A 56,215-nucleotide genomic window follows, 5' to 3' on the forward strand; every position below is an offset into this window, starting at 1 on the left:
GCGGTCGGGGGCAGCCGAGTTCAGTCGACCGGGTCCGACAGCCACTCGCCCTTGAGTATGACCGTCCGGCCGGAAAGCTCGTGAAATCCGTTCCATACCTGAATGCGGCGAGGGAGGAGTCGGATGTACACGTAGCCCGGCATCTGCCGCGGATCGTTGGAGACAGCGGCGAAGCGGTCGGCGACGTCCGTGGTCATCTCGCGAACCGGCAGGAGACCGTCGAGAACGGTATCGATCATCACCACATCAGACGTGGTACCCACTGCCAACCGTGCCCGCCCGGTCTCCCGGAGGTTCCGTACGGTCTTGCTGCTCTCACCGGTTGCCGTGACGATGGCGTCGTTGTCGCCGACGAACGCTACCGGAATCAGATGAGGCCCGGAGTGCCCACCTGTCGACAACCACATCCGGAATTCCCGCTCAAGTCGTAGGCGGGCGGCCGCTTGGCGTTCGTCATGAGTACGGGGCGCTGGCAAATCAGGATTCTCCTCGTGCTTGCGTCATGCCCGGACAACGAGCACCCCCGTCTTCAAGTCACAGGATCTCCGGCTGTCGTACGAGTGTGAAGCGACCTGTGCGGTGGACCGGGACAAGCTGTACCGGGCTTTCCGCACCGGTCGTCACACTCAGTCACTATGCTCACTTCATGCCGGAGGTCCTGCTCTCCTCTCCCCTCCGTCGACCAGGGAGGTGCCGGCGTAGACGGTGGAGCGTCCGGAGTATGCGCCTGTTCGCCATGGTGCTTATCGCCCCCTGCTCGTCCGCTTGATCAAGCGTTCCCGGCCCTGCTGGACCTCTGGACGGCCGGGCCGACGTACGCGTAGACCTGCCGGTGGACGTGGATCAGCCGCCAGCCGCGGGCGAAGGTCGGCGGCGGCGTCGTACGGGTCGTGAGCACCGCTACCGGGATCCGGCCCGCCTTACGAGCCAGCGCCGCCGCAGTGGTGTTGCCGTTGTGGCCGCCGGTGTCGGCCGACGAGCAGATGGCGCTGAAGGCGATCGGGATGTGCGGCGCGATCGCCGCGTCACCGGTGAGCACGCACGGCGGCCGGACCCCCGCGCGGTTCAGCGCGCCGGCGGTCCGGGCCCAGTCGCGGTGGCTTTCGGTCGCGCGAGCGACGAGGTGGTGCAGCACGGCCGACTGCACGACCAGATGCCCGGCGAGAGCGACAGCGGCCAGAGTCACCGCAGTCGCGCGCCAGGCACCGCTCGGGGTGGCCCGTACCAGGGAGACGAGGCCGCGGGCGACCGGAATCGCCAGCAGAGCGTACGCCGGCAGCAGGAACCGGGGAGCGGCATAGCCGATCAGGAACAGGTACGGGAACGCGGCCGCCGCCGCGCAGGCAAGCGGCAACGCGGTGGCCCCAACGGCGCGCCGTGCCCGGACCGCCACTGCGAGCCCGACGGCGGCCAGCGCGGAAAAGGCGAGCCACCAGGCGAACACCACCGGATTCGGCATCTCACCCGTGCACGGCCGGCACAGAGTGCGCCCGCTCTGACTGCGCATCTGGTCGTCGACGGCGACGTTCCAGCTCAGCCCGCCCTGGATGAGCGAGGCGTCGTGGAGCCGCCGGCCCAGGCCGCCGTAACCGGTGTACGCCTCGATCACCCATTCGGCCGCACCGGCCGCGAGCCCCGCTGCGAGGGCGAGCGGCAGCCGGCCGTACCGCCACTGGCGGACGACGGCACTGGCCATGAGCAGCGGCAGGCCCACCCACACCGCGTCCATCGGCCTCATCAGCGCCATCAGCGCCGCGGCCGCCGCGAGACCCCACACCGGAGCGCGCCGGGTCCGGTCCGCCTGGGCGTGCAGGAAACAGCCGACACCGGCCAGCGCCCCGATCGCCACCCAGTAGTTGGGCATCGCCTGCGGGCCGTAGAAGAGCGTCACCCACAGCGAGGCGAACAGGGCACCGCCCAGCGCGACCACCTTCGCGGGGAACAGACCGCGCCAGGCGCGCAGGGCCAGCCAGAGCCCGATGCCGGACAGGACGGCGAGGTAGACCCGCAGCAGCGGAGTTGACGACGACCAGGCCGCGATCGGCGCCACCAACAGCGAGACGCCGCGAGCGCGCGGGGCGCTGAAGAACGCCGCCGGGGCGTGCCCGCTGATCTGGCTGACGTACACCGTCTCGTCCCAGCCGAGCCCCATCCCCGGGCGTACGAGGACCAGCTGTGCCAGCGCGAACGTCAGCGCCACCGTCGCAGGAAGGAACCTGCTGCTCAGCGCCGGTCCTCGGGGGACCAGAGTTGCGCGGGCAGTGCCCGGCGTCACGGCAGTCATCCAGCTATCCCCTACAGGATGTAGGGCCATTCAGGGCCCTACGGGGTTGAGTGTCGGTGATGGATTAGAAGCGGACCAATATGGACAAAATGGTTCAATCTGTTCGGGAGTGTAGCGCGGAGGTGACCGGGGTCCTGCTCGGCGACGGGCCGATCCTGCTGCTTTCGTTCCTCGCCCCTCCGGGAGCGGCGAACGCCGTCCTGGTCCTCACCGCGGGGTGGCGGGCGGGCCGGGATGCGGCTGCCCGCCGACTGGCTGGGCGGCGACCGCTTCCGGGCGTGCCTCTCGCTGGCCGCTCTGGCGGCGGCCTGCACCGCGCGGAAGCGGATCTGGTCACCTGCCCTCGACACAGGTGCCGGAGCGCAGCCGACACGGCTGGACGGACGCGCGGGCGACGCGGCGGGCTCGGGCCTCGGTCCCACCGGCACCGGGCATCGGTCCGCCGGCGTCCGGGTGCAGCTCCCACCCTCGGCGTCCACGTCAACACGCTGCTGCTCCAGCACGTCCTCGCCGAACCGAAGTGGGCCAAGAAGCTTTCGGACGAGGCCCGGCGCGGCCTGACCGCGCTGTTCGGATCCAACGCCGACCCCTACGTCACTTTCCGCCTCGACAAGGGCAAACCGGCTCGATCTGGCGGCGGTCGTGCCCCGACCGCGCACCTCGGGGATGCCGCCGCGGGGAGGGCCATGCGCCTGACGGCGTCGTGAGCGGCTCGGTCCATGGCGTCACAGGAGGACCTGACATGGGGGCGAGCTGGCGGGGCACTCTGGCGTCATAAGCCGTCGTCGCCGGTGCGAGAGCTGTGGGGGGGGGGTGTGTTGCCGCGCGATGTCAGCCCTAAAGGTTGCCTGGTAACTGTGAGGGCTGGTGTGCGTTGGTCTGGCCGTGCAGGTGAACTAGCCGCCGGGGCGCGCCGCTTCTTCCGCAGACGCCAGCGCTGCACCGACCGCTCGCTGATCCGCAGGTCACGGGCGATCACCGGGTTGTCCTCACCGGACCGGAACTGCTCGGCTGCCTCCAGTCGTAAGCTCTCGTGGAAGGTCCGCCGTTCATCGGTGAGCCCACCACCTTCTGCGTACCTCACACCTCCGGTAAACCGCAGGGGTCATGAGGCGTCAGCCCACACGACATCTCCCTTTGATCACGCCGATGACGGGTGCGCGGTCGACCGGCCGGTCCCGGCGAGGTGCGGCCCGTCCCATGGGGCCCCGACGGCGCCACCGGCGGTGGGGCGGGCGTCGCGTGCCCCAGTACTCGTGGAGCGCGCAGATCCGGTTGCCGCGCACCTCCACGACGATGAACTCCCAGTTCCGGTATGCCGCCGTGTGCTCCGAGGCACCACGGAGTCGTACTCGTAGAAGACCCTGTCCCCGGCCACGGTGGTCCGGCGGCGTTCCCCGAGGGCGCGGTTGCCGTGGGCGGCGTGGAACGCGGTCCACTCGGTCACCGCCTGCCGGCCCGCGCTTCCTTCGAACCGTCCGCGGGCGGGACTCTCGGGAAACCAGAAGCTGAAGTCGTCCGTGAGCATCGCCAGGAACCGTGACCAGTCACCGGTGCCAGCCGCGGTCGAAGGCGTCCATCGCCGCGTTCGCCACCCGCAGCACCCCGTCACGGTGCCGATCGGCGCCGGCCCGGGCCGGCGCCGCCCCAGCCGGGACGGGAGCGAGCGCGCCAGCCCCGGCGATGCTCGTGAGCAGGGCGCCGGTGGCGGTGACGTGCATCGTGCACGGCTGGCGGCGTACGCGATTCCGGCGGCCGGCGGCTGACGGGCCGTCACGCGGTCAGCCGCCACACGCGTTGCCCGTGCGGTGGATTTCACGGGTACTTCACAAGTCGTGCATGGCCTGGCACCCCTGTGACCACGCACGATCACGGAGGAGCCGCCCACATGCCCGTGGGCGGCGTGCGTTCTGTGAAGGAGCCCCGCCGTGTCCAGCCGTCGTCACTTCCTTGCCGGGTCCGCCGCGCTCGGCCTCGCCGCGCTGCCTCCCGGAAGCGCCCGCGCCGAAGGCCGGAGCCCCGCCGCGCAGGGCGGCGGCGGGCGGCCCAACGTCGTCGTGATCCTCGCCGACGACCTCGGGTACGGCGGTGTCGGCGCGTACGGGCAGCGGCTCGTCCGCACGCCCCGGCTCGACCGGCTGGCGGCCGAGGGGCTGCGGTTCACCCAGGCGTACTCAGCGGCGGCCGTGTGCGCCCCGTCGCGCTGCGCGGCGCTGACCGGGGTGCACGCGGGGCACGGGCGGGTACGGGAGAACCCGTTCGGCGGCCCGCAGGGCTCCCTCACCGAGGACGACACGACCTTCGCCGAGGTGCTGCGGGGCCGCGGCTACCGCACGGCGTGCATCGGCAAGTGGGGTTTCGGGCCCGAGGAGGCGGACCAGCCGAGCCACCCCAACGCCCGCGGGTTCACAGACTTCTACGGCTACCTCACGCATGGGCACGCACACCAGTACTACCCGCAGTACCTCTGGCACAACGGCGCGAAGGAGCAGATCCCCCAGAACGCCGACGGCGCGCGCGGCGCCTTCGTCATCGACCTGCTCCAGGAACGGGCCGTCTCCTTCCTCGACGCCCACGCCGGCGAGCCCTTCCTCCTCATGCTCAACCCCAACGTCCCCCACGCCCCCAGCGACATTCCCGACCAGGGCGAGTACGCCGACCGCCCGTGGAGCGAGGCGGACAAGGGCCACGCGGCCCAGATCACCAGGCTGGACGCGCTGGTGGGTGCGGTCGTGGACGCGCTGGTCCGGCTCGGTGTGCACCGCGACACCCTGCTGCTGTTCTCCAGCGACAACGGCCCGCACGAGGAGGGCGGCGTCGACCCCGACCTCTTCGACGAGAACGGGCCGCTGCGGGGCTACAAGCGCAACCTCTACGAGGGCGGCGTCCGCGTCCCCCTGATCGCCTGGCGCCCGGGGACCGTACGGCCCGGCGTCAGCGAGCGGCCCACGCCGCTGACCGACCTGCTGCCGACCCTCGCCGAGGTGGCCGGCGCCCCCGCGCCGCGCGACGTCGACGGGCTCTCCGCCGCGTCCCTGCTGGCCGCCCGCCCGGCGCCGGCCCCGGTCCACCACCACCTGTACTGGTACCGCAACGACCCGGGGTCCACGAAGCGCGCCAACGCGGTCGACGGCGGCCGGATCCTCCGCCTCGCCGAGTCCGTGCGCCGCCGCGACTGGAAGGCGGTGCGGTTCGCGCCCGGCCGGGACCGGGAGGTGCCGGACGCCGCGTGGGACTTCGAGCTGTACGACCTGGCCGCGGACCCGGCGGAGACCAGGGACGTCGCCGCCGAGTACCCGGGCGTGGTGGCCGAGCTCACCGGCCTGCTGCGGTCGTCCTGGGCCGGGGAGTACGAGCGCGAGCGCTTCGGGACCCGTATCGAGTCCCCCGAAATCGCTTATCCCGGTGAGCCCTTCACTGTCGCCGCAACCCTCGCCAACGGCTCAGGCCGCGCCTGGACCGACGCCGGGATCCGGCTGTACGCGCCCGCCGGCTGGCGGCTGCGGCCCGCCGGACCGGCCCGCGCCGCCGTGCTCCGGCCGGGGGCCGTTCTGCGGACGACGGTCGAGGTCACCCCGGCGCGCGGCGACGCCACCGCGGGCCCGCGCCTGCTGCGCGCCGAGGGCACGGCGGCCTACGGACGCGCCGCCCTGCGCTACCCCGTGTCCCGGACCGTGGCGGTGCCGCCGCCCGCACCGCGGGGCGACAGCTTCCTCAGCGACCTGGAGTGGGTGTCCGCCAGCAACGGCTGGGGACCGGTGGAGCGGGACCGCAGCAACGGCCGCCAGGCCGCGGGCGACGGCACCCCGATCGGCTTCGGCGGGGTGACCTACGCCAAAGGGCTGGGCGTGCACGCCCCCTCCGAGATCGTCTACCACCTCGGCGCCGCCGCGACCCGGATGACCGCGGTCGTCGGCATCGACGACTTCTCCGCGTCCCAGAGCGCGAACGGCGCGACGGCCGCGCAGGTGTGGGGCGACGGCCGCCTGCTCTACGAGAGCGGCACGCTCACCGCGGCCACCGGACCGCGGGAGGTGGACGTGGACGTCACCGGTGTCCGCCTGCTCCGGCTGGTGGTCCAGGACGCCAACGGCTCCACCTCGTACGACCACACCTCCTGGGCGGCCGCGCACGTCCGGGTCTGATCCCGGCGTGCTTGGGACCGGCCTGCGCCGGCGCAGGCCGGCCTCAGCGGATGCCCGGGCGGCGCCGGGCGAGGCCGTCCAGGGCCACCCGTCGAAGCCGACTCGACACGCACACCAATCTCTGGCGCGTCGCAGTCCGCAGTGGGAGGACCTTCGCGTAGCTGCTCGTGTTCCTCGCCCCCTTAACGGCAGCATCGGAACGATTCGCCTTCGTTGTTCCAGGCGGGGGAGTCCGTGGTGACGCCCGGCGCGATGGCTCGGGCATTCCTCCCCGGCCATCACACTCAGTTACTATGCTCACTTCATGCCGGAGGCCGGAAGCAAGGGGCGCACCGCCATCGACGGGTTGCCGGGGAGTCAGGAGGGTCTGGATGCCAGCCGGAACTCCCCAGATTCTCCCCAGGGCTGGATCGGAGCCGGACTCCTCGCCTCGCCTTCACCGCCGCCTCCATCGACTGCAAGGTGGAAACGTTGGACGGCCTTGGATGATGCTGCGAGAAGTCACCGCGACCCGCTATGTCACACCACTGCGTGAGGGTGGGTCGCTCCCCGGTGTCGTCGAGGCCGACGACCTCGGTACGTACGTCATGAAGTTCACCGGCGCAGGGCAGGGCCGCAAGGCGCTGGTCGCCGAGGTGATCAGCGGCGGGCTGGCGCGGCGGCTGGGGTTGCGGGTGCCGGAGCTGGTCGGGCTGCAACTCGATCCGGTCATCGGGCGCTCCGAGCCGGACGAGGAGGTGCAGGCGCTGCTCAAGGCCAGCGGAGGGCTCAACCTCGGCATGGACTTCCTGCCCGGCTCGCTCGGCTTCGACCCGCTGGCCTTCCGGGTCGACGCCGCGGAAGCCGGCCGGGTGGTGTGGTTCGACGCGCTCGTCGGCAACGTCGACCGGTCGTGGCGCAACCCCAACATGCTCGTCTGGCACGGCGATCTGTGGCTCATCGACCACGGCGCCACCCTGATCTGGCACCACAACTGGCCTTCCGCCGCGGCCGCCGCCGAAAAGCAGTACGACGCCTCGGACCACGCGCTCGCCCCCTTCGGCCCCGATGTGGCCGCCGCGGCGGCGGAGCTGGCGCCGCGGGTGACCGACGAGGTCCTGGCGGAGACGGTCGCCGAGGTGCCGGACGAGTGGCTGGCGGACGAGCCGGGGTTCGGGTCGCCGGCGGAGGTGCGGGCCGCCTACGTCGAGACGCTGGCCGCCCGCGCGCCGCGGGTGCAGGAGCGGATCGTCGTCGGCGAGCGCAGCGCGGACGGGCCGTCGAAGGCGCCGGAGTGGCTGAAGGCCGAGCCGCCGCGGAGGGGGACGCGATGAGCGGGCGCGAGGTCTTCGAGTACGCGCTGCTGCGCGTCGTGCCGCGGATCGAACGCGGCGAGCAGATCAACGCCGGGGTGCTGGTGTACTGCCGGGCGCACTCGTACCTGTGCGCGCGCACCCACCTGGACGAGCGCCGGCTCCTTGCCCTCGACCCCGAGGTGGACATCGCGGGCGTACGGGCCGCGCTGCACGCGGTGGAGGAGGTGGGCTGCGGCGGTGCGCGGGCGGGGCAGGCGGCCGGGGACGACGCGGGGCGGCGCTTCCGCTGGCTCGTCGCGCCGCGCAGCACGGTGGTACAGCCGGGGCCGGTGCACTCGGGCCTGACCGAGGATCCGGAGGCGGAGGTGGAGCGGCTGCTGCGGCTGCTGGTGCGCGTACCCGCGTGACGCGGGTACGCGCCGGGGCGTACCCGCGTACGGACACCCCGCAGCGGCGCCCCGTTGACACGGCGGGGCCGGACTTCTAGCGTCACGTGAGCCGTACGTACTAAGCGGTTGCTCACCGCCCGTCGGGCGGCACCCGGCCCCAGCCAGCGCGAGGAGAACACCAGCATGTCCACCACCGGAAGGGTCGCGATCGTCACCGGCGCCGCGCGCGGCATCGGTGCCGCCACCGCCGTCCGCCTGGCCCGCGAGGGGCGCGCCGTCGCCGTGCTCGACCTCGACGAGGACGCCTGCGCGGAGACCGTCGGGAAGATCACCGCCGCCGGCGGCACCGCGCTGGCCGTCGGCTGCGACGTCTCCGACGCCGCCGCCGTCGAGGCCGGCGTCGCCCGCGCCGCCGCCGAGCTCGGCCCGCCCGTCATCCTCGTCAACAACGCCGGCGTGACCCGCGACAACCTGCTGTTCAAGATGGCCGAGGACGACTGGGACACGGTCATGAACGTGCATCTGCGCGGCGCGTTCCTGATGTCCCGGGCCTGCCAGAAGCACATGGTCGACGCCGGCTTCGGCCGCATCGTCAACCTCTCCAGCAGCTCCGCGCTCGGCAACCGCGGCCAGGTCAACTACTCGGCCGCCAAGGCCGGGCTGCAGGGCTTCACCAAGACCCTCGCCAAGGAGCTGGGCAAGTTCGGCGTCACCGCCAACGCCGTCGCGCCCGGCTTCATCGCCACCGAGATGACCGCGCAGACCGCCGCCCGGGTCGGCATGGACTTCGCCGACTTCCAGGCCGCGGCCGCCTCCCAGATCCCCGTCCAGCGTGTCGGCCAGCCCGACGACATCGCCGGCGCCATCGCCTTTTTCACGGGTGAGGACGCCGGCTTCGTCTCCGGTCAGGTGCTGTACGTGGCCGGCGGGCCGCTCGACTGAGGACGGGGGACGAGGACATGACGCAGCAGGAGAGCGCCGGCGCTCCGCAGGGCGCGGACAGCGGGCGGGTCGCCCTGGTCACCGGGGCCAGCCGCGGCATCGGCTACGGCATCGCGGAAGCCCTGGTCGCCCGCGGCCACCGCGTGTGCGTGACCGGCCGCGGCGAGGAGGCGCTGCAGGAGGCCGTGGTGCGGCTCGGTGCCGACCGGGCCATCGGCGTACCCGGCAAGGCCCACGACGAGGAGCACCAGGCCGAGGCCGTGGCGCGCACCATGGAGGCGTTCGGCCGGGTGGACTACCTGGTCAACAACGCCGGCACCAACCCCGTTTTCGGTCCCATCGCGGACGTCGACCTGAACGCCGTGCGCAAGGTCTACGAGACGAACGTCCTGTCCGCACTGGGCTTCGCCCAGCAGACGTACAAGTCGTGGCAGCGCGAGCACGGCGGCGCGATCGTCAACGTCTCCTCCGTCGCCGGGCTCTCGGCGTCGCCGTTCGTCGGCGCGTACGGCATGAGCAAGGCCGCGATGATCAACATGACCCTGCAGCTCGCGCACGAGTTCGCGCCCGGTGTCCGGGTCAACGCCATCGCGCCCGGCGTGGTGAAGACGAAGTTCGCGGTCGCGCTCTACGAGGGCCGCGAGGAGGAGGCCGCCGCCGGCTACCCGCTGGGCCGGCTCGGGGTGCCCGAGGACATCGGCGGCGCCGCCGCGTTCCTCCTCTCCGACGAGGCGGGCTGGATCACGGGGCAGACGCTCGCCATCGAGGGCGGGATCTTCCTCAACGCCGGCTGGAGCTGAACCACCAGTCACACACGCCACACACGTTCCCCCGGGTCACTGCGCTGTCCCGGGGGATCCGTGATCCACCAACCGTGGGGTAGGGTCTGCGCACCCCATCGAACAGGTGCAAGGAGGGGGACAAGCACGTGTTCTTCCGGTCGGGCCCGCGGCGGGTCGCCGCGGCGCTGATACCCGTCTCGATGCTGGCCGGCTGCGGCACTCTGTCGGCGTCGGGCGACGACGAGCGGCACATAGACGTGGGAACGACGAGCGCACCCAGCACGCTCGACCCCGCGGCCGCCTGGGACGGCAGCTGGGAGCTGTACCGGAACGTCTACCAGACGCTCATGCACTACGCCGGCACCAGCACGGTGCCGCAGCCCGACGCGGCCAAGAGCTGCGGCTTCACCGGCGCCGACAGCCGCACGTACCGCTGCAAGCTCCGCGAGGACCTCACCTTCTCCAACGGCAACCCGCTCGACGCCGCGGCCGTCAAGCACTCCTTCGACCGGGTGCTCGCCATCAACGCCGAGACCGGCCCCGCGGGGCTGCTGGACAGCCTGGAGAAGGTCGAGACCGAAGGCGACCGGACCGTCACCTTCCACCTCAAACGCCCCGACGCCACCTTCCCGTTCATTCTCGCCGCCCCCGCCACCTCGCTCGTCGACCCCGAGGAGTACCCGGCGGACAAGCTCGCCGACCCCGGCACCCTGGTCGGCTCCGGCCCGTACACGCTCGCGTCGTACGAGAAGGGGTCGGTCGCCCAGCTGGAGCGCAACTCCCGCTACCTGGGTGACGCCGAGCTGCGCAACGACTCCGTCAGCATCCGCTACTTCGACGACTCCGACGCGATGACCGACGCGCTCAAGAAGGGCGACATCGACGTCACGTACCGCGGGCTGCCCCCCGACCGGGTGCCGGAGCTGGAGAAGACCGCAGACGAGAAGGGCTCGATCGCGCTCAGCCGGGTGGTCATGCCGGAGATCCACTACCTGGTCTTCAACCCCGAGCACGAGTACGCCGACAGCCTCGCCGTCCGGCAGGCCGTCGCCCAGGTGATCGACCGCGACGCGCTCGTACGCAAGGTCTACGGCCGCACCGCCGAGCCGCTGTACTCGATGATCCCGCGCGGCATCACCGGCCACACCACGCCGTTCTTCGACCTCTACGGCGAGCCGGACCCGGAGGCCGCGGCGGCCACGCTGCAGACGGCGGGCGTCACCGAGCCCGTGCCGCTGACGTTCTGGTACACCACCGACCGGTACGGCTCGGTGACGGCGCGGGAGTTCGAGGAGCTGGAGCGGCAGCTGGAGGACAGCGGGCTGTTCGAGATCACGGTCAAGGGCCGCAAGTGGGAGCAGTTCGCCGCCGCGTACAACAAGGGCGAGTACCCGGTCTTCGGCCGCGGCTGGTCCCCCGACTTCCCCGATCCGGACAACTACATCGCCCCCTTCACGGGCGCGCGCAACGCCCTCGGCACCCCGTACGAGAACGCGGAGATCACCGACGAGCTGCTGCCCGCATCGCGCCGGAAGGCGGACCGGGCCGGGGTCAACGAGCAGTTCTCGCGGGCGCAGGACATCCTCGCCGAGGACGCCCGGCTGCTGCCGCTGTGGCAGGCCCGGCAGTACATCGCCGCGGACGACGACGTGGCCGGGGTGGAGTGGAGTCTGGACGCCTCGACGATCATGCGGATGTGGGAGCTGTACAAGAAGACCAGTTGGTAGGGGAGTTGTCAGTGCCCGGCGGTACTGTCGGCTGCGCAACGACCCACTGAACCGATCTTCTGCACCGACCGGAGGTCCCTCACCCGTGTCCCCGATGCTGCCCCCGTCCTGGCAGGACGCCCTGGGCAAGGAGCTCGAAAAGCCCTATTTCACGCGTCTCCAGTCGTTCGTCGAGGAGGAGCGGACCCGCGGCCCCGTCTACCCGCCGCGCACGGAGGTCTTCGCCGCCCTCGACGCCACGCCGTACGAGAGCGTGAAGGTGCTCGTCCTCGGCCAGGACCCGTACCACGGGGCGGGGCAGGGGCACGGGCTGTGCTTCTCGGTGCGGCCGGGGGTGCGCACCCCGCCCTCCCTGCGCAACATCTTCAAGGAGCTGCGGGACGACCTCGGCCACCCGGTCCCGGACAACGGGTATCTGATGCCGTGGGCAGAGCAGGGCGTGCTCTTGCTGAACGCGGTGCTGACGGTGCGCGAGAGCGAGGCGAACTCGCACAAGGGCCAGGGCTGGGAGGAGTTCACCGACGCGGTGATCCGCGCCGTGGCGGAGCGGCCGGACCCGGCGGTGTTCGTGCTGTGGGGCGCGTATGCGCGCAAGAAGCTGCCGCTCATCGACACCGCCCGGCACGTGGTGGTCCAGGGGGCGCACCCGTCGCCGCTGTCGGCGAAGAAGTTCTTCGGCTCGCGGCCGTTCTCGCAGATCGACGAGGCGGTGGCGGCGCAGGGGCACGCGCCGATCGACTGGCGGATCCCGGACCTGGCCGCGGGCAAGGACTGAGGCCCGGCCCGTGATTCGCCGGGGGTACGGGTCCGGGCGTCGGAGCTACGGGCCGGGGTGCGGCGCCTGGCGCTCGAAGTACTCCGCGCAGGCCGCATCCTCCCGGCTGCCGGGAGACCAGCGGCCGTAGTCCCCGGCGAGGGCGCACAGATCGCCGGCCTCGCCGGGGGCGACGGGCGGCGGGGCCGGCCGTGCCGTACGTACCGGGCGCTCCTGCGCCGTACGGGGGCCCCGCGTCTGCGGCGCCGGTGGCAGGGGTCCGTCCGGGGCGGGTGCGTCCGGCCGTTCCGTGTCCGCGGACGGTGCCGGCGTCGCAGAAGTGCGCTGCGGGCGCGGCACCGGGCCGATCGTCGCCAGTTCCTCGCGCCCCGGCAGCGGTGACGCGGCGGCCCCGGGTGCGGCCGTGGCGGGCCCTCCGGCGCCCGGGCCGCGGCGGGTGCCGGGGGCGTGGTCGGGGGAGACGGTGACGCAGCCGGCTACGGCGGCGAGTGTCGTGAGGCCGGTCAGCAGGGCGCCGGCCGTGGGAGTGGAGGGCACCCGGCCACACTGCTGTGCCCGGCGCCGTCCCGGTAGTCCCCGCAAGGGTGGCGCGCGCGCCGCGAAGTTGCCGCGCCCCCGGCGGTCAGCCGCCGAGCATGCCGCGCAGCAGATCCTCGTACCCGGCGCGCAGCCGCGCCCTGGTCGGCGTGCGCGACCCGCTCACCCGGCCCGCCGTGTGCAGGAACATCATGCCGTCCGTCCAGGCGATCAGCTCCTGCGCGTGCCGTTCGGGGTCGGCCGACCCCCAGGCCGCGAGGAGCGCGTGCGCGGCGTCGCCGAACGTGGTGCCCGCGCGGTCGTAGATCGCCCGCAGCTCGGGGCGCCGGGTGGCCTCAAGCGCGAGTTCGTAGCGGGCCACGAGCAGCGTGCGGTGCCGGGTGAGGAAGCGGTGCAGCAATCCGGCCAGCGCGTCGGCGGGCGCTTGCTCTCCCGTACCGACGCGGCCGCCCTGGCCGAGCGGTTCGGCGGCGGGATCGCCCTCGTGCACCGCGCCGACCTCGCCGCGCTGCTCACCGCCCGGCTGCCGGCCGCCGCTATCCGTACCGGGGCCGCCGCCGAGGTCGAGGACCCGGGCGGCCCGGACAGGCCCGCGCGCATCGCGGTGCCGGACGGCGTGCTGGAGGCCGAACTCGTCGTCGCCGCGGACGGCATCGGCTCCGCCGCACGCCGCGCCCTCTTCCCCGGCCACCCCGGCCCCGCGTACGCGGGCTTCACCACCTGGCGGCTCGTCCTGCCCGCGCGGCCCGCCGCGTTCGTGCCGCACGAGACCTGGGGCCGCGGGGAACTGTGGGGATCGCAGCCGCTCGCCGACGGCCGCGTGTACGCGTACGCCGCCGCTGTCACGCCCGCGGGCCGGCGCTCCCCGGACGGTGAACTGGCCGGACTGCGCCGTCGCTTCGCCGGCTGGCACGACCCGGTGCCCGCCCTCCTCGCCGCCGCCGAGCCCGCCCGGGTGCTCCACCACGACGTGCACTGGCTGGCCGAGCCGCTGCCCGCCTTCCACCGCGGCCGCGTCGCGCTCCTCGGCGACGCCGCCCACGCCATGACCCCGAACCTCGGCCAGGGCGGCAACCAGGCCGTCGAGGACGGCGTCGTCCTGGCCCACCACGCCGCCGCCGACCCCGCGGCCGTACCCGAGGCGCTGGAGCGCTACACCCGCGACCGTCTCCCGCGCACCCGCGCCGTGGCGGTGCGCTCCGCCCGTGCCGGCCGGCTGATCAACCTGACGGGACCGCTCGCCGTCCGCACCCGCAACGCCCTCATCCGCGGTGTCGGACTGCTCGGCCCCCGCGTCGTGCTGCGCGGGCTGGACGGCGTCGCGGACTGGCGGCCGCCCGGCGGCGGCGCCGACCCGGGCGGCCCGTATGCTTCCCCCGCACAGGCGGCGCCCTGACGCAGGTTCTCCTGCTCCGAGGGCGGCCCGCGGGCGGACGGCTGCGGACGGGAGCGGACATGACCACGGGCGCCACGCCCCTGAAAGCCGGCGTGATCGGGCTCGGCGACATCGCACGGAAGGCATACCTGCCGGTGCTCGCCTCGCTGCCCGGCGTCGAGCCGCACCTGCACACCCGCACCCCGGCCACCCTCGACCGCGTCGGCGACACCCACCGCGTCCCGCCCGCGCACCGCCACCGGGACCTGGACTCGCTGCTCGCCGCCGGCCTCGACGCCGCGTTCGTGCACGCCCCCACCTCCGCGCACGTCGAGCTGGCCACCGCGCTGCTGGAGGCGGGCATCCCCGTCTACGTCGACAAGCCGCTGGCGTACGACCTCGCGGGCGCCGAACGCCTCATACGGATAGCGGAGGAGCGCCGCGTCTCGCTGATGACCGGCTTCAACCGCCGCTACGCCCCCGGCTACGCGCAGTGCCTGGAGCACCCGCGCGAGCTGATCCTCCTGCAGAAGCACCGCGTCGGGCTGCCCGAGGACCCCCGCACGATGGTCTTCGACGACTTCATCCACGTCGTGGACACGCTTCGCTTCCTCGCCCCCGGCCCCGTCGAGCAGGTCGACGTGCGCGCCCGCGTCCGCGACGGGCTCCTGCACCACGTCGTCCTGCAGTTGTCCGGTGACGGCTTCACCGCCATCGGCGCGATGAACAGGCTGTCGGGCTCCGCCGAGGAGATCCTCGAAGTGTCAGGACAGGACACCAAGCGCGAGGTCCGCAACCTCGCCGAGGTGGTGGACCACAAGGGCCAGCCCAGCGTGCGGCGGCGCGGCGACTGGGTGCCGGTGGCCAGGCAGCGCGGCATCGAGCAGGCCGTGCTGGCGTTCCTGGCCGCGGTACGGGCCGGGGAGCCGCTGAGCGCGCGGGACGCGCTCGCCACCCACGAGCTGTGCGAGCGGATCGTCCGCGAGGTGGGCCGGACGGGTTGATTTCGCCACCCGCACGCCGGACACGTGCGGAATAATAAGCGGATAATCGAATGAAAAGGGGCAAGCTGGTTCCCGTTCGTGCCCGGACCGTACGAAGGGGAAGCCCATGCCCCGGCGCCGCGCCCGGCTCATCGCAGCCGCAGGGACCGCCACCGCGATCGCCGCCTCCGCGGCGCTGCTCGCCGCGGGCTGCACGCCCGCCGACTCGTCCGCCGCGCCCGCCGCGGCCGGACCCGGGGCCGGCGCCCGTCCGTTCACGCTGCTGGCGACCGGCGACGTCATCCCGTACCCCTCGATCATGACGCAGGCGGCCACGGACGCCGGGGGAGACGACTACGACTTCCGCCCCATGTTCGCCGCCGTCGCGCCCACCGTCGCCGCGGCGGACCTCGCGCTGTGCCATCTGGAGACCCCGCTCGGGCCCCGGGAGGGCCCGTTCACCGGCTACCCGTCGTTCCAGTCCCCGCCCGGCCTCGCCACCGCCCTGCGCGACGTCGGCTACGACGGCTGCTCCACCGCCTCCAACCACGCGCTCGACTCCGGCACCGACGGCGTACGCCGCACCCTGGACGCCCTCGACGGCGCCGGCCTGCACTACGCGGGCACCGCCCGCACCCGCGCCGAGTCCGGCCGCCCCGCGCTGCTGCGCGCGGGCGGCGCCAAGGTCGCCCACCTCTCGTACACCTACGGCAGCAACGCCGGCGTCCCCGCCGACGCACCGTGGTCGCTGGCGATCCTCGACCCCCGCCGCGTGGTCGCCGACTCCCGCGCCGCCCGCCGCGCCGGGGCCGACGTGGTCGTCGTCAGCGTGCACTGGGGCACCGAGTGGCAGCAGGAGCCGGATCTCGCCCAACGGCGGCTCGCCGACCGGCTGACGCGTGCGCGGAGCGGCGGCCGCAAGGACATCGACCTGATCGTCGGCACCCACAACCACGTGCCGCAGCCGTACGAGAAGGTCAACGGCACCTGGGTCGTCTACGGCCTCGGTGACCAGGTCGCCAGCTTCATCCCCTCGATGTACCGCGGCAACGAGGGCTCCGCCGCCCGCTTCACCTTCACCCCGGCCCGCGACGGCTGGGACGTGACCCGCGCGGAGTTCCTGGTCCAGCACGCGGAGACCGGGCCGCCGTTCCGGGTGGTGCCGGCGACGCCCGAGACGTACCCGGACGTCCACGCGCGGGTACGGGCCGCCGTCCTCAGCCGCGGCGCGGCCGAGGACGGCCTGAAGGAGGGGGCGTTCTGACATCTCCCCCCAGCGCCGCGCCGGTGCGGGCGGGGTCAGTGGGCCGTCTCGCCGGCGTCGGGCTCCAGGGCGCCGGCCGCGACCAGGGCGAAGATCAGGATGCCCAGCAGCACGCGGTAGATCACGAAGGGCGCGAAACTGCGCGTCGTAATGAACTTCATAAACCACGCGATGACGGCATATCCGACAAGGAAGGCGATAACCGTCGCGGCCACCGTCGCGCCCCAGTTCATGTGCGTGGCCCCGGGCACCTTCCTCAGCTCGAAGAGCCCGGAGGCGAGTACCGCGGGGATGGCCAGCAGGAACGAGTACCGGGCCGCGGCCTCACGGTTGTAGTTGAGGAACAGGCCGCCGGTGATCGTCGCGCCCGAGCGGGAGACGCCCGGCACCAGCGCGAGCGCCTGGGCGAAGCCGAAGAGCAGCCCGTCGCGGGTGTTGAGGTCCGTCAGCTCCTTGCGCTTGACCGCCGCGCGGTGCCGGCCGCCTCCGGTGGAGGCGCGCCAGTCGGCGAAGCCGAGGAGCAGGCCCATCACGATGAGCGTGGTGGCGATCAGCCGCAGATCGCGGAACGGGCCCTCGATCGACTCCTGGAAGGTCAGCCCCAGCACCCCGATGGGGATCGAGCCGACGATGACCAGCCAGCCCATCTTGGCGTCGTGGTCGGAGCGCATCGCCTTGTTCGTCAGCGAGCGGCACCACGCGGAGACGATCCGCGCGATGTCCTTGCGGAAGTAGATCAGCACGGCGGTCTCCGTGCCGATCTGGGTGATCGCCGTGAAGGCCGCGCCCGGGTCCTCCCAGCCGGCGAAGGCCGCCGTGAGCCGGAGGTGGGCGCTGGAGGAGATCGGCAAAAATTCCGTCAGTCCCTGGACGAGTCCGAGGATGACTGCTTCGAACCAGCTCATACGGGGCTGCACATGTCCTTGAGTTCGCTGACGGGTTGCAGGAGATGTTAAGGCCCCGGCATGAGGCGCGTGGCCCCAGGGTCGGATGCGGCCATGCCCGCGGCCCCGGCGGCGGGCTCTTCCGCGGGCGCGGCGGAAGAGATCACTCCGCCCGGGGCGGTCCGGCGCGCGGAGCGCCGGCGGCGGCGCATGGCGACGGCGGCGCCTCCCGCCATGCTGGCGACGATGAAGCCGAGGGCCGCGAGGAAGACGGGGGAGAGCGGGTCGGAGGCGTGGCTGCCGGCGATCACGTAGGCGGCGGTGTTCGGCACGCAGCCCACGGCGGTGGCCACCAGGAACGGCGTCCAGTTCATCCGGGAGACCGCCGCGGCGTAGTTCACGCCCGCGAACGGCACGCCGGGGAAGGTGCGCAGCACCAGCATCGAGCGGAAGCTGTGCCGGCTGAGCTGCCGGTCCGCCGCCGTCAGCAGCCGCCCGCGCAGCAGCGGACGCAGCGCGTCCTGGCCGAGCAGCCGGCCGATCCCGAACGCGACGCCCGCGCCCAGCACCGTGCCCGACACCGACCCGGCCAGGCCCGCCTGGGCGCCGAAGAGCGTGCCGGAGGCGAGGTTGAGCAGCGGCCGCGGTACGAGAGCCGCGGTGCACAGCCCGTACGCGACGGCGAAGAGGAGCACCGCCGACAGGCCGGTGAACTGCGGCGGCAGGCCGTCGACCAGCAGCCGGTGCGGCCGCCACACGATCGCCGCGACCGCCGCGCCGGCGAGGAGGACGAGGAGCAGGGCGAGCCGGGAGCGCGGGGACAGCAGAGCCCGGCCGCAGCGGACGGCGCGGCCGGCGACGGGCGCCTCGGCGGTTTCGGGCACGGTGGGAGCCTAACCGACGGGCCCGCACCTGCACCGTGACGTCCCCCTCAACTCCGGCCGCCACGATGGTGCTCACGGCTCACCGGCCCCCCGCCGCACCCCGGCCCCGGGCGCCTCGCCGGCCCCGGGGCGGTCAGCCCGCCTGCGCCCCGGGTGCGGGCCGAAAACCGGTCGACGGGCGGAGGGCGCGTACCCGATCATGGTGGGCATGTTCCGGTACGCCTTCCTCGCGCGCACGTCCGCGGCAGCGGACGCGCTGAAGGCTGTGCCGGCAGCACTCGCAGCAGTGCCGGCAACCGCAGCCGACGGCGCCCGAATCCGCCCCTTCCCGTGATCGCTCCAGCGGACCCCCGCGGGGGAGGGCCGGCCAGGCCCGGGGTCCGCGCAGCCACTGCGATCCGCGAGGAAGAACCATGCCCAAGCAGGCGTACGTGCGCACGAAGCCGCACGTCAACATCGGCACGATGGGGCACGTCGACCACGGCAAGACCACGCTGACGGCCGCGATCACCAAGGTGCTCAGCGACCGCGGCACCGGCACCTTCGTCCCGTTCGAGCGCATCGACCGGGCGCCGGAGGAGGCCGTGCGCGGCATCACCATCAACATCGCGCACGTCGAGTACGAGACGGCGACCCGCCACTACGCGCACGTCGACATGCCCGGCCACGCCGACTTCGTGAAGAACATGGTCACGGGCGCGGCCCAGCTCGACGGCGCGATCCTGGTGATCTCGGCGGTCGAGGGTGTCATGCCGCAGACCGCGGAGCACGTGCTGCTCGCCCGGCAGGTGGGCGTACGGCACGTGGTCGTCGCGCTCAACAAGGCCGACGCCGGCGACCCGGAGCTGACGGACTTCGTCGAGCTGGAGGTCCGCGAGCTGCTCACCAAGCACGGTTACCCGGGTGAGGAGGTGCCCGTGGTCCGCGTCTCCGGGCTGCGCGCGCTCGCGGGCGACCCGGCGTGGACCCAGGCGATCGTGGACCTGCTGGACGCCGTGGACACCTATGTGCCCATGCCCGAGCGGCACTTGGACGCGCCGTTCCTGCTGCCGGTGGAGAACGTGCTCACCATCACCGGCCGCGGGACGGTCGTCACCGGTGCCGTCGAGCGCGGCACGGTGCGCGTCGGGGACCGGGTGCAGGTGCTCGGCGCCGAGGTGGAGACGGTCGTGACCGGTCTGGAGACCTTCGGCAAGCCGATGGACTCCGCGCAGGCCGGCGACAACGTCGCGCTGCTGCTGCGCGGTGTCGCGCGGGACGCGGTGCGCCGCGGGCACGTCGTCGCCGCGCCGGGCAGCGTCGTGCCGCGGCGGCGGTTCACCGCCGAGGTGTACGTGCTGTCCGCGGCCGAGGGCGGCCGGCGTACGGCCGTCTCGACCGGCTACCGGCCGCAGTTCTACATCAGGACCGCGGACGTCGTCGGCGACGTCGACCTCGGCGAGACCGCCGTCGCCCGGCCCGGCGACACCGTCGCGATGACGGTCGAACTGGGCCGCGAGGTGCCCCTCGAAGCGGGGCTCGGCTTCGCGATCCGCGAGGGCGGGCGCACTGTCGGCGCGGGCACCGTCACCGGGCTCGACTGACCCCGGCAGAAGCCGGTCCCCGCCCCGCCGCCCGCCTTCCGTACCCGCGTATCCGCGCATCCGGGTACGGAAGGCGGGCCTCCTCCGCCACAATGGCCGGTGTGGAGGAGCCCGTCCCCGTCATCGCCGCGGTGGACGGCGGCACCGCGAGGCTGCTGCCGGACGTCGACCGCCCGCGCGCGTACCTGCTCACGGTCGAGGGCGCCCCGCAGTCGTACGTCGACCTCGACGACCCCACGTACCTGGAGTTCGAGTACGCGCGCCGCCTCGCGCACGTCGTGGACCTCGGCTTCCCGCCCGGCCGCCCGCTCGATGCCGTGCACCTCGGCGGCGGCGCCCTGACCCTGCCCCGGTACGTGGCGGCGACCCGGCCCGGCTCCCGGCAGGAGGTCGCCGAGTCCGACCGCGGGGTGATCGCCCTGGTCGCCGAGCACCTGCCGCTGCCGCGGGACTGCGGCGTCACCGTACGCGCCCTCGACGCCCGCGCCGCGCTGGAGCGGCGCCCGGCGGCGAGCTGCGACCTGGTCATCGCCGATGTCTACGGCGGCGCCCGGGTGCCCGCGCACGTCGCGTCGCTGGAGTTCGTCGGCGCCGCCGCCCGCGCGCTGCGCCCGGACGGGCTGTACGTCGCGAACCTCGCCGACAGCGTGCCGTTCCGCTTCCTCGGCTCCCAACTGGCCACCGCCGCGGCCGTCTTCCCCGAGCTGTGCCTGATCGCCGAGCCGTCGGTGCTGCGCGGCCGCCGCTTCGGCAACATCCTGGTGGTGGCGGCGAAGCACCGCGCGGACGCCGGCCGGGGGCTGCCGCTCACGGAGCTGGCCCGGCGCGCCGCCGCCGACCCGTTCCCCGCCCGGGTCGAGTACGGGCCGGCGCTGCGGCGGCTGACGGCCGGCGCTCAGCCGGTCGCGGACGCCGACGCCGTGCCGTCGCCCGAGCCGCCGGACGGCGCCTTCACGATCGGCTGATCCGTCGGCCGATCCGCGTCCGCTGCGCCGTCGGCACCGGCAGACCCGGCCGCTGCGCCGTCGGCACCGGCGGGCCCGGCCGCCGCGTGCTCCGTACGCCGCCGCAACTGCCGTACGTCCGGCACGCACAGCACCGCCGCGGTCAGTGCGACCACCAGCACCGCGCAGCCCCACAGCGCCGCCGACCGGCCCACCAGGTCCTGCATCGGCCCGGCGAGCGCGGTGGTGACCGGGATCAGCGCGATCGAGCCCAGCCAGTCGTACGACGAGACACGCGAGAGCTTGTCCTCGGGGATCTCCTGGTGCAGCGCCATCATCCACGCCACCGCGAAGACCTCGACGCCCGTGCCGGAGACGAACATCACCGCCGCGAGCCACGCCACCGGCAGCGGCACCGCCAGGGCCGCGGCCGGCAGCGCGAGCGGGAAGATGCACAGCACTCCGGCGAGCAGCATCCGCTGTGGTTTCCACCGGGTCATCACCAGCGCCCCCGCCAGCGTGCCGGCGGCGAAGGCGCCCATCGCCAGGCCCCACGGCCCCGCGCCGCCCAGGTGCTCGCGGGCCACCAGCGGCCCGTACACCGCCTCCGCGGCGGCCACCACGGCGTTCACGACCGCGAACTGCAGCACGATCGACCACAGCCAGGGCCGCCCCGTCACCTCGCGCCAGCCGACCTTCAGATCGGCGAGGATGCTGCCGCCGGGCTGCCGCTCGGGGATGCCGCTGACGTCGAGGAACGCCCGCAGCGCCGCGGCGACGGCGAACGCGCCCGCGTCCACGGCCAGTACCCACCCCGGCCCTACCGCCGCGACCATGGCGCCGCCGAGCGCGGCCCCGCCGATGCCGGCGCCGTTGATGCCGACGCGGAACATCGCGAAGGCGCGGCCCGCCTGCTCGCCGGTGACCGACGAGAGCACCATCCCCTCGGCGGCGGGGGCGAAGAACGCGTGCCCCGTACCGCCGATCGCCGACAGCAGCACCATCTGCCACACGTGCGCCTGGTCGGTGATCACCAGGGCCGCGAAGACGCCCTGCGAGGTGCAGTTGACGGTGTTCGCGACGACCATCACCCGGTGCCGCGGGATCCGGTCGGCGACCGCGCCGCCGACGAGGACGAAGACGATGAGCGCCGTCGTCCGCGCCGCGGCGACCAGGCCGACGTCGGTGGCGGAGCCGCCGGCTTCGAGGACCGCGAACGCCGAGGCGATCAGCGCGCCGGAGGCGCCGAGGTTGGTGATCACCGCGGCGAGGGAGAGCAGCGTGTAGTTGCGCCCCGCCCAGCGGCGGCGGGGCGGGGGCCCGGAGGCGTCTGCGGGGGCCCGTACGGGATCCGGCGGGGAACCGGCGTCGGGCGCGGTGGTACGGGTCACCCGCGGACTATGCCGGGCCCACCGGCCCGCTGCAACCGGAATTCGCCGCGCTCAGCCCTCCAGCGGGCGCAGGCTGTCCATGATCTTGGCGATGGTGTCCTCCGGCACCTCGTCGTCCACGCCGGTGTCGCTGTACAGCACCCAGGTGGCGAACTCGCCGTTGACGTCGGTGTAGGTGAACGCGACGATCTTGCCGTCGGCCGAACACTTGGTCTCGCGCGGCACGCCGGTGACCGTCGCGGTGGCCATGTGCCCCTTCAGCCCGTGCTTGCTGGAGAACGCCACCGGCTCGGTCTGCTTGACGGTCGCCTTCTTGCTGGTGTTGAAGGCGGCCTCGGCCCAGGCGCCGGCCTCGTTCTCGACGGCCTCCTTGGTGTTCTTCGCGCCGATGCCGCCCTTGGTGCCGGCGCCCGCGCGGCTGGCGTACTTGCAGATGCCGTCCTTGTAGAGCGCGGCCCCCGTCATCGACACCAGCGGGCCGGAGTCGTCCTCGAAGCCGATGGTCATGGTCGGGGACTGCACCTCCCACTCGGGCGGCACGTCGTAGACGTTGTGGCGCTTGGCGTTGTAAACGGCCTTCCAGCCGGCGACGACCGGTTCGATCTTCTGGTCGTCGGCGACGCCGCGCGGGTTGTCGGGGTCGTCCTTGAGGACGGGCTTCTCCGACGCCGACGGCGAGGGCGAGGCGGAGGGCGACCCGCCGCCGCCCCCGGGGCTCGCCTGGCCACCGCCGTCGTCGTCCTCGTTGAGGAGCACCACGCCCGTCACGGCCGCCGCGGCGATCACGGCGACGGCGCCGATTATGGCGACGGCCACGCGTGGGCTCGTCCCGCTCTTCCCGGGTACCGGCGCACCCGGCGGCGCGCTCTGGCCCCACTGCTCCTGCTGCTGGTGCTGCTGTTGTCCGTCGTAGCCCTGCGGGCCGTGCGGGGCGGGCTGTTGCTGGTACGGGTTCGGCTGCTGCTGGTGCTGCTCGCCCCCGGGCTGCTGTCCTGGCCACATGCGGAACAACATAGCTGGCGACGGGGAGTGGTCACACTTATTACCCGTTGGTAACGTGGCCGTATGTCAGACACCCTGCCGCCGCTGGGCGAGCTCCTTCAGGCATCGGTTCCCATGGTCCGCACGCTCGGCCTGATCTACGACGAGATCACCCCGGAGGCCGCCACCCTCCGCCTCCCCGACCGGCCGGAGTACCGCAACCACGTCGGCGGCCCGCACGCCGGCGCCATGTTCACCCTGGCCGAGTCGGCGACCGGCGCCGTCGTGCTCGCCGCGTTCGGCGACCAGATGGGCCGCGCCGTGCCGCTGCCGGTGCGGGCGGAGATCGACTTCCTGAAGGTCGCCAGGGGCGATGTCACCGCCAGGGCCCGGCTGGGCCGGCCGGTTGCCGAGGTCGTGGCCGAACTCGACGCGGGCAAGCGGCCGGAGTTCCCGGTCGAGGTCGACATCGTGCGCGGGGACGGTGCCGTCAGCGGGCGGATGACGGTGCTGTGGACGCTGCGCCCCAACGACTGAGGCCCAGGGTCGCGGACCCGGCCGCCGCGGGAGCCGTACCCGCCGGCGGCCCGGTGCCCACCGGCGCCCGCGCGCCGGGAGCCCGGGCCTCAGGAGGCGGCGCCGCCCAGGGACTCGCGGTGCACCTGCGTCAGGGCCACGTAGCCCGCGCCGTTGAGGCGGATGTGCTCGCGCTCCTCGTCGGTCAGGGGCCGCTTCACCTTCGCCGGCACCCCGGCGACCAGGGAACCCGGCGGCACCTCCATGCCCTGCGGCACCAGCGCCTGCGCGGCCACCAGCGAACCGGCGCCGATCACCGCCCCGTTGAGCACCGTCGCGCCCATGCCGACGAGCACGTCGTCGCCGACCGTGCAGCCGTGCACCACCGCGTTGTGGCCGACGGTCACGCGCTCGCCGATGACCACGGGGAAGCCCGGATCGGAGTGGACCGTGCAGTTGTCCTGCACGTTGCTGCCCGCGCCCAGGGAGATCGACTCGCAGTCGCCCCGCAGCACGGCGTTGTACCAGACGCTGGACTCCGCGCCGACGGTCACGTCGCCGACCACCACCGCGGTCGGTGCCACGTACGCCTTCGGGTCCACCGCGGGCTCCCGCCCGCCCACCGCCGCGATCAGCGGCTCCGGCCGTCCTGACATGTCGTCCGCTCCCGGTGCTCGCGGCGGCCCTCGCCGCCCGCCGTCGTACGTCCTGGTGAGCCGCCGGCGGCCCGTCGCCGTCGGGGGCCGCGGCCGCGCTCGCTCAGAGCGTAGGCGAGATGCCGGAGAGGTACGGTGACCGGGTGCCGAACCAGCAGCGCAACTCCGTGACGAGCAGGCTGCTCTCGCGCGCCGTGCACCGCGGCTGGCGGTGGGTGCGCAGCACCGGCGCCGTGAGCGCGGCGCGCCCCGGCCCGTACCGCTTCCGGCGGCTCGGCGCCGGCACGGTCCTCGCCTTCCCGCAGGGCACGATCTTCGGCGAACGGCGGATCGAGCTGGGCGCCCACTGCATCATCGGCGAGCAGGTGACGCTCACCGTCGGCCTGGCGCCCGGCGCCCCGCTCGGCCCGGAGACCGCCGTGCGGCTCGGCGACGGCGTGGTGCTGGGCCGGGGCAGCCACGTGATCGCCGATCTGCCCGTGACCATCGGCGACGACGTCTTCTGCGGCCCGTACGTGTACGTCACCTCGACCAACCACAGCTACGACGACCCGCACGAGCCGGTCGGCAAGCAGTGGCCGCGCTCGGCACCGGTGGAGATCGGCGCGGGCAGTTGGCTGGGTGCGGGCGCGCTGATCCTGCCCGGGGCCCGGCTCGGCCGCAACGTGGTCGTCGCCGCCGGCTCGGTGGTGCGCGGCGAGGTGCCCGACCATGCCGTCGTCGCCGGCGCGCCCGCCCGGATCGTACGCCGCTGGAACCCCGAGTCCGGCTGGCACCCGCCGCTGCGCCCGGCGCCACCGGGCACACTGGAGACCGCGACATGACCGCGACCGGCCGGCATGTGAGGAGAGGCGCCGCATGATCACCGACCGCAGGCTGCGGATCGTCCTGGCCGTCGTGCTGTCTCTGCACGCCTTCGGGCTGCTCCTCTACACGATCCGCAACCACATCTGAGCCGCGCCGGGCGCCGCGAACGGCCTCACCCCGACGCCAGCAGCACCGTCCCCGCCAGCGCCAGAGCCGCGCCCGCCGCCTGCACCCCGCGCAGCTTCTCCCGCAGCACGCCCCGCGCCGCCAGCGCCGTGACCACCGGATACAGCGAGGACAGCACCGCCGCCAGGGTCACCGGGCCGTGCTGTGCGGCTATCGCATACGTCCCGTTGGCCGCCACGTCCGCCAGGCCCACGAACACCAGCCCCGGCACCGCCGCCCGTATCGTGCCCCAGCCGCCCTCCGGCAGCGCCGCGCCGCCCCGGCGCACCGAGACGTACAGCGCGGCGCCGCCCACCACCACGTTCACCGCGCGCTGCACGAACAGCGCGAGGAAGAGCCCCGTGACCGTCGTGGACGCCTCGGCGATGAAGGCGAAGACCGCGCCGAAGCCCGCTGCCGCGCCCAGCGTCAGCATCAGCGTCCGCCGCGCCACCGGCGTGCCCCGCACCGGACCGGACGCCAGCACCACGCCGGCCAGCGCGATGGCCCCGCCCGCATACTGCACCGGTCCCGGCCGCTCCCCGTACGCCGCGAGGCCCACTCCGAACGGCACCAGCACGGCCATGGAGGCGAGCGGCGAGACCACGCCCATCGGGCCGCGGGCCAGCGCGCTGTAGAAGCAGATCATCGCGACCGGGCCGGCGACGCCCGCCGCGACCGCGAACCACAGCAGCGCTCCGGCCTCGCTCCAGGCGCCGGTCGCCACCACGACGCCGCCCAGCACCACCGTCGCGGCGATCTGCGAGAGCACGACCACGGTGAGCGCGGGCGTGCGCCGGCTCAGTACCCCGCCGCCGAAGTCGGCCAGCCCGTAGAGGATGCTGGTGGCCAGGGCGAAGAGTGCGGTCACGACGAAGCCCCCGAGTACACTGTGATGAACGTTGTGGTTCTCCGGAGTGTAGTTCAGTGCACTGGACGACCGCATCACAATATTGGACGGAGTTGGACGGAGCCTTGGCGGATTTCGACGTCCTCACCCACGCGCTCGCCCGCAACCTCAAGCACTGGCGCAACGAGCGCGGCTTCACCCTGGACTCGCTGGCCGGCCGCTCCGGCGTCAGCCGCGGCATGATCATCCAGATAGAGCAGGCACGGACGAACCCCAGCGTCGGTACGACGGTCAAGCTCGCCGACGCCCTCGGCATCAGCATCACGACGCTGCTGGACTACGAGCACGGCCCCGAGGTACAGCTCGTGCCGCCGCACCGGGCCGTGCGGATGTGGACGACGAAGCAGGGCAGCGCCAGCCGGCTGCTCATCGGCACGCAGAGCCCCGGCCCGTTCGAGATGTGGTCCTGGCGGCTCATGCCCGGCGACGGCAGCGGCTCCGACCCGCACCCCGCGGGCACCACCGAACTGCTGCACGTGACCGCGGGCGAGCTGACGCTGGTCGTCGCCGGCACGGCGCACCTGGTGCCGGCGGGCACGTCCGCCAGCTTCGAGGCGAGCGCCCCGCACGCGTACCGGAACGAGGGCCAGGACCCGGTGGAGCTGGTGATGGCGGTCTCGGTACCGCCCGCGCGCTGAGGCGAGTTAAGGTCACGGACATGCGCGCACCCATCGGAGACTTCGACGACGCCGCTCCCGCCCCCGAGCGCCTGGACCTGCTCGCCGGCCCCGTCGCGGCCGCGCTGCGCGGCTGGCAGGGCGCCGTCCCCGCCGCCGAGCTGGTGCACGTCGACTCCGACCCCGAGGTCGCCGACACGGCCGTCTTCTGCGAGACGTACGGGCAGGACCTGCTGGAGCAGTCCGCGAACTGCGTCGTCGTCGCCGGGAAGCGCGGCGGGAACGTCACCCTCGCCGCCTGCGTCGTGCTGTCCACCACCCGCGTCGACGTCAACGGCGTCGTCCGGCGCCATCTCGGCGTGCGCAAGGCGTCGTTCGCGCCCGCCGACACCGCCACCGCCGAGACCGGCATGGAGTACGGCGGCATCACCCCGGTCGGGCTGCCGGAGAACTGGCCGGTCCTCGTGGACGGCCGGGTCGCGGACGCCCCGTACCTGGTCGTCGGCAGTGGCCGGCGGCGCGGCAAGCTCCTCGTCCCCGGCAAGGCGCTGGCAGCTCTGCCCGGCGCCGTGGTCCTCGACGGCCTCGGCGTCTGACCGTCCGCCGCCCTCCGCTCAGCCGAGCAGGGGGATCTCTATGGCCGGGCAGCGGTTCATCACCATGTCGAGACCGGCCGCGCGGACCCGTTCGTACGCGTCCTCGTCGATCACGTCGAGCTGGAACCAGACCGCCTTCGCGCCGACCGCGACCGCCTCGTCGGCGACCCCGCCGGCGAGGTCGCTGTTGACGAAGACGTCGACCACGTCGACGGGGAACGGGATGTCCGCGAGCGACGCGTACCCCTGCTCGCCGTGCACCGTCTCCGCCTTCGGGTGCACCGGGACGATCCGCTTGCCGAAGCGCTGGAGCACCCGCGCCACGCCGTAGGCCGCACGTGAGGTGTTGTGGGAGAGGCCGACCACCGCCCAGGTGTCGCCCGTCGAGGTCAGAATCCTGCGGATGGTCTCCTGGTCTGCGTACATGATCGGTACAACGACGCGGGCCGGGCCCGGATTCCCTCCGGCGGCCGGGCGCGGGAGCGTCCGGGAGCGCGGCTAGGGTGGCGGGATGCGCGAGGGGTACCTGACCGTCGCCCGGGAGGGCGTGCACGAGACCGCGGTGAACCGCTCCCGGTTCGTCTGCACCCTCGCGCCCGCGGCCACCGAAGCCGAGGCGCAGGCCGTGCTCGCCAGGGTGCGCGCCGCGTACCCCGACGCCACGCACCACTGCTTCGCGTACGTCATCGGTGCCGACGCCGGCGTGCAGAAGTCCGGCGACGACGGCGAGCCCGGCGGCACCGCCGGGCTGCCCATGCTGCAACTGCTGCTCCGCCGCGAACTGCGCTACGTCGTCGCCGTCGTCGCCCGCTACTTCGGCGGCACCAAGCTCGGCGCCGGCGGCCTCATCCGTGCCTACGGCGGCGCGGTGGGCGCCGCCGTGGACACGCTCGGCACGGTCACGCGCCTGCGGATGCGGCTGGTCACCGTCACCGTCGACCACGGGCGGGCCGGCAAGGTGCTCGGCCACCTGCACGCCGCCGGGCGCGACGTCCGCGGCGTGGCGTACGGCGAGCGCGTCGAGATCGAGGTCGCCGTGCCCGCCGGCGAGCTGGCCGGCTTCGGCTCCTGGCTGGCCGACGCCACCGCAGGCGGCGCCGAACTCCGGCCCGGCGACGAGGTGTACGGCACCGGGTGAGACGCGCGTGACGGCACGGGTTGTCGTACCCCGCCGCTACAGTCGGGCCTCATGCGCTTCCTGCACACCTCGGACTGGCACCTGGGCCGCTCGTTCCACCGGGTGAGCCTGCTCGACGCCCAAGCCGCGTTCCTCGACCACCTCGTCGCCGTGGTGGCCGAGCGCGGGGTCGAGGCCGTGCTCGTCGCCGGGGACGTCTACGACCGCGCGGTGCCGCCGCTGGCCGCCGTGGAGCTGTTCGACCGGGCGCTGCACCGGCTCGGGGCGCTGGGCGTGCCGGTCGTCATGATCTCCGGGAACCACGACTCGGCTCGCCGGCTCGGCGTCGGCGCCGGGCTGCTGGACCGCGCGGGCGTCCATCTGCGCACCGATCCCGCCGGCGTCGGCGAGCCCGTCCTGCTGCGGGACGCCACGGGAGACGTCGCGTGCTACGGGCTGCCGTATCTCGAACCGGCGCTGGTGCGCCAGGAGTTCGCCACCCCCCGCGGCGGTCACACCGCCGTTCTCTCCGCCGCCATGGACCGGGTACGCGCCGACCTCGCCGCCCGTCCGGCAGGCACCCGCTCCGTCGTCCTCGCGCACGCCTTCGTCACCGGCGGCCACGCCTCCGACAGCGAACGGGACATCACCGTCGGCGGCGTCGCCTCCGTGCCCTCCTCGGTCTTCGCCGGCGTCGACTACGTCGCGCTGGGCCACCTGCACGGCTGCCAGACCCTGGCCGAGCGCGTGCGTTACTCGGGCTCCCCGCTCGCGTACTCCTTCTCCGAAGCCGCCCACCGCAAGTCGACCTGGCTGATCGACCTCGACGCCGCCGGCGGTGTCACCGCCGAGCGCGTCGACGCGCCCGTGCCGCGGCCGCTGGCGCGGCTGCACGGCCGGCTGGCCGACCTGCTCGCCGACCCGGCGCTCGCGCCGCACGAGGGTGCCTGGGTCGAGGCCACGCTCACCGACGCCGCCCGCCCGCACGAGCCGATGGCCCGCCTCGCGGAGCGCTTCCCGTACGTCGTCAGCCTCGCCTTCGCACCCGAGGCCGCGGACGGCACGGCCGCCGCCGCCTCGTACGCCGACCGGCTCAGGGGCCGCGACGACCGCCAGATCGCCGAGGACTTCGTGGCGCACGTCAGAACCGGCACGACCGCGACGGCGGACGAACGGGCCGTGCTGCACGCAGCGTTCGACGCCGTGCGCGCGGCCGACGCACGCGAGGAGACCGCCCGGTGAGGCTCCACCGGCTCGCCGTCGCCGCCTTCGGTCCCTTCGCCGGCACGCAGGAAGTCGACTTCGACGCCCTGTCGGGGGCCGGCATCTTCCTGCTCCAGGGCGCCACCGGCGCCGGCAAGACCTCCGTCCTCGACGCCGTCTGCTACGCGCTGTACGGCGGTGTGCCCGGCGTCCGCCAGGGCGGCAACCTGCGCAGCCACCACGCCGAACCCCACACCCCCACCGAGGTCGCGCTCGACTTCACCCTCGCCGGCCGCCGGCTGGAGGTCACCCGCAGGCCCGCCCAGCCCCGCCCCAAGCGCAACGGCACCGGTGTCACCACCGAGCGGGCCACCAGCCTGCTGCGCGAACACGACCCGGCGGCCGGCGAGTGGCGCGGCCTCAGCCGCTCGCACCAGGAGATCGGCGAGGAGATCGGCCGCCTGCTGGGCATGACCCGCGAGCAGTTCTGCCAGGTCGTGCTCCTCCCGCAGGGCGACTTCGCGCGCTTCCTGCGCGCCGACGCCGAAGCCCGCGCCAAGCTGCTGGGCCGCCTCTTCGACACCGGCCGCTTCGCCGCGGTCGAGGACCACCTCGCCGAGCTGCGCCGCCGCTCCCAGGAGGCCGTACGCGACGGCGACGAGCGGCTGCTGCACCTCGCCCAGCGCATCCGGCAGGCCGGCGGCCCGGCCACTGCCGGCGACCCGGACGGCTGGTCACCCGACGCCGCCAAGCCCGGCGAGGCGGACCTCGCCGAGGGCGTCCTCGCCTACGCCGCCGTCGGCCGCGCCACCGCCCGCGAGCTGGCGGACGCCGCCGACCTGCGGCTGCGCACCGCGGAGTCCGCCCACGCGGCGGCGGACGGCCACCTGCAGGACGTACGCGAACTCGCCCGGCTGCAGCGGCTGCACGCCGACGCCCGGCAGCGGCAGCAGGCGCTCGCCGAACGGCAGCAGGAGCGCGCGGCGCTCGGAGAGAAGCTGCGCCGTGCCCGTGATGCCGCCGCCGTGGCGCCCGCCCTGGACCTGCGCGACCAGACCGCCGCCGCGGCCCGCCACGCCGCCGCGGCCGAGGAGGCGGCCCGCGTCGCGCTCCCCGGCACCGTCGCCGGCGGCGGCCCCGAACAGCTCGCCGCGCACGAGGCCCGCACGCGGCAGGAGCTGGGCGCCCTCGACGCCGCCCGCGCCGCCGAGGCCCGCAGCGCAGAAATCGCCCGCGGACTCGCCGCGCTGGACGAGGAGTCCCGCGCCGACGAGGACGTGCTGCGCGAGGCCGCCGGCTGGCTCGACGACTGGGACGCCCTGCGCGGCGGTCTCCAGCGCCGCGTCGACGAGGCCCAGGGCGCGGCCACGCGCGCGGAGCAGCTCGCCGCCGAACACGAGGGTGCGCGCCGCCGCCTCGCCGCCGCCGAGCGCCGCGACGAGCTGGCCGGCCGGACCGACGAGGCCCGGCGCGCGCACCTCGACGCCGGCGAGCGCGCCGGGCAGGCGCATGAGGCCTGGCTGGTGCTGAAGGAGCGCCGACTCGACGGCATGGCGGCCGAGCTGGCCGGCCGGCTGGCCGACGGCGAGCCTTGCCCCGTCTGCGGCTCCGCCGCGCACCCGGCCCCCGCCACCGCCGACGGCACCCACGTCGGTGAGCGCGAGGAGAGCGAGGCCCTGGCCGCGTACCGGGCCGCCGAGCGCGTACGCGAAGAGGCCGCCCTGCGGCTCGACTCGCTGCGCCAGGCCCGCGACGCCGCCGCCGAGGCGGCGGGCGAGGAGGGCAGGGACGCGCTGGCCGCCGCCGTCGCGCAGGTGGCCGGGGAGCTGGGCCGGGCCCGGGAGCTGGCCGCCGGCGCCCTGGCCGTACGCGAGCAACTGGACCAGGCGCACGAGGAGCACGCCCGCCGGGTCCGCGGCCGGCAGCAGGCCGAGAGCCGTGCCGCCGCCCGCGCCTCCCGCGCCGACGCGCTCACCGCCGAACGGGCCGCCCGCGACGCCGAGGTGCGCGCCGCCCGCGGCGGCGCCGCCGGTGTCGAGGAGCGTGCGGCCCAACTGGCGTCGCTGGCCGACCGACTCGCCGTCGCCGCCCGCGCCGCCCGCGAGGCGGCGGCCGCCGCGGAGCGCAGCAAGGACGCCGACGCGCGCGTCGCCGACGCCGCCTACCGCGCCCGCTTCGAGACGCCTGAAGAGGCCGCCGCTGCGCTGCTCGACCCGGCCGTGCTGCGGGACGTGGAGGCGCGGCTGGAGGCGTGGCAGGCCGAGGAGGCTGCCGTCGCGGAGGCGCTGGCCGAGCCGCGCGCCGCAGCGGCTGCCGCGCGGCCGCCCGCCGCCGTCGGGGCCGCCGAGGAGGCGTTCGCCGCCGCCACCGGTCGGCTGCGTACCACCGCCACCGCCCGGGACAACGCGCGCGAGCGGTGCGACGCCCTGGCCGGACTCTCCGCGGAGGCCGCCGACCGGGTGCGCCGGCTGGCGCCGGTGCGTACGGAGCACCTCCGGGTGTCCCGGCTCGCCTCGCTCACTGCCGGCACGTCCGCGGAGAACGAGCGGAAGATGCGGCTGGAGTCGTATGTGCTGGCCGCCCGGCTCGAACAGGTCGCCGCCGCCGCGACGGCCCGGCTGGCGCGGATGTCGTCCGGCCGGTTCACGCTGGTGCACTCCGACGAGCGGGCGCACGGCCGGGGGCGCCACGGGCTCGGGCTGCACGTCGTGGACGCCTGGACCGGCACCGAGCGGGACACCGCCACGCTCTCCGGCGGCGAGTCGTTCTTCGCCTCCCTCGCCCTGGCCCTCGGCCTGTCCGACGTGGTGGCCGAGGAGGCCGGGGGCGTCCGGCTCGACACGCTCTTCATCGACGAGGGCTTCGGCAGCCTGGACGAACAGACCCTGGACGAGGTGCTGGACGTCCTCGACGCGCTGCGCGAGCGTGACCGCACGGTGGGCATCGTCAGCCACGTGCCTGAGCTGCGCCGCCGGATCCCGGCGCAGTTGGAGGTCGTCAAGGGCCGCTCGGGCTCGTATGTACGGCACCGCACGGCCGCGGACCGCTGACCGCCGCCCTGCGCCCCGTCGAGACGTACGGCCGCGACCCTCTCGGGCCGCGGCCGTAGACCGTCCTACCGTCGCCTCACAGTGCCGACAGCTCGGCCTCCAGGTCGTCCAGCCCGAGCGAGCCCTGCGACAGCGCGGCCATGTGCCACGCCTTGGCGTCGAAGTCCGCGCCGCGCGCCTTGCGCGCCGCGTCCCGGCCGCGCAGCCAGGCCCGTTCGCCGATCTTGTAGCCGATCGCCTGCCCCGGCATCGACAGGTAACGCGTCAGCTCGCTCTCCACGAAGTCCGCGGGCCGCCCGCTGTGCATCCCGAAGAACTCCTGCGCCAGCGCCGGCGTCCACCGCCCGCCGGGGTGGAAGGGGGAGTGGTCCGGGATCGGCAGCTCCAGGTGCATGCCGATGTCGACGATCACGCGCGCGGCGCGCATCATCTGCGCGTCCAGGTAGCCGAGCCGCCGCTCCGCGTCGGTGAGGAACCCCAGCTCGTCCATCAGCCGCTCCGCGTACAGCGCCCAGCCCTCGCAGTTGGCGCTGACCCAGCCGAGCGTCGACTGGTAGCGGGAGAGCTGGTCCTTGACGTACACCCACTGCGCGAGCTGCAGATGGTGTCCGGGGACGCCCTCGTGGTACCAGGTGGAGACCAGGTCGTAGACCGGGAAGCGGGTCTCGCCCATCGTCGGCAGCCAGGTGCGCCCGGGGCGGGAGAAGTCCTCGGCGGGCGGGGTGTAGTACGGCGCGGCGGCGCCGCCGGGCGGGGCGATCCTGGACTCCACCCGGCGCACCGGCCCGGCCAGGTCGAAGTGCGTGCCGTCGAGGGCCTCGATGGCCTCGTCCATGATGCCCTGCAGCCAGTCGCGGACGGCGTCCTCGCCCTCGATGTGGGCGCCGTGCTCGTCGAGGTGCTTCAGCGCCTCCCAGGGGGTGGCGGCGCCGGGCAGGATCTTCGCGGCCTCGGTCTTCATCTCGCCGAGCAGCCGGTGGTATTCCGACCAGCCGTACGCGTACGACTCGTCCAGGTCGAGGTCCGCGCCGTTGAAGAAGCGCGACCAGCGGGCGTAGCGCTCGCGCCCGACGACGTCGGGCGAGCCGGCCACGGCGGGCGCGTACACGTCGCGCATCCAGTCGCGCAGCGCGCCCACGGCGGCGGTGGCCTCGCCGGCGGCCGCGTCCAGCTCCCCGCGCAGCGACTCGGGCCCGGCGGCGGTGAGGTCGCCGAACCAGCCGCGTCCGTCACCCGCCCACTCGGTGAGCTGGCCGACGAACGTCCCGGTCGCCCGCGGCCCGCCGAGCAGGCCCTTGTGCACGCCCTCGGCCAGCGACCTCCGGTAGCCGTCGAGCGCCGCCGGGACCGCCCGCAGCCGGGCGGCGATGTCCGACCAGTCGTCCTCGCTCGCGGTCGGCATCAGCGTGAAGCACTCGCGCGTCAGGTGTACGGGGGAGTGGATGTTGCTGACGGCCCGCAGGCCCTCGTCGGCGTCGTGGACGGCGAGTTCCGCGCTCAGCCGCTCCCGCAGCAGCCGCCCGCAGCGCCGCTCCGCGTCGCTGTCCGCGCCGGGCTGCCGCTCGGCCTCATCGAGGGCCGCAAGGGTGGCGCGGCCCAGCTCGGCAACGGCCTGTTGGCCGTCGGGGGAGAAGTCGGGGAGAGCCCGGGAGCTCTCCGGCACGCCGAGCATCGTGCCGCTGATGGGGTCGAGGTCGATCAGGTCGTCGACATAGGCGTCCGCCACCTGCCGGGGCATTCGCTGGTTCGTGGAGTCGGGCATGCGGGTCATCCTCGTACACGGGGGCGGGCGCCGTCATCACCCACACGACCGCGTGCGTTACGGGGGCAGCAGCGGCCCGCACTCCCAGTGCTGGAAGACCAGCCGGGTCTCCACCCGGGCCACCTCGCGGCGCGAGGTGAACTCGTCCAGCACCAGCCGCTGCAGGTCCGCGGCGTCGCGTACGGCGACGTGCAGGAGGTAGTCGTCGGGGCCGGTGAGGTGGAACAGCGCGCGGGACTCGGGCAGCGAGCGGACCCGCTCGACGAATGGTCCGATCAGGTCGCGGCGGTGCGGGCGCACCTGCACCGACAGCAGCGCCTCCAGACCGCGCCCGAGCCGCGCGGGGTCGATCGCGAGCCGGTGGCCGGTGATCACGCCGGCGCGGCGCAGCCGGGCCACGCGGTCCAGGCAGGTGGAGGGCGCGACGCCCACGGCGGCGGCCAGATCGCGGTTGGTGGTCCGGGCGTCGTTCTGCAGCACCCGCAGAATCTCCAGGTCCACCGGATCGAGTGCGGGTGAATCGGGCATCGGCCGAACGTAGCACGGGTGCCAGCGCCGTCGGCCCGTACGAGCTTCAGCATCGGGGCATGGAGACCCCGACGCGTTCACTCGCCACCGAGGCCGTGCACGCCGGGCGCGAAGACCTCGCCGCCCTCGGCCTGCACGCCGCACCGCTCGACCTGTCCACGACCTACCCGTCCCCGGACAGCAGGGGCGAGGCCGCCCGTATCGACGAGTTCGCCGCCACCGGCGCCCCGCTCGAAGGACCGCAGGTCTACGGCCGGCTCGGCAACCCCACCGTCGCCCGCTTCGAACAGGCCCTGGCCCGGCTGGAAGGCACCGAGTCGGCCGTCGCGTTCGCCAGCGGCATGGCCGCGCTCAGCGCCTGTCTGCTGGTACGCGGCAGCCTCGGCCTGCGGCACGTCGTCGCCGTCCGGCCGCTCTACGGATGCAGCGACCACCTGCTCGACAGCGGGCTGCTCGGCACCGAGGTGACCTGGACCGACCCGGCGGGCGTCGCCGACGCCCTCCGCCCGGACACCGGCCTGGTGCTGGTCGAGACCCCCGCGAACCCCACGCTCGCCGAGACGGACCTCCGGGCGGTCGCGTACTCCTGCGGCTCGGTCCCGCTGCTCGTCGACAACACCTTCGCCACCCCCGTGCTGCAACGGCCCGCCGAGCACGGCGCCCGGCTCGTGCTGCACAGCGCCACCAAGTACCTCGGCGGCCACGGCGACGTGATGGGCGGCGTCATCGCCTGCGACGAGGAACTGGCCGGCGCGCTGCGCCGGATCCGCTTCGCCACCGGCGGCGTGCTCCACCCCCTCGCCGGCTATCTGCTGCTGCGCGGCCTGTCGACTCTTCCGGTACGGGTACGGGCCCAGTCCGGGACCGCCGCGGAACTGGCCCGCCGGCTCGCCGGCCACCCGGCGGTGACCCGGGTGCGCTACCCGCGGCTCGGCGGCGCGATGGTCGCCTTCGAGGTGCGCGGCGCCCCGCACGCGGTCATCGCCGCCGTGCGGCTGATCACCCCGGCGGTGAGCCTCGGCAGCGTCGACACCCTCATTCAGCACCCGGGTTCGATCAGCCACCGCATCGTCGACCCCGCCGACCGCCGCTCGGGCGGCATCGGCGACCGGCTGCTGCGGATGTCGGTCGGGCTGGAGGACGTGGACGACCTGTGGGCCGACCTGAGCGCGGCGCTCGACGCGGCCGGGGACTCGGACTCCACCGCAGCGCCGGGCCGCACCGCCGTCAGCGCGGCCCGGGAGGACCCGCCGCGGGGATGAGCCGCTCGTCCAGGTGCGCGGTGACGACGAGCGTGGCGCCGTCCACCTGGTACTCCAGCGGTACGCCCGTCTTGCGTACGGTGGCGGCCATGGCGGCGTCCAGCGACCGCGTCACCACGTACACGCTGCCGTAGCCCATGTCCGCGGCCGTCGTCAGCAGCCGCCGCAGCAGGTCCGTGCCGAGGCCGCGGCGCTGCCAGGCGTCCTCGACGAGCAGCGCCACCTCGGCCTCGTCGTCGTCCCACAGCAGGTGTCCGAGGGCCACCAGCCGGCCGCCGGCCGTCTGGACCGCCAGCGTCCGGCCGAAGTGCGGGCTCAGCAGGTGCCGCAGATAGCCGTCGGCCTCGTCGGGCGGGCCCTGGTAGCGCATGGCCAGCGTCCGCCGGGAGCAGCGCCGGTGCAGCGCCAGCGCGGCGTCGTGGTCCGCGGGCCCGGCCTCGCGGACCGTGAGCGGGCTGGCGGCCCGCGGCCCCGTCGCGTCCCGGCGGCGCGGCGGGCGCGCCCCCGGGCGGCAGTCCGTCGTGGGGTGGGGCCGGGCACCCGTCCGGAGGACGGCGGCGATCGTGTACGGACCGGGCGCCGTGGACGCGCGCCGCGGGCCCTGCCCCCTCGGTGCGGTGTGATCGGCCATGAACTCCAGCTTTCCGGACGGGTATTGCGTGATCAAGAACGAGCTGTGACCGGATGGTAAAGGGTGAATCGGACCTATGAGAGCGGTTTTCAGCCGACGTTCGCGAGCCGCCGCAGCACCCGGCCGCAGCGCCGCGCGTACCCGCGCTGGAAGACGCCGAGGAGCGGTCCCATGGTTGCCACCCACCGCGCGGCCGGGCGGCTGTACGCCGTGACGGTCAGCCAGACGGCGCCGTCGTCCGCCCACTCCACGACGAACGCCTCCTCACCCGTCTCCGGGTGCCCCGGCAGCGTCCCGTACCCGAAGCCGCCGCGCCGCTCGCCCTGTTCCGCCCACACCACGCGGCAGGGCGCGAGGATACGCAGCGGGCGCCGTCCGAGGCCGACGACGAGCCGCACGCCGGGCGCGGCGCGCGGCCCCTCCGCGTCGACGGTGACGCCGACCGCCCGGTGCATCCGGAACGTCAGCACCGCCTCGGTCGCCGCCCGGTAGGCCGCCGGGCCCGACCCTATGCGGGTGCGTACCGCGAAGGAGTCGAAGCCCGCGGGGCTGCGGCCCTCGCGAGTGGCGCCGACCGGGGCGTACGTGAGGTCCTCCACGCCCCGCAGCGTACGCGCCGTCCGGCGCCGCGCCGCCGCGGGGCGTGGCCGCTTCGGCTACTGCCCGACGAGCCCCGGCTGCAGCACCTTCGTGAACAGCACCGCGCCGCCCTCCTCGCGCAGCCGTACCGTCAGCTCGCGGCTGCCGCCGTCGATCTGCACCTCGCCGTAGAACTGGAAGCCCTGGCTCGGCGCCACGTTGCCCGTCTGCGGCGCCTTGAGGAACACCCGCTCAGGACCGAACGTGCCGTCCAGCGCGCTGCCCGGGAACGCGCCCGCGTGCAGCGGCCCGGTGACGAACTCCCAGAACGGCGCGAAGTCCTTGAACCCCGCCCGCGCCGGGTCGTAGTGCTGCGCGGACGTGTGGTGCACGTCCGCGGTCAGCCACACGGTGCCGGTGATCCGCCGCTGCTTGATGTGCCGCAGCAGCTCGGCGATCTGCAGCTCGCGCCCCAGCGGGGCGCCCGGGTCGCCCTGCGCGACGGCCTCGACGTTCGTGCCGTCCGGCACGACCAGCCCCAGGGGCATGTCGGAGGCGATGACCTTCCACTCCGCGCGGGAGCGCTGCAGCTCCCGCTTCAGCCAGGCCAGTTGCTCGCGCCCGAGGATGCCGTGGACGTCGTCGGGGGCGCGCCCGTCGGAGTTGGCGTTGCGGTACGTGCGCATGTCCAGCACGAAGACGTCGAGCAGCGGGCCGTAGGAGACCCTGCGGTAGATCCGGCCGGCGCCGTCGGCGCCCAGCGCCGGCACCGGGAAGTACTCGGCGAACGCGCGCCGGGCGCGGGCCGCGAGCACGTCGGCGCGGCGCTCCGTGTAGCGCTCGTCGGTCAGGATCTCGCCCGGGTACCAGTTGTTGACGACCTCGTGGTCGTCCCACTGCACCACGATCGGCACCTGCGCGTTGAAGCGGCGCACGTTCTCGTCGAGCAGGTTGTAGCGGAAGTTGCCGCGGTACTCGGCAAGCGTCTCGGCGACCTTGGACTTCTCCTCGGTGACCAGATTGCGCCACACCGTGCCGTCGGGCAGCGGGACTTCGGCGCTCAGCGGTCCGTCGGCGTATACGGTGTCGCCGCTGTGCAGGAAGAAGTCGGGATCGAGCCGCTGCATCTCGGAGTACACCCGGTAGCCGCCGCGGTCGGGGTTGATGCCCCAGCCCTGGCCGGCGACGTCGCCGGACCAGACGAAGCGCACGTCCTGGCGGCGCCCCGGTGCCGTACGGAACGTGCCCGCGACCGGCTCACCGGAGCGACGCGGGTCGTCCGCGTCCTCCAGCACCACCCGGTAGTGCACCTGCTCCCCGGGCGGCAGGCCGTGCAGCCGTACGGTGCCGGTGTAGTCGGTGCCCGGGCCCAGCAGCGGGCCGCGGCGGCGGTGCACCTTGCGGAACGAGTCGGTCGCGGAGGTCTCCACGACCATCCGCGCCGGGCGGTCGGCGCGTACCCACACCGTGCCGCCCTGGGGTGTCACCTCGCCCACCTGGACGCCCCACGCGGCCCCCGGCCGGCCCGCGAGCGCCTGCGCGGGCGCGCCGCCGGACAGCGCGGGCACCGCCAGCGCGGCGGAGGCCGCGAGGCCCCCGCGCAGCACCGACCGGCGCGCGGGGCCGCCGCTCGCTCTCTCTCCCGTGTTCACCTGGTCTCCCGTCGACGTGCGGATCTCGTGCGCCGTCAGACCTACCGGCGTGTGTTGCCCATGGCACGAACGACAAGTGAACAACTGCCCCCGCACCGGGGGAAGTGCGCCGCGCGAGCGGACATCCGGGAGCGGCCGGATTGGACAGGCGGGTGTCTCGTCAGGTGATATGGAGAGGTGGCATACGGCACCGGTCTCGACGTCTTCGAGGAGCACCGATCCGTCCTGATGGGCGTGGCGTACCGCATGCTCGGCGGCTTCGCCGACGCCGAGGACGTGATGCAGGACACCTGGCTGCGCTGGTCTGCCGCGGACCGCGCAAAGGTCCGCGACCCGCGCGGCTATCTCGTGCGCATCGTCACCCGCCTCTCCCTCGACCGGCTGCGCCAGACGCAGGCGCGGCGCGAGGCGTACGTCGGCTCCTGGCTCCCGGAGCCGCTGGCCACCGACCTCCTCGGTGACACGCCGCCGGACGGCTCGGAGCGGGCGCTGCTCGCCGAGTCGGTGACGCTGGCGATGCTCGTGGTCATGGAGTCGCTGTCGCCGCTGGAGCGGGCCGTCTTCGTGCTCCGGGAGGCCTTCGGTTTCCCGTACGCGGAGATCGGCGCGATGCTCGACCGCTCCGAGGAGGCCGTGCGCCAGCTCGCCGGCCGCGCCCGCCGGCACGTCATGCAGCGCAAGCCGCGCTACGACGTGGACACCGCCGCGCAGCGCGACATCACCGAACGGTTCCTCGAAGCCGCCGCCGGCGGCGACCTGGAAGGGCTGATGGCGCTGCTGGCCCCGGACGTGGACGTGATCTCGGACGCCGGCGGCAAGGCGAAGGCGCCCCGCCGCGTCATCGAGGGTGCCGACAAGACGGCCCGCATTTTCCTCGGCAGGGCGGGCGGCATCCACGAAGTGCCGGAGCCGGAGCTGGTGTTCCGCGAGATCAACGGCCAGCCCGGGCTGCTGCTCCTGTCGAAGGGCGAGCCGGACACGGTCATGGTGCCGCAGCTCCGGGACGGCCTGATCGCCCGCATCTTCGTCATCCGCAACCCGGACAAGCTCCGCGGCGTCCGCGTCTAGCGGGCCTGCCGCGGAGCACGCGGCCGGCGCCTAGAGTCCGCCGGAGACCCGCAGCACCGCGCCCGTGGTGTACGACGCCTCCTCGGACAGCAGCCACGCCACCGCGCCGGCGATCTCCTCCGGCTCCCCGGGCCGGCGCATCGGCACCCGCTCCGGGTTGCGCCAGGGCCGCTCGGGGTCGCCCATCGCCGCGTGCATGTCGGTGACGGTCATCCCGGGCTGCACGGAGTTGACCCGCACGCCCTCGGGCCCCAGCTCCTTGGCCAGGCCGAGGGTCATGGTGTCCACGGCGGCCTTGCTCGCCGCGTAGTGCACGTACTCGCCGGGGCTGCCGAGGGTGGCCGCGCCGGAGGAGATGGTGACGATCGCGCCGCCGTCGCCCCCGTGCCGGGTGGACATCTCGCGCACCGCGCGCCGGGTGCAGATGAACGTGCCCATCACATTGACGTCCAGCACCCGGCGCATCACGTCGAGGGACGTCTCGTCGAACCGGCCCAGCGGCCCGGTGACCCCGGCGTTGTTCACCAGCCCCGTGACCGGCCCCAGGCGCTCGCGGGCGGTGTCGAACAGCGCGTCGACCTGCGCGGCGTCGCTGACGTCGGCCCGTACGGCCACACACGCCACCCCCTCGGCCCGCGCCTCCGCCGCCACCCCCTCCGCGGCGGCCTCCGCCCGCTCGTACGCGAGCACCACGCCGTGACCGGCACGGGCCAGTCTCCGCACGATCGCCGCGCCGATGCCGCGGCTGCCCCCCGTGACCACCGTGACCTGGTCCATTGCTGCCTTTCCGCCGTCGTCGGATCGCCGGACGGACCGTACCCCAGGGGCATTGGTCTTGACCAAGTCCGGGTGGCGTCCTACTGTCGGCGAGAGATACTGCAACAACCTTTCATAAACAACCGCGCATAAAGGCGGCCAGGCCGACGGGGATTGCGAGGATCAGGTGGGGACCACGCAGCCGGACACGGTGACGGAGCTGAAGTACTGGCATCTCAAGGGTGTGATCAGCGAGGCGCTGGAGTCGGAGTTCTCGGTAGGGGAGATCCTGCCCAACGAGCGCGAGCTGGCGGCCCGCTTCGGCGTCGCCCGCGCGACCCTGCGGCAGGCGCTCGACCAGTTGGAGCTGGAGGGCCGGCTGCAGCGCAGGCGGGGCGTCGGGACGACCGTCGCGCCGCCGCGCGTCGGCGTGCCGGTGGGCTCCCCGCGCGAGATGTGGCCGGGCGAGGCCGACGACGGCTGGGAGGCCGTCGACGCCGCCGCGGTCGCGGCGCCCGCGGCCGTCGCGCGCATGCTCGGCACCGACGCGACGGAGCCGGTGCACCGCGTGCACCGCTCCCGCAGCCGCAACGGGCAGCCGGTCGCGGCCGAGCTGATCTACGTGCCCGGCGTCTCCGCGCCCGGCTTCAGCCGCGGCGACTCCTCCGTCGGCGCCGCCCGCGCCCGCGCCGTGCTGCACGAGCTGCACCGGCTGCCGCTGGAGGGCCAGGACCGCACCGTCGAGCTGGGCTCGGCGCGCGCGGAGGACGCCCGCGAGCTGGACCGGCTGCCGGGCGCCCCGGTGCTGGTGGTCACCACGCGCTACGTCTCCCGGGGGCGCACCGCCGCCGTCGCGGTCTCGACGTACCGCGCGGACACCTGCCGGCTCACCCTCGATGCGGACGCGGCGGTGCTGGCGAGCTGAGCCGCCACCCGGCTCGTACGAACCGGGCGGGAGACCCCGCGCGGAGCAGGAAGCCGCAGACGGAAGGCCGGGCCGGGAGCGCACACCCCGCCCGGCCCGCGGCCCGCCGGCTCACCGCCGCGCCGTGACCGTGCTCTCCACGGCGAACAACTCCTCGTCCAGGTGGTCCAGGGCCAGCCGCAGCGCGCCCGTGGCCACCGCCGCCTCGCCCAGCAGCGACAGCACGACCTCCGGGGGCCGCAGGCAGTAGCGGGCCAGCTCCGCGTGGAGCGGCTCCAGCACGTCGTCCACGCCCGCCGCCCAGCCGCCGATCACCACCAGCTCCGGGTCCAGTGCCAGCACCAGCGCGGCGACGTCGTGCACCAGCCGCTGCATGAACCGGTCCACGGCCCGGCGGGCCCGCTTGTCGCCGTCCTGCGCCAGCGAGAAGACCTCCGCCACCGCCGGCTCGTCCAGCGGGTGCAGCGGCTCCCCGGTGACGCTGAGCAGCTTCTCCGGCGTCGCCTCCCGGCCCAGCAGGTGCAGCGCGCCGATCTCGCCCGCCGCGCCGCCGAAGCCGCGGTGCAGCCGACCGCCGATCAGCGACCCGGCGCCGGGGCTCAGCCCGGCGCGGACGAAGACCACGTCCGCCGAGTGCCGCGCGGCGCCCTTCCAGTGCTCGGCGACGGCGGCGGTGTTCGCGTCGTTCTCCACCAGCACCGGGCAGCGGAACGAACGCCCCAGCCGCTCAGCGAGGTTGATGCCCGTCCAGCCGGGCAGCGCCGTGCTCAGCCGCACCATGCCGTCCGCCTCCACGATGCCGGGGCTGCCGACGCCCACCGCGCGCAGCGTGCTGCGCGCCACACCGGTCCGGCGCAGCACCTCCTGCACGACGGTCCGTACGCTCGCCAGCCGGTCGTCGGCCTCCGCGGCCTCGTCCACGGTGCGCAGCGCCGAGCCGCGCAGCCGGCCGTCGAGGTCGGAGAGCAGGACGGAGACCCGGTGCGGGCCGATCTCGATCCCCAGCAGATGGCCGGACTCGGCGTGGAAGCGGAACTTGCGGGCGGGACGGCCCTGGCGCCGGGTCGTCCCCTCCTCGGCCGGGGCCTCCACCACCAGGCCGCTGGCGGCCAGGCCCTCCAGCACACCGTCGAGGGTGGGCCGCGAGAGCCCGGTGGTACGCACCAGTTCGGTCAGCGTCGCCGAGCCCGCGTCGCGCAGCGCGCGCAGGACGACGGCGGAGTTGATCCGCCGCAGCAGGGACGGATCCCCGCCGGTGAGCTGCGCCAACGTCAGCCTCCCTGAGCGTGCTTCCGGATAGCGGATCGTATCCGCTATCCGGCCGCGCCGGGAGCGACGAACCCCGACTCGTACGCCGTGATCACCGCCTGTGTCCGGTCCCGGGCCCCCAGCTTCGCCAGCAGCGCACTGACGTGCGATTTGACCGTCTCGGTGCCGAGCACCAGCTCCGCGGCGATCTCGGCGTTCGTCAGCCCGCGGGCGATCAGCCGCAGCACCTCGCCCTCCCGGTCGGTCAGCCGCGCGGCCGCCAGCGCCGCGCGCGCCTCCTCGTTGCCGTGCCCGGCGGCCAGCGACCGCAGCGCGGCCGGGAAGAGCAGCGACTCGCCCTCGGCGACCAGCCGCACCGCGTGCACGATCTCCGCCGGGCGGGCCCGCTTGAGCAGGAAGCCGTCGGCGCCGGCGCGCAGCGCCCCGTAGACATACCGGTCCTCCTCGAAGGTGGTCACGACGAGGATCTTCGGCGGCTCGGGGAAGGCGCGGAGCACGGCCCGGGTGGCCTCGATACCGTCCATGAGCGGCATCCGCACGTCCATCGCGATCACGTCCGGCGCCAGTTGCCGCACCAGCGGGATCACCGCCGCGCCGTCGGCCGCCTCGCCGGCCACCTCGATGTCCGGCTGGGCTTCGAGGATCGCCCGCAGCCCGGCGCGGACCAGGGCGTCGTCGTCGACGAGGAGGACGGAGACGGGCACGGTGTCAGCGTATCGGCAGGGTGACCCGCACCCGCCACTCGCCGTCCGCCGGGCCGACGACGGCCTCGCCGCCGAGCAGCGCGGCGCGCTCGCGGATGCCGCGCAGGCCGCTGCCGCCGGGCCCGGGAGCGGGCGCCGCCGGGGGCAGCTCGTTGCGTACGTGCAGCTCAAGACCGGTCGCCGAGGCCGCGATGCGGACCCTCACCGGCACCGGGCCCGCGTGCCGGAGCACGTTCGTCAGGCACTCCTGCACGATGCGGTAGCCCTCCCGCGACACCGGCCCCGGCACCGACTCCAGCGGCCCCTCGATCTCCGCGCTGATCGCGGCCCCCGCGCCGCGCGCGGAGGCCACCAGCCGCCCCGCCTCGGCCAGCCCCGGCCGCCGGGACGGCGGCGCGCCCTCCTGGCGCAGCAGCCGCAGGACCCGCTCCAGGTCCTCCAGCGCCTCCCGGCCGGTGTCCTCGATGGCGCCCAGCGCCCGCTCGGTGAACTCCGGCGACCCCGCCGCCCGCGCGGCGCCGGCCTGGACCACGGCGACGGTCAGCGCGTGCCCGATGGTGTCGTGCAGCTCGCGGGCCAGCCGGTTGTGCTCCAGCAGCCGTTCGGTGCGCTCCTCCAGTGCGGCCAGCCGCTCCGCGGCCGAGGGTCCGAGCAGCCGGGGCGCCAGCACGGCGATCAGCGCGCCGAACGCCCAGCCGGCCGCCAGCAGTGCCGCCAGGACGAGCGGGACGAGCGGCGGGTACCACCCCTGCCACGAGCCCGGCAGTGGCACGACCTCCGTCTCGAACGAGTGCCAATGGTGCGCGGAGGTCAGCGCGACGGTCAGGAAGAGACCCTGGATGCCGACCACGGCGGTCAGCAGCCCCACCCACATCCGCAGCACCAGCCACACGAACACCCGGCCGCGGTCGGTCCACGCGACGGCCGGTGTGTGGGCGAGCCGCGGCTCCTGCCGCTCCTCCGGCCCGTGCGGACCCGGGAACAGCAGCAAACGCGCCTGCATGGTCTCCAGCACCCGGGTGGCGGGGACGGCGGCGGCGACGGCGAGCAGCGGCACCGGGCCGAGGGCGAGGACGGCGTAGCCGACCACGGGCTGCAAGTCGTCCTGGCCCCAGATGAAGGCGCCCAGCAGGGCCAGTGTCGCGGCGATGAACAGGTGCAGCCAGCGCGTGTACGTCACCGCCCGCAGCACCGGCCGCAGCGGGCGGGGGAGGGACCGGGGTGGGTGGGGCACGCCGTCCATCGTGCCAGCGCCGCCGGGGGCGCGGCTCCCCCGCGCGGGGGAGGGCGACCCCGCGCGCGGGGGAGGCCCCGGCACCGCCCCGACCGGCAGCGTGGCCCGTATGACAGCAGCGACAGCCATCGAGGTCCGCGAACTGACCAAGGACTACGGGGACGTCCGGGCGCTCGACGCCGTGACCTTCACGGTCCGGCCCGGCCGGGTCACCGGCTTCCTCGGCCCCAACGGCGCCGGCAAGTCCACCGCCATGCGTCTCGTCCTCGGCCTGGACCGGGCGACCTCCGGCACCGTCACCGTCGGCGGCCGGCCGTACCCGGAGCTGGCCGACCCGCTCCGGCACGTCGGCGCCCTGCTCGACGCGCAGGCCGCCCACGGCTCCCGCACCGGCCGCGCCCACCTGCGCGCGCTGGCCGCGAGCAACGGCCTGCCGGACGCCCGCGTCGCCGAGGTGCTGCGGCTGACCGGGATCGAGTCCGCCGCGGGCCGGCGGGTACGGACGTACTCGCTCGGCATGCGCCAGCGTCTCGGCATCGCCGCGGCGCTGCTCGGCGACCCGCCCGTGCTGCTGCTGGACGAGCCGTCCAACGGGCTCGACCCCGAGGGCATCGTGTGGATCCGGGGGCTGCTGCGCCGGCTGGCCGGCGAGGGCCGCACCGTGCTCGTCTCCAGTCATCTGATGGCGGAGACCGCCGCGTTCGCCGACCACCTCGTGGTGCTCGGCCGCGGCCGGCTGCTCGCCGACTCGCCGCTCGCGGAGTTCGTCGCGGGCAGCGCGGGCGGCCTGGAGGAGGCGTACCTCCGACTGACCGCCTCCGCGGCGGAGTTCACGAGCGAGACCAGGGAGGTCTGAACGATGAGTGCCACCGCCGTGCTCCGCGCCGAGTGGATCAAGATCACGACGCTGCGCGGTACCGTGTGGTCGCTGGCCTGCGTGCTGCTCGTCACCGCCGGGTTCGGGATCCTCGCCAGCGCCGCCCTCGGCGGCGCCGAGACCGTCGACGGCGACTTCGACCCGCTGTTCTCCGTCCTCACCGGCGTGGGCCCCGGCCAGATCGCCGCGATCGTCTTCGGCACGCTCGCCGTGTCGTCCGAGTACCAGAGCGGGCTGATCCGCGCCACGCTGGCCGCCGTGCCGCGTCGTGGGCTGCTCTACGCGGCGAAGCTCGCCCACGTCGGCGGGCTCACGTTCGCCGTCGGACTGCCCACGACGCTGCTGTCGTTCCTGGTCGGCGGGGCCGCGCTCGGCGACCGGGCGCTGGGGCTCGGCGACGACGGCGCGCTGCTCGGCGTCGTGGGCGGCGCCGTCTACCTCACGCTCATGGCGCTGCTCGCCGCGGGTCTCGCCGCCGTACTGCGGAGCGGTATCGCGGTGCTGGGCATCCTGATCCCGTTCGTGCTGGTGGTGTCGATGGTGCTCGGCGGCGGGTCGCTGGGAGTCGCGGACTACCTGCCCGACCGCGCCGGGCAGCAGGTGCTCTTCGCCGACCCGCCGACGGATGTCCCGCCGCTCGCCGGGCTGGCCGTCACCGCGCTCTGGGCGGGGGCGGCGGTGCTGGCCGGCTGGTGGGCGCTGCGGCGGCGGGACGCGTAGCGCAGAGCTCCGCTACGCGGCCGGGGCGGGCGGCGTCACAGGATCGCCCCGGGCGCGTACCCCGCAGCCTCCGGGTGCCGCTTCACGACCTCCTCGACCCGCGCCGCCACCGCCGCCACCTGCTCCTCGGCCGCGCCGGTGAACGACAGCCGGTCGGCCATCAGCGCCTCCAGCCGGTCCCGGTCCAGCGGGATGCGGTCGTCGGCGGCGAGCCGGTCGAGGAGTTCGTTGCGCTCGGCGCCGCGCTCGCGCATCGCCAGGGCCGCGGCGACCGCGTGCTCCTTGACGACTTCGTGCGCCTCCTCCCGGCCGACCCCGGCCCGTACCGCCGCCATGAGCACCTTGGTGGTGGCCAGGAACGGCAGGTAGCGGTCCAGCTCGCGGGCGATCACCGCGGGGAAGGCGCCGAACTCGTCCAGGACCGTCAGGAACGTCTCCAGCAGCCCGTCGAGCGCGAAGAACGCGTCCGGCAGCGCCACCCGGCGTACCACCGAGCAGGACACGTCGCCCTCGTTCCAGGTGTCGCCGGCCAGCTCGGCGGTCATCGAGGCGTACCCGCGCAGGATCACCATGAGGCCGTTCACGCGCTCGCAGGAGCGGGTGTTCATCTTGTGCGGCATCGCGGACGAGCCGACCTGGCCGGGCTTGAAGCCCTCGGTGACCAGCTCGTGCCCGGCCATCAGCCGGATCGTCTTCGCCAGCGACGACGGGGCGGCGGCGACCTGCACCAGGGCCGCGACCACGTCGTAGTCCAGTGAGCGCGGGTAGACCTGGCCGACGGAGGTGAAGGCGCGGGCGAAGCCCAGGTGGCCGGCGACCCGGCCCTCCAGCTCCGCCAGCTTCGCGGCGCCCTCCTTGCCGCCGCCGAGCAGGTCGAGCATGTCCTGCGCGGTGCCGACCGGGCCCTTGATGCCGCGCAGGGGGTAGCGTGCGAGGAGATCCTCCACCCGGCCGTACGCGGTCAGCAACTCGTCGGCGGCGGTGGCGAACCGCTTGCCCAGCGTGGTGGCCTGCGCGGCGACGTTGTGCGAGCGGCCGGCCATCACCAGCCCGGCGTGCTCGCCGGCCAGCCTGCCCAGCCGGGACAGCACGGCGACCACGCGGTCGCGTACCAGCTCCAGGGACTGCCGCACCTGAAGCTGCTCCACGTTCTCGGTCAGGTCGCGGGAGGTCATGCCCTTGTGGATCTGCTCGTGCCCGGCGAGCGCGTTGAACTCCTCGATACGGGCCTTCACATCGTGCCGCGTGACCTTCTCGCGCTCGGCGATCGAGGCGAGGTCGACGTCCTCCAGCACCCGCTCGTAGTCGGGGACGGCGCCCTCGGGCACCTCGATCCCCAGATCCCGCTGGGCGCGCAGCACGGCGAGCCAGAGCTGCCGTTCCAGGACGGCCTTGTGCTCGGGGGACCAGAGGGCGGCCAGCTCCGCGGAGGCGTAGCGGGCGGCCAGGACGTTGGGGACGCGCGGCTTGTTCACGTGGGGAGATTCTACGGGGCGTGCCGGGCGGGGTGCGGCCGGCGGCCGGTGCGGGGGTGCGGCGGTGCGGAGGCGTGCGCCGGTGTCCGAGCCGGGACGGGGTCAGGCGTCGTACGGCAGCAGCTCCGGGCGCTTGGGCGCGCGGCCGTCGCCGGAGGAGCGGCCGGTGAGCCGGCGGTGCACCCACGGCAGCAGGTGGGTACGGGCGAAGCGGGCGTCCGCGGTCCGGCGGGTGAGCCACGGCGGCTGCGCCGCCGCCGGCGGCAGCGGGCCGGTCCAGTCGTACGCGGGAGGGCCGCCGAGCGTCTGCCACACGGCCTCGCCGACCCGGCGGTGACCCTCGGGCGTCAGGTGCAGCCGGTCGTCGTCCCACATCCGTACGTCGCGGAGCACGTCGGCGCCGTAGAGGTCGACGACCAGCGCGCCGTGCCGTGCGGCGAGGTCGTCGACGTGCGCGAAAAGCTGCTCCATCCGCGGCCTGAACCGCTCCAGCACCCGGCCGTCGCGCCCCGGGCTGCGCATCAGCACGAGCTGTTTGCAGCTCGGCGCCAGCCGCGCCACCGCCTCTTCGAGCACGTCGCACACCCGGTCCATGTCGCAGCGCGGCCGGATGGCGTCGTTGAGGCCGCCGACGAGGGTGATGACGTCGGCCTCCATGGCGGCGGCCCGGTCGACCTGCTCGTCGAGGATCTGGCGGATGAGCTTGCCGCGGACGGCCAGGTTCGCGTACCGGAAGGCGGGCTGCGCCGCCGCGAAGCGGGCCGCGAGCAGGTCCGCCCAGCCGCGGTAGGAGCCGTCGGGCTGCAGGTCGGACATGCCTTCCGTGAAGGAGTCGCCGACCGCCACGAAACTGGTGTAACGGGCATTCACGTCCGCCGATCCTACCCGCCGCCGCCGGCGTCCCCGCCGGCGCCCGTGCCGCAGGTCACGACTCCCGGCCGACCAGCTCGCGGAGCACGTCCTCCATGGTCACCAGCCCCGTCACCCGGCCCTCCTCGCCGGTGACCGCGGCCAGGTGGGTGCGGCTGCGGCGCATGGCGGTCAGCACGTCGTCCAGCGGCGCGCCCGCGCGCACCCGGGCGATGCGGCGCATGGCCGTACGCGGGAACGGCGCCTCGCGGTCGGCGGCGCCGAGGGCGTCCTTGACGTGCAGATAGCCGAGGATCCTGCCGCTGTCGTCCACCACCGGGAAGCGGGAGAAGCCGGAGCCGACGGCCAGGGCCTCCAGCGCCTCAGGCGTGACGCCGACGGGCGCGGTGACCACGTGGCCCGTGGGCACCACCACGTCACCCACGGGGCGGCGGCCCAGCTCCAGCGTGTCGCGCAGCCGCTCGGCGGAGCGGTCGTCGAGCAGCGCGGCCTCCGCGGAGTCCGCGACCATGCGGGCCAGGTCGGCGTCGGAGAACGACGCGGCGACCTCGTCGCGGGTCTGCACGCGCAGCAGCCGGAGCAGCGCGTTGGCGAAGGCGTTGACGGTGAAGACGACGGGGCGCAGCGCGCGGGTGAGCGCGACCAGCGGCGGGCCGAGCAGCAGCGCGGAGCGCACCGGGTCGGCCAGCGCCACGTTCTTCGGCACCATCTCGCCGAGCAGCATGTGCAGATACGTCGCCACGGTCAGCGCGATCGCGAACGAGATCGGGTGCACCAGCCCGTGCGGCACCCCCACCGCGTTGAACAGCGGCTCCAGCAGATGCGCGATGGCCGGCTCGGCGACGACGCCGAGGACCAGCGTGCACAGCGTGATGCCGAGCTGGGCCGACGCCATCAGCGTGGAGACGTGCTCCAGGCCCCAGATCACGCGGCGCGCCCGGCGGTCGCCCTCCTGGGCGTACGGCTCGATCTGGCTGCGCCGCACCGAGATGAGCGCGAACTCCGCACCCACGAAGAAGGCGTTGAGCACGAGCGTCAGCAGGCCGACGATCAACTGGACGGCGGTCATCCGGGCTCCCCCCTGCCGTCGGCCGTACGGCTGCCGCTGCCGTCCGCGCCGCCGGTGCCCTCGTCCTCGCCGTCGTCGGGCTCGGCGCCCGGTGGCGGGGCGTGCAGCAGCACGCGCGCCGCGCGGCGCCCGGCCGCGTCCACCACGTCCAGCCGCCAGCCCCCGACGTCCAGCGCGTCCCCGTCGACGGGGATGCGGCCCAGCTCGGTCGCGACCAGCCCGGCCAGCGTCTCGTACGGGCCCTCCGGCACCCGCAGGCCGATCTCCGCGAGCTGGTCGGGGCGCACCCCGCCGTCGGCGTCGAAGAGCATCCGGCCGTCAGGGTCCGCGCCGCTGCGCAGCAGGTCGGGCGTCTCCAGCGGGTCGTGCTCGTCCCGCACCTGGCCGATGACCTCCTCCACGACGTCCTCCATGGTGACCACACCTGCCGTGCCGCCGTACTCGTCGATCACGACCGCCATGGTGCGCTTCTCCGTCAGCCGGTCCATCAGATGATCGACGGACAGCGTCTCGGGCACCAGCACCGGCTCGCGCAGCAGCCGGGTCAGCGGGTGGTGGGCGCGGCGGTCGGCGGGGATGCCGAGGACGTCCTTGACGTGCACGTAGCCCAGGACGGTGTCCAGGCTGCCGCGGTAGACGGGGAAGCGGGACAGGCCGGTGGCGCGGGAGGCGTCGACCACGTCCCCGACGGTGGCGTCCGCCTCCAGCGCGACGACCTGCATCCGGGGCGTCATCACGTTCTCCGCCGTCAGATCCGCGAGCCCCAGCGTCCGGACGAACAGCTCGGCGGTGTCGGCCTCCAGCGAGCCCTTCTTCGCCGAGTGCCGGGCCAGCGCGGCGAGTTCCTGCGGGCTGCGCGCCGAGGCCAGCTCCTCGGCCGGCTCCAGGCCCATCAGCCGCAGCACCCGGTTGGCGGTGTTGTTCAGGTGGCCGATGAAGGGGCGGAAGACGCCGCTGAACGTGCGCTGGAAGGCCGCGACGCGCTTGGCCATGGCCAGCGGGCGGGAGATGGCCCAGTTCTTGGGCACGAGCTCGCCGACGACCATGAGCACGACGGTCGACAGCGCCGTGCCCAGCACGAGGGCGACGCTGGACGTGGCCGAGTCCGGTACGCCCGCCGCGCGCAGCGGGCTGTGGAGCAGGGAGGCGACGGACGGCTCGGCGAGCATGCCGACGACCAGGTTGGTGACGGTGATGCCGAGCTGGGCGCCGGAGAGCTGGAAGGTGAGGCTCCGTACGGCCTGCAGCGCACCGGCCGCGCCCCGCTCGCCGCGGTCCACGGCCCGTTCCAGCTCGGCTCGCTCCACGGTCGTCAGCGAGAACTCGGCCGCCACGAACAGGCCGCAGGCCAGGCAGAGCGCCAGGGCCAGGACCAGCAGCAGCACCTCGGTCATCGGGTCACCTCCGTCTCATGATCACGCAGGGTCGCGGCGGTCGCGCGGCGACCGCGGTCAGCCGGCGGCAAGCGGCTTGACCCAGCGGCTCCACTGCTCCTGGCGGACGTAGCCCCCGGCCTGCCAGGCGTGGTGCGCCCGCTCGTTGCGGTTCAGCACCATCGCGTCCGCGCGCCGGCCGCCGAAGGCGGCGAACCGCCGCTCCGCCGCGGCCAGCAGCGCCGTACCGACGCCACGGCGCCGGTGGCCGGGGTGCACGGCGAGCCGGTACAGATGGCAGCGCCAGCCGTCGAACCCGGCGATGACGGTGCCCGCCAGCTCCCCGCCGCGCTCGGCCAGCAGCAGCGCGCCCGGGTCGCGCTCCAGCAGCCCGGTGACGCCCGCCTCGTCGTCGCTGACCGACGTGCCCTCCGCCGCCGCCTTCCAGAACGCGAGCACCGCCGGTACGTCCGCGGGCTCCGCGGCCCGGATGTGGAGATCGTCCATGCCCGGCATCCCATCACCGGGGGCCCGCCCGCGTCGACCCGATTCGGCACACGCCCGGACACGGCCGCCCGGCGGGCCGGTCCTCGACGGGCCGTCCGTCCGGTCGGACGCGTACGGCCGCGCGCCCCGCCGGGCCCGTACGACCGCACCCGGCGGGGGGCCGCGGTCACTCGTGCGCGATGGCCGCCAGGACGTTGAGCCGGGAGGCCCGCAGGGCCGGCAGCAGGGCGGCCAGCAGTCCGACCAGCACCGACCCGATCACCACGGCGAGCTGCACCGTCCAGTCGATGGCGAATGCGCGCATGCCCTCCAGCGCCAGCACCTCGTGCACCCCCGCGCCCCACGCCAGCCCCAGCACCAGGCCGAGCAGCGCGCCGAACACGGCGATCACGACGGACTCCAGCCGGATCATCCGGCGCGTCTGGCGTCTGGACAGCCCGATGGCCCGCAGCATGCCTATCTCCCGGGTCCGCTCCACCACCGACAGCGCCAGCGTGTTCACCACGCCCAGCACCGCGATGACGATCGCCAGCCCCAGCAGCGCGAAGACCAGATAGAGCAGCACGATGATCTGCTCCCGGATCAGCTCCTTGAAGTCCGCCTGGTCGCGCACCTTCACCTGCGGGAAGGCTTCGAGCCCGCTCTCCAGCGACGCGCGCAGCTTGTCGACGTCGGTGCCGCTCGCCGCGTTGACGAAGACGACCGCCTCCTGGCCGCCGGGCAGGTACTCCTCCAGGGTCTCCATGCCCAGGAAGAAGCCACCCGCCGCACCGAACCCGCCGCTGGTCTCCTGCTTGGTGAGCGCCCCGACGGTCAGCTCCGCCTTCTTGCCGTTGGGGAACTCGACGGGGAGCGTGCTGCCCATACGGATGCCGTGGTCGCGCGCGAACTGCCGCTGCAGGCCCACGTGCCCGGGCGCGAGCGCGGCGCCGGTGCTCCCCTCCGCGTACTCCAGCCGGCTGACCTGGTCCAGCTCCTTGTCGAAGGCGCCGGCGCTGGTGCTGGTCTTCTCGCCGTCGGGCAGCGTCACCCGCAGCGGCGCGAACCGCTGGCGGACGACGAGGCCCACCCCGTCCGCGCTCTGGACCCGCTCGGTGACCTCGCGGGGGAACGGGCCGAAGCTGTCGCTCTGCACGAGGAAGTCGGCGCCCAGCGTCCGGTCGATCTCCTCGTCGAAGGACTTCGTCATCGACGCGGCGGCCACCGACATGCCGCCGACCAGGGCCAGGCCCACCATCAGCGCCACGGCCGTGGCTCCGGTGCGCCTCGGGTTGCGCAGCGCGTTGCGCTGGCTGAGGGCGCCGACGGAGCCGAAGATCCGCGGGAACCAGCCGCCCAGCACCCGGATCACCGGCCGCACCAGCAGCGGCCCGGCCGCGACCACGGCGAGCATCGTCAGCACCACGCCGCCCACCAGGTACACCGCGGAGTCCCGGGTCCGGTCCGCCGTGGCGCAGAAGAAGAACGACACCGCCCCGACGACCCCGAGGACCGAGCCGAGCACCGCCCGCACCCGCATCGGCCGGCCGACCTCCGCGATCTCCAGGTCGGCGAGCGCCGCCATGGGGGAGACCCGCGCCGCGCGGCGGGCGGGCAGATACGCCGCGACGAAGGTGACGCCCACGCCCACCGCGTACGCGAAGACCGGCGTGACCCAGCTCACGACCATCTCGGCCGCGTCCAGGTTCATCCCCAGCAGGCCCATCGTCTCGATGAGCCCGAGGGCCAGGCCGATGCCGCTGAGCAGCCCGAGCGTGGAGCCCGCCAGCCCGAGCAGCAACGCCTCGGTGAGCACCGACCGGCGCACCTGCCGCCGGTCCGCGCCCAGCGCGCGCATGAGCCCCAGCTCGCGGGTGCGCTGCGCGATGAGCATGGAGAACGTGTTGACGATCAGGAAGATGCCGACCAGCACGGCGATCCCGGCGAAGCCGAGCATCACGTACTTGATGATGTCGAGGAACGTGCCCAGCTCCTCCGCCGCCGACTTCGCCTGCTCGTCGGCGGTCTGCACGGCGTAGTTCCCGTCGAGCGCCGCCTTGATGCGCTTCTTCAGTTCGGCGTCCGGCACCCCCGGCGCCGCGTCCACGGAGACCGACGTGGCCTGCGCCGCGCCCGCGGCCTCCCCGTCCTTGAGCTCCGGGTTGTCGAGCAACTGGCGCTGCGCGGCCGCCGTGTCGAGATAGACCACCGAAGCGCCCGGGTTGGTGGTGGTGAACTTCGCGAAGCCGACGACCTCGACCTCGAACGTGCCGGGCTGCGCGAGGACGTGGAGCTTGTCGCCGATCTCGACGTTCTTGCGGTCGGCGGTGTCCTTGTCGAGCAACGCCTCACCCGCTCCGGCCGGCTCGCGGCCGTCCGACAGCTCCACTGGGCTGCGATCGCTGACGTACCAGTTGGTGGCGATCGTCGGGGGTCCCGTGGTCCGGCCGATCGGCTCGTTCTCCGCGTCGGTGACGGTGAGGTTCTCCACCTCGACGTCGAGGTGGACGTCCTGCACCCCCGGCACCTTCGCCACGTCATCGGCGACCGACGCGGGCAGCGTCGGCACCAGCCCCGAGCCGAATCCGCGGTTCTGCTCGAACGCCTCCTTCGGCGAGACCGCGACGTCGGCGGCCGTGGAGGCGAAGAGCCGGTCGAAGGTACGGCTGACGGTGTCGGAGAAGATGAGGCTGCCGGAGACGAACGCCACCGACAGCAGCACGGCCAGAGCCGAGAGCAGCATCCGCCCCTTGTGCGCGAAGAAGCTGCGCAAAGTCGCCTTGAGCACGCCCGCCTCAGCTCTTCCTGATCCCGTCGAAGCGCTTCATGCGCTCCAGCACCGCCTCGGCCGTCGGCTGCGGCATCTCGTCCACGATCCGCCCGTCGGCAAGGAAGAGCACCAGGTCGGAGTGGGCGGCGGCGCCCGGGTCGTGGGTCACCATCACCACCGTCTGCGCCAGCTGGTCCACCGCTTCCCTGAGGAAGCCCAGCACCTCGTGGCCGGAGCGCGAGTCGAGGTTGCCCGTCGGCTCGTCGGCGAAGATCAGTTCGGGCCGGGAGGCCAGGGCCCGCGCGCACGCCACCCGCTGCTGCTGGCCGCCGGAGAGCTGCGAGGGCCGGTGGTCGAGCCGGTCGCGCAGGCCCAGCGTGTCGATCACCCGGTCCAGCCACTCGGGGTCGGGCTTACGGCCAGCGATGTCCATCGGCAGCGTGATGTTCTCCAGGGCGTTCAGCGTGGGCAGCAGGTTGAACGACTGGAACATGAACCCGATCCGGTCGCGGCGCAGCCGGGTCAGCTCCCGCTCGCCGAGCCCGGTGATCTCCTCGTCGCCCAGCCAGACCCGTCCGGAGGACACCGTGTCGAGCCCCGCGAGACAGTGCATCAGCGTGGACTTGCCGGAGCCGGACGGACCCATGACCGCGGTGAAGCGGGCGCGGTGGATCTCCACGTCCACCGCGTCCAGTGCCACGACCGCCGTCTCGCCGCTGCCGTACGTCTTCGTCAGCCCGCCGGCGCGGGCCGCGACCCCGGCGGGCGGTCCCGCTTCGCGTCTGTCGAGTGCCGCCGGTGTGGACAATGCCGTTCCCCCATCGGGCTGTGAGCCGGGCGCCGGGTGCGCGTTCCTGTCTCCCCGCCGTACGCCGTGGGTGCCCGGCGGGGACGTGCTGCAAGGCTGCGCGATCGATCGGATGTGCGCCGCCTGCCAGCGAGACTAGGCCGCCGCCGAATCCCGCGCATCCCTCCCGGGTGGCACCTGTGGATAACCCACTACTCCCGCGGGAGGACCGCCCTCTCCTGTGTGCGGAGCAGCGGCCGTCAGCCGCGGAGCGCGGTGCCCAGGACGTGGTACGAGGCCGGGGTCGGCGGCCCTTTCTCCGGCATCCGCAGCCGCCGGTACGGGCCGAGCGTGAACCCGGCGGCGGTCAGCTCGCCGAGCACGTCGCGGCCGGAGTGGCAGCCGCCGAGCAGCAGCGGCCACACCGTGCGGTCCGCCGCCCGCTGCACCGCCCGCATCACCGGCCCGTCGGCCCGCCCGTGCTCGTAGAAGCGCAGCTCGCCACCCGGCCGCAGCACCCGGCGCAGCTCGTCGAGCGCCCGCGGCACGTCCGCGACCGAGCAGAGCACCAGCGAGGCGACGGCGGCGTCGCACGACCCGCTCTCGACCGGCAGCT

Annotated in this window: 53 protein-coding genes and 2 pseudogenes (1 of these 55 cut by a window edge); 24 read left to right on the plus strand and 31 right to left on the minus strand. The window is 74.3% G+C overall.

Features of this window, described 5'->3' with window-relative positions:
* Positions 1–20 precede the first annotated feature (20 nt).
* The 5 genes and pseudogenes from ABGA99_RS04545 to ABGA99_RS04565 all read right to left on the minus strand — a co-directional run bounded on the left by ABGA99_RS04545 (position 21) and on the right by ABGA99_RS04565 (position 4,005).
* Positions 21–245, minus strand: coding sequence for a hypothetical protein (locus ABGA99_RS04545; protein WP_347579296.1), 225 nt, complete (start codon positions 243–245; stop codon positions 21–23).
* 21 nt (positions 246–266) lie between these two features.
* Positions 267–476, minus strand: a pseudogene (locus tag ABGA99_RS04550) (pyridoxamine 5'-phosphate oxidase family protein); the annotation flags it as partial.
* A 293-nt stretch (positions 477–769) separates the two neighbouring features.
* Positions 770–2,200, minus strand: coding sequence for a hypothetical protein (locus tag ABGA99_RS04555; protein ID WP_347579204.1), 1,431 nt, complete (start codon positions 2,198–2,200; stop codon positions 770–772).
* A gap of 856 nt (positions 2,201–3,056) precedes the next feature.
* Positions 3,057–3,368: a helix-turn-helix domain-containing protein gene (locus tag ABGA99_RS04560; RefSeq protein WP_347582182.1), complete on the minus strand. Its 312-nt coding sequence runs from the start codon at positions 3,366–3,368 to the stop codon at positions 3,057–3,059.
* Between the two features lie 463 nt (positions 3,369–3,831).
* A complete protein-coding gene (locus tag ABGA99_RS04565; protein WP_347579206.1) occupies positions 3,832–4,005 on the minus strand; it encodes a hypothetical protein in 174 nt (57 codons plus the stop codon).
* Between the two features lie 207 nt (positions 4,006–4,212).
* On the opposite strand from ABGA99_RS04565, the gene ABGA99_RS04570 reads away from it, so the two are divergent.
* From ABGA99_RS04570 to ABGA99_RS04600, 7 genes are all read left to right on the plus strand, one after another.
* Positions 4,213–6,429: a sulfatase-like hydrolase/transferase gene (locus tag ABGA99_RS04570; protein WP_347579207.1), complete on the plus strand. Its 2,217-nt coding sequence runs from the start codon at positions 4,213–4,215 to the stop codon at positions 6,427–6,429.
* Positions 6,430–6,917: 488 nt separating this feature from the next.
* A complete protein-coding gene (locus ABGA99_RS04575; RefSeq protein ID WP_347579291.1) occupies positions 6,918–7,742 on the plus strand; it encodes a HipA family kinase in 825 nt (274 codons plus the stop codon).
* Entirely contained in the window at positions 7,739–8,131 is a 393-nt protein-coding gene (locus tag ABGA99_RS04580; RefSeq protein ID WP_347579208.1) for a DUF3037 domain-containing protein, read from the plus strand. Before ABGA99_RS04575 ends, ABGA99_RS04580 begins: the two co-directional genes overlap by 4 nt.
* Positions 8,132–8,296: 165 nt before the next feature.
* The gene (gene fabG, locus ABGA99_RS04585; RefSeq protein WP_347579209.1) at positions 8,297–9,055 is read left to right on the plus strand and encodes a 3-oxoacyl-ACP reductase FabG; all 759 of its coding nucleotides are present in this window, start codon (positions 8,297–8,299) and stop codon (positions 9,053–9,055) included.
* 17 nt (positions 9,056–9,072) lie between these two features.
* Complete coding sequence (locus tag ABGA99_RS04590; protein ID WP_347579210.1) at positions 9,073–9,855, plus strand: SDR family oxidoreductase; 783 nt, start codon at positions 9,073–9,075, stop codon at positions 9,853–9,855.
* A 128-nt stretch (positions 9,856–9,983) separates the two neighbouring features.
* Positions 9,984–11,564 carry an ABC transporter substrate-binding protein gene (locus ABGA99_RS04595; RefSeq protein WP_347579211.1) on the plus strand — a complete coding sequence of 527 codons (1,581 nt, stop codon included), beginning with the start codon at positions 9,984–9,986 and terminating at the stop codon, positions 11,562–11,564.
* Between the two features lie 94 nt (positions 11,565–11,658).
* Positions 11,659–12,339, plus strand: a complete 681-nt coding sequence (locus ABGA99_RS04600; protein WP_347579292.1) for a uracil-DNA glycosylase — start codon at positions 11,659–11,661, stop codon at positions 12,337–12,339.
* Positions 12,340–12,384: 45 nt separating this feature from the next.
* On the opposite strand, the gene ABGA99_RS04605 is transcribed toward ABGA99_RS04600, so the two are convergent.
* Entirely contained in the window at positions 12,385–12,876 is a 492-nt protein-coding gene (locus ABGA99_RS04605; protein ID WP_347579212.1) for a hypothetical protein, read from the minus strand.
* Positions 12,877–12,961: 85 nt separating this feature from the next.
* Complete coding sequence (locus ABGA99_RS04610; protein WP_347579213.1) at positions 12,962–13,276, minus strand: hypothetical protein; 315 nt, start codon at positions 13,274–13,276, stop codon at positions 12,962–12,964.
* Here ABGA99_RS04610 and ABGA99_RS04615 point away from each other — a divergent pair.
* The 3 genes from ABGA99_RS04615 to ABGA99_RS04625 all read left to right on the plus strand — a co-directional run bounded on the left by ABGA99_RS04615 (position 13,268) and on the right by ABGA99_RS04625 (position 16,498).
* Positions 13,268–14,272 carry an FAD-dependent monooxygenase gene (locus ABGA99_RS04615; protein WP_347579214.1) on the plus strand — a complete coding sequence of 335 codons (1,005 nt, stop codon included), beginning with the start codon at positions 13,268–13,270 and terminating at the stop codon, positions 14,270–14,272. The genes ABGA99_RS04610 and ABGA99_RS04615 overlap by 9 nt on opposite strands.
* A gap of 80 nt (positions 14,273–14,352) precedes the next feature.
* Positions 14,353–15,255: a Gfo/Idh/MocA family oxidoreductase gene (locus tag ABGA99_RS04620; protein WP_347579293.1), complete on the plus strand. Its 903-nt coding sequence runs from the start codon at positions 14,353–14,355 to the stop codon at positions 15,253–15,255.
* Between the two features lie 106 nt (positions 15,256–15,361).
* On the plus strand, positions 15,362–16,498 hold the full coding sequence (locus tag ABGA99_RS04625; RefSeq protein WP_347579215.1) for a CapA family protein: 1,137 nt from the start codon (positions 15,362–15,364) through the stop codon (positions 16,496–16,498).
* Between the two features lie 35 nt (positions 16,499–16,533).
* Here ABGA99_RS04625 and ABGA99_RS04630 read toward each other — a convergent pair whose 3' ends face one another.
* On the minus strand, positions 16,534–17,403 hold the full coding sequence (locus tag ABGA99_RS04630; RefSeq protein ID WP_347579216.1) for an undecaprenyl-diphosphate phosphatase: 870 nt from the start codon (positions 17,401–17,403) through the stop codon (positions 16,534–16,536).
* 47 nt (positions 17,404–17,450) lie between these two features.
* The gene (locus ABGA99_RS04635) at positions 17,451–18,266 is read right to left on the minus strand and encodes a VTT domain-containing protein (protein WP_347579217.1); all 816 of its coding nucleotides are present in this window, start codon (positions 18,264–18,266) and stop codon (positions 17,451–17,453) included.
* 413 nt (positions 18,267–18,679) lie between these two features.
* Here ABGA99_RS04635 and tuf point away from each other — a divergent pair, with 413 nt between their 5' ends.
* Both tuf and ABGA99_RS04645 read left to right on the plus strand, forming a co-directional pair.
* Positions 18,680–19,849 (plus strand): elongation factor Tu, encoded by a 1,170-nt coding sequence (gene tuf / locus ABGA99_RS04640; RefSeq protein ID WP_347579218.1) that lies wholly within the window; start codon positions 18,680–18,682, stop codon positions 19,847–19,849.
* Positions 19,850–19,950: 101 nt separating this feature from the next.
* Positions 19,951–20,814 carry a fused MFS/spermidine synthase gene (locus ABGA99_RS04645; protein WP_347579219.1) on the plus strand — a complete coding sequence of 288 codons (864 nt, stop codon included), beginning with the start codon at positions 19,951–19,953 and terminating at the stop codon, positions 20,812–20,814.
* Here ABGA99_RS04645 and ABGA99_RS04650 read toward each other — a convergent pair.
* The gene (locus tag ABGA99_RS04650; protein WP_347579220.1) at positions 20,745–22,184 is read right to left on the minus strand and encodes an MFS transporter; all 1,440 of its coding nucleotides are present in this window, start codon (positions 22,182–22,184) and stop codon (positions 20,745–20,747) included. The genes ABGA99_RS04645 and ABGA99_RS04650 overlap by 70 nt on opposite strands.
* Before the next feature lie 51 nt (positions 22,185–22,235).
* Complete coding sequence (locus ABGA99_RS04655) at positions 22,236–23,186, minus strand: hypothetical protein (protein WP_347579221.1); 951 nt, start codon at positions 23,184–23,186, stop codon at positions 22,236–22,238.
* Between the two features lie 63 nt (positions 23,187–23,249).
* On the opposite strand from ABGA99_RS04655, the gene ABGA99_RS04660 reads away from it, so the two are divergent.
* Entirely contained in the window at positions 23,250–23,702 is a 453-nt protein-coding gene (locus ABGA99_RS04660; RefSeq protein ID WP_347582183.1) for a DUF4442 domain-containing protein, read from the plus strand.
* An 89-nt stretch (positions 23,703–23,791) separates the two neighbouring features.
* On the opposite strand, the gene ABGA99_RS04665 is transcribed toward ABGA99_RS04660, so the two are convergent.
* Positions 23,792–24,337: a gamma carbonic anhydrase family protein gene (locus ABGA99_RS04665; protein ID WP_347579223.1), complete on the minus strand. Its 546-nt coding sequence runs from the start codon at positions 24,335–24,337 to the stop codon at positions 23,792–23,794.
* 119 nt (positions 24,338–24,456) lie between these two features.
* Between ABGA99_RS04665 and ABGA99_RS04670 the strand changes: the two genes are divergently transcribed.
* The gene (locus ABGA99_RS04670; RefSeq protein WP_347579224.1) at positions 24,457–25,161 is read left to right on the plus strand and encodes an acyltransferase; all 705 of its coding nucleotides are present in this window, start codon (positions 24,457–24,459) and stop codon (positions 25,159–25,161) included.
* 155 nt (positions 25,162–25,316) lie between these two features.
* On the opposite strand, the gene ABGA99_RS04675 is transcribed toward ABGA99_RS04670, so the two are convergent.
* Positions 25,317–26,180 (minus strand): EamA family transporter, encoded by an 864-nt coding sequence (locus tag ABGA99_RS04675; protein ID WP_347579225.1) that lies wholly within the window; start codon positions 26,178–26,180, stop codon positions 25,317–25,319.
* A 104-nt stretch (positions 26,181–26,284) separates the two neighbouring features.
* On the opposite strand from ABGA99_RS04675, the gene ABGA99_RS04680 reads away from it, so the two are divergent.
* Positions 26,285–26,857, plus strand: a complete 573-nt coding sequence (locus ABGA99_RS04680) for an XRE family transcriptional regulator (protein WP_347579226.1) — start codon at positions 26,285–26,287, stop codon at positions 26,855–26,857.
* A 20-nt stretch (positions 26,858–26,877) separates the two neighbouring features.
* Positions 26,878–27,432: a YbaK/EbsC family protein gene (locus ABGA99_RS04685; RefSeq protein ID WP_347579227.1), complete on the plus strand. Its 555-nt coding sequence runs from the start codon at positions 26,878–26,880 to the stop codon at positions 27,430–27,432.
* A gap of 18 nt (positions 27,433–27,450) precedes the next feature.
* On the opposite strand, the gene ABGA99_RS04690 is transcribed toward ABGA99_RS04685, so the two are convergent.
* Positions 27,451–27,858, minus strand: coding sequence for a CoA-binding protein (locus ABGA99_RS04690; RefSeq protein ID WP_347579228.1), 408 nt, complete (start codon positions 27,856–27,858; stop codon positions 27,451–27,453).
* A gap of 85 nt (positions 27,859–27,943) precedes the next feature.
* Here ABGA99_RS04690 and ABGA99_RS04695 point away from each other — a divergent pair, with 85 nt between their 5' ends.
* The 3 genes from ABGA99_RS04695 to ABGA99_RS04705 are packed head-to-tail and all read left to right on the plus strand — an operon-like array spanning position 27,944 to position 32,802.
* A complete protein-coding gene (locus ABGA99_RS04695; RefSeq protein WP_347579229.1) occupies positions 27,944–28,570 on the plus strand; it encodes a YigZ family protein in 627 nt (208 codons plus the stop codon).
* Between the two features lie 51 nt (positions 28,571–28,621).
* A complete protein-coding gene (locus ABGA99_RS04700; protein ID WP_347579230.1) occupies positions 28,622–29,791 on the plus strand; it encodes an exonuclease SbcCD subunit D in 1,170 nt (389 codons plus the stop codon).
* Positions 29,788–32,802: an SMC family ATPase gene (locus tag ABGA99_RS04705; RefSeq protein ID WP_347582184.1), complete on the plus strand. Its 3,015-nt coding sequence runs from the start codon at positions 29,788–29,790 to the stop codon at positions 32,800–32,802. The genes ABGA99_RS04700 and ABGA99_RS04705 overlap by 4 nt, the downstream gene beginning before the upstream one ends.
* A 76-nt stretch (positions 32,803–32,878) precedes the next feature.
* On the opposite strand, the gene ABGA99_RS04710 is transcribed toward ABGA99_RS04705, so the two are convergent.
* Together ABGA99_RS04710 and ABGA99_RS04715 are read right to left on the minus strand one after the other, a co-directional pair.
* The gene (locus ABGA99_RS04710) at positions 32,879–34,564 is read right to left on the minus strand and encodes a DUF885 domain-containing protein (RefSeq protein WP_347579232.1); all 1,686 of its coding nucleotides are present in this window, start codon (positions 34,562–34,564) and stop codon (positions 32,879–32,881) included.
* 57 nt (positions 34,565–34,621) lie between these two features.
* Positions 34,622–35,092 (minus strand): Lrp/AsnC family transcriptional regulator, encoded by a 471-nt coding sequence (locus ABGA99_RS04715; RefSeq protein ID WP_101425947.1) that lies wholly within the window; start codon positions 35,090–35,092, stop codon positions 34,622–34,624.
* Positions 35,093–35,151: 59 nt separating this feature from the next.
* On the opposite strand from ABGA99_RS04715, the gene ABGA99_RS04720 reads away from it, so the two are divergent.
* Positions 35,152–36,354 carry a PLP-dependent transferase gene (locus ABGA99_RS04720; protein ID WP_347582185.1) on the plus strand — a complete coding sequence of 401 codons (1,203 nt, stop codon included), beginning with the start codon at positions 35,152–35,154 and terminating at the stop codon, positions 36,352–36,354.
* On the opposite strand, the pseudogene ABGA99_RS04725 reads toward ABGA99_RS04720, so the two are convergent.
* The 3 genes and pseudogenes from ABGA99_RS04725 to ABGA99_RS04735 all read right to left on the minus strand — a co-directional run.
* Positions 36,320–36,811, minus strand: a pseudogene (locus tag ABGA99_RS04725) (GNAT family N-acetyltransferase); the annotation flags it as partial. The gene ABGA99_RS04720 and the pseudogene ABGA99_RS04725 sit on opposite strands and share 35 nt — an antisense overlap.
* Positions 36,812–37,074: 263 nt before the next feature.
* Positions 37,075–37,584, minus strand: coding sequence for a DUF1990 domain-containing protein (locus tag ABGA99_RS04730; protein WP_347579234.1), 510 nt, complete (start codon positions 37,582–37,584; stop codon positions 37,075–37,077).
* A 57-nt stretch (positions 37,585–37,641) separates the two neighbouring features.
* The gene (locus tag ABGA99_RS04735) at positions 37,642–39,171 is read right to left on the minus strand and encodes an alkaline phosphatase D family protein (RefSeq protein WP_347579294.1); all 1,530 of its coding nucleotides are present in this window, start codon (positions 39,169–39,171) and stop codon (positions 37,642–37,644) included.
* A 222-nt stretch (positions 39,172–39,393) separates the two neighbouring features.
* On the opposite strand from ABGA99_RS04735, the gene sigJ reads away from it, so the two are divergent.
* On the plus strand, positions 39,394–40,284 hold the full coding sequence (sigJ, locus tag ABGA99_RS04740; protein WP_347579235.1) for an RNA polymerase sigma factor SigJ: 891 nt from the start codon (positions 39,394–39,396) through the stop codon (positions 40,282–40,284).
* A 30-nt stretch (positions 40,285–40,314) separates the two neighbouring features.
* Here the strand turns inward: sigJ and ABGA99_RS04745 are convergent, their stop codons facing one another.
* Positions 40,315–41,061 (minus strand): SDR family oxidoreductase, encoded by a 747-nt coding sequence (locus tag ABGA99_RS04745; protein WP_347579236.1) that lies wholly within the window; start codon positions 41,059–41,061, stop codon positions 40,315–40,317.
* Between the two features lie 166 nt (positions 41,062–41,227).
* Here ABGA99_RS04745 and ABGA99_RS04750 point away from each other — a divergent pair, with 166 nt between their 5' ends.
* Entirely contained in the window at positions 41,228–41,965 is a 738-nt protein-coding gene (locus ABGA99_RS04750; protein ID WP_125933514.1) for a GntR family transcriptional regulator, read from the plus strand.
* Between the two features lie 111 nt (positions 41,966–42,076).
* Here ABGA99_RS04750 and ABGA99_RS04755 read toward each other — a convergent pair whose 3' ends face one another.
* Genes ABGA99_RS04755 through ABGA99_RS04765 form a run of 3 tightly spaced genes read right to left on the minus strand, consistent with a single transcriptional unit; the run spans position 42,077 to position 45,181 of the window.
* Positions 42,077–43,234, minus strand: coding sequence for an ROK family transcriptional regulator (locus ABGA99_RS04755; protein WP_347579237.1), 1,158 nt, complete (start codon positions 43,232–43,234; stop codon positions 42,077–42,079).
* 44 nt (positions 43,235–43,278) lie between these two features.
* Entirely contained in the window at positions 43,279–43,938 is a 660-nt protein-coding gene (locus ABGA99_RS04760) for a response regulator transcription factor (protein WP_347579238.1), read from the minus strand.
* Positions 43,939–43,942: 4 nt separating this feature from the next.
* Positions 43,943–45,181, minus strand: coding sequence for a histidine kinase (locus ABGA99_RS04765; RefSeq protein ID WP_347582186.1), 1,239 nt, complete (start codon positions 45,179–45,181; stop codon positions 43,943–43,945).
* 100 nt (positions 45,182–45,281) lie between these two features.
* On the opposite strand from ABGA99_RS04765, the gene ABGA99_RS04770 reads away from it, so the two are divergent.
* Both ABGA99_RS04770 and ABGA99_RS04775 read left to right on the plus strand, forming a co-directional pair.
* Positions 45,282–46,028 carry an ATP-binding cassette domain-containing protein gene (locus tag ABGA99_RS04770; RefSeq protein WP_347582187.1) on the plus strand — a complete coding sequence of 249 codons (747 nt, stop codon included), beginning with the start codon at positions 45,282–45,284 and terminating at the stop codon, positions 46,026–46,028.
* Between the two features lie 3 nt (positions 46,029–46,031).
* Positions 46,032–46,769, plus strand: coding sequence for an ABC transporter permease (locus ABGA99_RS04775; RefSeq protein ID WP_347579241.1), 738 nt, complete (start codon positions 46,032–46,034; stop codon positions 46,767–46,769).
* A gap of 35 nt (positions 46,770–46,804) precedes the next feature.
* Here the strand turns inward: ABGA99_RS04775 and purB are convergent, their stop codons facing one another.
* The 8 genes from purB to ABGA99_RS04815 form a co-directional block, all read right to left on the minus strand.
* Positions 46,805–48,244, minus strand: a complete 1,440-nt coding sequence (gene purB / locus ABGA99_RS04780; protein WP_347582188.1) for an adenylosuccinate lyase — start codon at positions 48,242–48,244, stop codon at positions 46,805–46,807.
* Between the two features lie 102 nt (positions 48,245–48,346).
* Entirely contained in the window at positions 48,347–49,114 is a 768-nt protein-coding gene (locus tag ABGA99_RS04785; protein ID WP_347579243.1) for an SGNH/GDSL hydrolase family protein, read from the minus strand.
* 55 nt (positions 49,115–49,169) lie between these two features.
* Positions 49,170–50,183 (minus strand): hemolysin family protein, encoded by a 1,014-nt coding sequence (locus tag ABGA99_RS04790; protein ID WP_347579244.1) that lies wholly within the window; start codon positions 50,181–50,183, stop codon positions 49,170–49,172.
* Positions 50,180–51,577, minus strand: coding sequence for a hemolysin family protein (locus ABGA99_RS04795; RefSeq protein ID WP_347579245.1), 1,398 nt, complete (start codon positions 51,575–51,577; stop codon positions 50,180–50,182). The genes ABGA99_RS04790 and ABGA99_RS04795 overlap by 4 nt, the downstream gene beginning before the upstream one ends.
* Positions 51,578–51,634: 57 nt before the next feature.
* Positions 51,635–52,063: a GNAT family N-acetyltransferase gene (locus ABGA99_RS04800; RefSeq protein ID WP_347579246.1), complete on the minus strand. Its 429-nt coding sequence runs from the start codon at positions 52,061–52,063 to the stop codon at positions 51,635–51,637.
* Positions 52,064–52,229: 166 nt separating this feature from the next.
* Positions 52,230–54,830 carry an FtsX-like permease family protein gene (locus ABGA99_RS04805; RefSeq protein ID WP_347582189.1) on the minus strand — a complete coding sequence of 867 codons (2,601 nt, stop codon included), beginning with the start codon at positions 54,828–54,830 and terminating at the stop codon, positions 52,230–52,232.
* 7 nt (positions 54,831–54,837) lie between these two features.
* Entirely contained in the window at positions 54,838–55,620 is a 783-nt protein-coding gene (locus tag ABGA99_RS04810; protein WP_347579248.1) for an ABC transporter ATP-binding protein, read from the minus strand.
* Positions 55,621–55,859: 239 nt separating this feature from the next.
* A protein-coding gene (locus ABGA99_RS04815; protein ID WP_347582190.1) for a class I SAM-dependent methyltransferase crosses the window boundary here: on the minus strand, positions 55,860–56,215 show its 3' portion. 307 nt of this gene lie beyond the right edge of the window; 356 of the gene's 663 nt are visible here — the last part of the coding sequence; its start codon lies beyond the right edge, outside the window; it ends in the stop codon at positions 55,860–55,862.

Origin of the sequence: Streptomyces sp. B5E4 (genome assembly GCF_039871555.1) — a bacterium.
GTDB lineage: Bacteria > Actinomycetota > Actinomycetes > Streptomycetales > Streptomycetaceae > Streptomyces.

Excerpts from the sequence above, each read along its gene's own strand:
- ABGA99_RS04565 (WP_347579206.1), bottom strand. The coding sequence starts at position 4,005 with ATGCACGTCACCGCCACCGGCGCCCTGCTCACGAGCATCGCCGGGGCT.
- ABGA99_RS04575 (WP_347579291.1), top strand. The coding sequence starts at position 6,918 with ATGCTGCGAGAAGTCACCGCGACCCGCTATGTCACACCACTGCGTGAG.
- ABGA99_RS04580 (WP_347579208.1), top strand. The coding sequence starts at position 7,739 with ATGAGCGGGCGCGAGGTCTTCGAGTACGCGCTGCTGCGCGTCGTGCCG.
- fabG (WP_347579209.1), top strand. The coding sequence starts at position 8,297 with ATGTCCACCACCGGAAGGGTCGCGATCGTCACCGGCGCCGCGCGCGGC.
- ABGA99_RS04590 (WP_347579210.1), top strand. The coding sequence starts at position 9,073 with ATGACGCAGCAGGAGAGCGCCGGCGCTCCGCAGGGCGCGGACAGCGGG.
- ABGA99_RS04600 (WP_347579292.1), top strand. The coding sequence starts at position 11,659 with ATGCTGCCCCCGTCCTGGCAGGACGCCCTGGGCAAGGAGCTCGAAAAG.
- ABGA99_RS04625 (WP_347579215.1), top strand. The coding sequence starts at position 15,362 with ATGCCCCGGCGCCGCGCCCGGCTCATCGCAGCCGCAGGGACCGCCACC.
- ABGA99_RS04630 (WP_347579216.1), bottom strand. The coding sequence starts at position 17,403 with ATGAGCTGGTTCGAAGCAGTCATCCTCGGACTCGTCCAGGGACTGACG.
- tuf (WP_347579218.1), top strand. The coding sequence starts at position 18,680 with ATGCCCAAGCAGGCGTACGTGCGCACGAAGCCGCACGTCAACATCGGC.
- ABGA99_RS04655 (WP_347579221.1), bottom strand. The coding sequence starts at position 23,186 with ATGTGGCCAGGACAGCAGCCCGGGGGCGAGCAGCACCAGCAGCAGCCG.
- ABGA99_RS04660 (WP_347582183.1), top strand. The coding sequence starts at position 23,250 with ATGTCAGACACCCTGCCGCCGCTGGGCGAGCTCCTTCAGGCATCGGTT.
- ABGA99_RS04665 (WP_347579223.1), bottom strand. The coding sequence starts at position 24,337 with ATGTCAGGACGGCCGGAGCCGCTGATCGCGGCGGTGGGCGGGCGGGAG.
- ABGA99_RS04670 (WP_347579224.1), top strand. The coding sequence starts at position 24,457 with ATGCCGGAGAGGTACGGTGACCGGGTGCCGAACCAGCAGCGCAACTCC.
- ABGA99_RS04685 (WP_347579227.1), top strand. The coding sequence starts at position 26,878 with ATGCGCGCACCCATCGGAGACTTCGACGACGCCGCTCCCGCCCCCGAG.
- ABGA99_RS04690 (WP_347579228.1), bottom strand. The coding sequence starts at position 27,858 with ATGTACGCAGACCAGGAGACCATCCGCAGGATTCTGACCTCGACGGGC.
- ABGA99_RS04695 (WP_347579229.1), top strand. The coding sequence starts at position 27,944 with ATGCGCGAGGGGTACCTGACCGTCGCCCGGGAGGGCGTGCACGAGACC.
- ABGA99_RS04700 (WP_347579230.1), top strand. The coding sequence starts at position 28,622 with ATGCGCTTCCTGCACACCTCGGACTGGCACCTGGGCCGCTCGTTCCAC.
- ABGA99_RS04710 (WP_347579232.1), bottom strand. The coding sequence starts at position 34,564 with ATGCCCGACTCCACGAACCAGCGAATGCCCCGGCAGGTGGCGGACGCC.
- ABGA99_RS04715 (WP_101425947.1), bottom strand. The coding sequence starts at position 35,092 with ATGCCCGATTCACCCGCACTCGATCCGGTGGACCTGGAGATTCTGCGG.
- ABGA99_RS04720 (WP_347582185.1), top strand. The coding sequence starts at position 35,152 with ATGGAGACCCCGACGCGTTCACTCGCCACCGAGGCCGTGCACGCCGGG.
- ABGA99_RS04745 (WP_347579236.1), bottom strand. The coding sequence starts at position 41,061 with ATGGACCAGGTCACGGTGGTCACGGGGGGCAGCCGCGGCATCGGCGCG.
- ABGA99_RS04765 (WP_347582186.1), bottom strand. The coding sequence starts at position 45,181 with ATGGACGGCGTGCCCCACCCACCCCGGTCCCTCCCCCGCCCGCTGCGG.
- ABGA99_RS04770 (WP_347582187.1), top strand. The coding sequence starts at position 45,282 with ATGACAGCAGCGACAGCCATCGAGGTCCGCGAACTGACCAAGGACTAC.
- ABGA99_RS04775 (WP_347579241.1), top strand. The coding sequence starts at position 46,032 with ATGAGTGCCACCGCCGTGCTCCGCGCCGAGTGGATCAAGATCACGACG.
- ABGA99_RS04790 (WP_347579244.1), bottom strand. The coding sequence starts at position 50,183 with ATGACCGCCGTCCAGTTGATCGTCGGCCTGCTGACGCTCGTGCTCAAC.
- ABGA99_RS04795 (WP_347579245.1), bottom strand. The coding sequence starts at position 51,577 with ATGACCGAGGTGCTGCTGCTGGTCCTGGCCCTGGCGCTCTGCCTGGCC.
- ABGA99_RS04800 (WP_347579246.1), bottom strand. The coding sequence starts at position 52,063 with ATGGACGATCTCCACATCCGGGCCGCGGAGCCCGCGGACGTACCGGCG.